This window comes from Candidatus Methylobacter favarea (assembly GCF_902806695.1).
Taxonomy (GTDB): domain Bacteria; phylum Pseudomonadota; class Gammaproteobacteria; order Methylococcales; family Methylomonadaceae; genus Methylobacter_B; species Methylobacter_B favarea.
Genome location: NZ_CADCXN010000013.1, coordinates 1 through 57,457 on the forward strand (window position 1 = coordinate 1; position 57,457 = coordinate 57,457).

A 57,457-nucleotide genomic window follows, 5' to 3' on the forward strand; every position below is an offset into this window, starting at 1 on the left:
CTTGTGTTCAATCAGCGCTTCCAGTTGAAACCCCAGGACAATGGGGCCTTTAAAAGGATTGTGATAGATCCTTCGCCAGTCATTACTGTCGTGGAATAAATTAAAATCATCGGTGGCATTGCGCGCCACATCAATATGTATCTGCTCAAATTTATCTGATCTTTCCGGAATGCTCATAATTTCCGATCAATAAAGAACGCTCATATACTCAGGCTTGGCTGTTAATTTAGCTATTATTAATGTATTGAGCATCACCCGCCGTCCAGGAATGCCTGTTTCTCAAGTATAGTTTTAATTTACTGAGCTTCTGAGAATTTTTGCCGCGTTTGTTATTGACTATTTGTGTATTTGGCGGCTACTTCACAGACTGGTTGAGGGAAAAGCCGTAGCATTTTTAACTCAAATACTTACAGAAACAGGACGATTTCGTTCAATCAGCATCGCGGTCAAAGTGCCAGCGGCTATATCAGCTGCACTTGAAAATTCGCTATTTTTCACTCAATGACTATTCTTCATGAAGAATGATAAAAGTGCTGATTTTTAGTTTTGAATTTCACTCATGCTTAATGAGGAGGGCGATTTATGAAAATCTCAATTGAAGAGATGCTCAATGATGCAGAGTTTCCGGAAGGCATAGCCTGGAATCGCCGCTGTTTTCATGCTAATGAAATTATTGTCAGGGAAGGCGAAGTAGGAAGGACTTTGTTCATTGTTGAAGAAGGTATAGTGCGGGTGACCATTCAAGTCCAAGTAGGAGCGCAGAAAAACTTAAAACCGGGAATTAGCGATCTCGGAAAAGACGATATTTTTGGCGAAGTTTGTTTATATAAATCACATGTGCGCAATGCCACTGTAACGGCAGTTACCGACGGCCGCCTGCTGGAGGTCGATGGAGAAAGGCTCAGCATTTATCTCGATGCGCACCCGATTCAGGGGTATTTATTTTACAAGAGCTTGTTCGAAGTTCTGCTTGAACGAGTGAATTGCGGTAATCACAGGATTGAATATCTCCTGGCCTGGGGGCTTAAAGTGCATGACATAGCAAAACATCTCTAAACGGATAAATGACAGGATTAAATCAATGGGGGAGAGAACATGACAAATAACATTCAGGCACTGGTTGAATATTTCGAGAAATATTTCTCCGTTGAGTTTGCCCTTACCCAGGAACAAAAGAACAGAGTATACGGAATACGATACCGCGTTTACTGCGAGGAATTCAGATATGAAGCGCCCGAGCATTTTCCCGAAAAACAGGAATCTGACGAATTTGACGAGTATTCATTACATTGCTTGATAACACACAAAGAACGGCACATTCCGGCAGGCTGTGTGCGTCTCGTTTCGGTAGCAGGAAGTAACGGTAAAGACCTTCTTCCTTTTGAGAAATATTGTGCAAAAAGTCTGGATAACGAATTTATCAAAGATTTAAATCTTGAACGCCAAACGGTTTGCGAGATTTCAAGGCTGGCTGTCGATGGTATTTTCAGACGGCGTTCTGGAGAAAAATCAACTCGTTTTGGTGATGTGCTGGATTTTACCGATCAGGAAAAACGTACGTTCTCTTTAATCGCTGTGTCCGGCTTTCTTGCCGCCACAGCTCTTACTGAACTGACAGGTCGAACTAACGTCTTTGCCATGATGGAACCGTTTCTGCCAAGACTACTTAAACGATCCGGCATAGTTTTTCAGCGAGCCGGAAAAGATATTGATTACCACGGGATTCGCGCCCCATACTTTATCAAGACCCGCTCAGCTCTGGACAATATGGATATCAATTTAAAGGTTTTATATGACTGGTTAAAGATACAGATCGAAGATGCGTATCAGACATCCATCTGGAACCCAGAAAGTCGAGTAAGGACTTGATTTCCGTTATTTAACGGACTGACCCGATTAAGCTGTTCGAGATCCGGCTTCATGAGGCTGAAGTTCTAATTAATCAGCTTATTCCTTTAAAACATCATCACACAGCGCGGGTAGCACCAGGGCCTGAACCGGCGGTTTTTTGGCAGGCGCCCTAGCTTCCGCTGAAAACCACCAGGCCAGCGAATTATCACAGCCATCCTTTTCCGGAAGGGGTTCCTGGGGGCGGCAATGGCTATTATTATCAGGACACTTGAGGCGTACATGAAAATGGTCATCATGGCCCCACCACGGACGAATTTTTCTCAGCCAGTCATGGGCCGTCTTGCGTGTGCATAACAAGCGTTTCACGCTGGGGTTGACAAAAATGCGCTCAACTTCAGGCATGCGTGCTGCGGTTTCAAGAATTTTTTCATGGGCTAAAGACCATTGGGTATAATTTATCTCAGCGGAGTTGCCCGCCAGAACTGAAGGCGAACTCCAGGTTTCGCGTTCCTCCGCTCTCAGGGGGCGGGTAGCGGCTTCTGGTGAAAATAAATACCATATATCGACATCAAGTCCGGTCTGATGACTGCGGTGCCCGCTCAGCATAGGCCCGCCGCGCGGTTGTCCCAGATCGCCAATGAGTAAAGAGCCCAAACGCCTAGCATCGGCCGCTTGAGCCAATCGTTCAATAAACCCTATCAAATCTGGATGCCCGTAAAATCGCCCGCGCGACAGGCGCATCAGTTGGTAGCCTGTGCCATTCGGCGGCAGCGAAACCGCGCCTCGCAAACAGCCGGCCGTATAAGCTCCTATGCTCTGCGCCTCGCGCGTTTTTGTAGGTTGCGTGAGCATTGCCCATTGATTTAAAGCAGGATAGGCGGCGCACCCGGAAGAGGCGCACGCTACTAAAACTAATATCAAAACCTTCATTATCAATAAGGATATCAAACCTACCCTAAACTAGTCCACATCAACAGTCTACCCTCCTTTATTCGTAGATGTTAATACCGCTGTTTTATAGCCTGGGCCAATTGATGCACCGCCATAGCATATTTATTACTGTTATTGTAGCTTTTAATCACTTTAAAATTGGGATAAACCTGCCAGTATTCATTGCCTCTGTACGTGCTCAGTTCAATTATCGACGGAGCATGGGCGCGGCGCGTTTGTATGGCTACGGGCCGGTTAAGCTGCCAGCCGCTGCGTGAAAAATAATGCGCAACGCTGCCGATGGCATCATGCTGGTGCCAGAGGTCGCGGTGGCCGTCATTGTTAAAATCAACCGCCAAACGACGAATACTGCTGGGCATGAATTGTCCCAAACCCATTGCGCCCGCCCAGGAGCCGACGGGTTTACGAGGCTCGTAGCCTTCTTCGCGGGTCATCAGCAAAAAGTTTTCCAGTTCCGATGTAAAAAATTCAGATCGTCTCTGAGTGTCAAAGGCCAGGGTGGTTAAGGCATCGAATATACAGGTTTTGCCGATATTGTGGCCGAAGTACGTTTCTACGCCAATAATCGCTACGATATATTCCGGGTCAACTCCATAAATGAGGCTGGCTTTCTGGATCGCATCGGCATTGCTGTACCAGAATCTGACGCCTTCGTTAATATGGGCATCAGTAATAAATTGACTACGATAGCGCGACCAACTGCCCGGTCGCGGGCGGACTATTGCTGGTCCCAGCGCATGATATCCTTGAGCATTTTCCAGGTCAATGACATTATAAAGACGGTTGGCCTGAGAGAACAAGCCGTTTAAATAGGTTTCTGAAAACCCGTGTTTTTGTACCATGTGCTGGATAAAATTCCGTAGCGCCAATGAATTGGCATACATGCCGCTTAAGCTGTACGCCGAATAGCCACTGGCATAGACTGGCAGCGTAGTGATAGCACGATATTGCACACTGGGCTGATGAATGGGGGGCTTGCGGACGATGCCCGGCATCGGCGAAAGGCTTTTTTTTGTTTTTAAAGGGGGTGAAGAATCGCTGGCGCATCCGGTAAATAACGCTGCTAAAACCGCTATTAAAAAATGCTTATAAACTGCGTTTATCACTACTGTTTCCTTTTTGCCAGACAATTATATTATATAACTTTTGGGTATCTCTCATCCTGAAAGGCAATATTTTTTTATGTCGCCAGCCCGGAAGTCAGCTATGACTGTGGTCCATCCAGTGTAATAGAAAGGCCGGAGTTTTTCATAAACCGGTAGTATTAACCTTTGACGGCGATCATACAGGCGAAATTCAGCCAGCGGAAATAGGTATCGATACGCTTGAAGCCGACGCGTTCCAGCAGGGCCAGATTTTCATCGAGCCGGTAGGGAACCAGCACATTTTCCAGCGCTTCGCGCTTGCGCCGGTTTTCCGCATCGGTATAACCGCTGTGCGTGCTTTTAAAGTGCAGATACTGGTTGATATACGGCCGGTTTAAGGCCGCATCATTGGCCAGAATTTTCTCCGACACCAGCAAGATGCCGCCGGGCCGGAGGGCGGCATAGGTATTTTTCAGCAAGTGTTCTCTTTGGATCGGCCTTACAAACTGCAGGGTCCAGTTCAGGATAATGACATGACAGGCCGGCAATTCAGGAAGCGCACTTAAATCAGCACAGATAAACGTGACTGTCTCGGCGCTGAGCTGTTCGGCTAATTTGGCGCGGGCCCTATCCAGCATAGGTTCAGAGTTATCATAGCCGATCAGTCGGGCGCTGGCCGGACAGCGCGGATGGGCGGCAATATGGGCGAGGGTGGTGCCGGTAGAGCAGCCTAAATCGCAGAGCACCGCCGACTCGGCCGGCAGAAAGTCCATGATGAGGTCGGCCTGAAGCCGCTGAATTTCACTATAAAAAGGCACACTCCTTGCCACCATGTTGTCAAATACCTGCGCCACTTTTTCATCGAATGCAAAATCTTCCATTTTGCCTATTTGTTTAAATATTTTGTCTTGAGTATTCATCTATCTAGTTGCTAAGTTATTGTTTTTTGCTTCGGCAAAACAGGGCCGGTTTGCCTGATCATTGTAAAAGAGCCCTATAATGCGCCAGTAATGCCCATGACCGGCTCCAGCCAGTACCCCGGCCATGATTATTATCCCAATTCAGCGCAATGAGAACCAGTACGGAAGTTAAGGTGTTTGCCATGAGCATTATGTCGGTTGTTGCTTACAGCATTTCCTGCCGATCCGTCGTTATCGTATTTCAGAAGGTTTAATATGCCCGCATGCATGATATTGCACCTGTGTTTCTTGATTTAAGACTAGACCCGATACCGAAAAATAAGATACTTTTTTTTATTAACGGTTCAATAACGAATCTTGCAAAAAGCTTCCTGGCCAGATTTGGTGAAACCATTAAATTTGCGTCTGGCACAGGATTAAAAGATACAGGTTGTTAATTTTTTTTCAATAGCATAGCATTATGCGGATGGTTTCCCTATCTCGTAAATTCCTTATTCTTCTGCTGGCCATGCTGCAGTTAATTGCACCGCTGGTGCATGCGCATGCCGGGGAAAAAACCTGGAGTTTTGGCCTGCATGTTCCGGGCCTTGAGTTGTATGGCATTGAGCATGACGGCGCTATGCTTCAGGCAGTGAAGACCTTGCAATGCAAAGCGCCTCTGGTGTGCGGCAATAATGCCGAAGGCATTCTTATCGGCGTAGATGCCGGCATTAAAGACAAGCACATCAATACCGATGGCGGTTCAGATCACACTTATTATTTGTATCAGCAAATTTTAGCCCTCCCTACCCCCGTCTCCCCGTTCGATACCAATTTCTCGCCGCAATCACAACAGTTCGTTGGCCGATTGTTAATTCCTTCGCTATCTGCACGCTCGCCCCCAGCTTAATAATCCTCGTTGTTTTTAGAAACCTTGCTGGCAAAGTTTCTATAGCCTTTCCCAATTTAATATTTTATAGCGCGGACAACGCCGCATTGAGCTTTTCTTATGTTTTCCCCGAATCTTTTCAGGAGCTGTTTGCCCGTTTTTTTTCTGGCGGCTTTTTCTGGTTTTGTTGGTTCGGCATGCGCTGATTCGACAATGAGCATTGCGCATTACGACCCGATTGAAATTGATGCCGCCTTGACCTTAACTGAACTCATTGATTTAACCATGAAAAAATATCCGGATACGGCATGGCTCAGATCTTTGGAAGAGGAAGCTGCGGCCATTGAAGAACGCAGCAAAAGCTGGACAGCTGGTGCTTCACAAGCAAACATCGGTTATCAGACGATATACAATTTAAAACTGAATTACGCAACCGCGAACGTGCAGGTGCCGCTATGGAATTTGGGGCAGCGTGATGCCGAACATACCCTGGCCGCTCAGGCTGAAACCAGTGCCGAATTACAAGCTGTAGCGATTAAATTACGGGTGGCCGGATTGATTAGAGGGGCCTTGTGGAATATGGACCTGGCAAAAATTCGTTTTGAACAGGCGCAGGCAGAAGTAGCGGTCTTTGAAAAATTATGGGCCAAGGTGAATCGCCGCGTTGAATTGGGCGATTTGCCGCGGGCCGATTCATTGCTGGCTCAAAGCGAGTTGCTGCAAAAGCGCTCAGTGGCAACTTTGGCTGAAGCGGAATTAATGCATTCGCGCAAACGTTATTCAAGCATTACGCAAACCATTAAGGTACCAGCCCATTATGAGGAAAATTTAGTCAACATCCTGGAAATTCAGCAAAACCACCCGGCATTAACTGCCATTAATGCCCAGATAACGCGCAAGCAGGCTGAGATCAACGCCATTAAACTGGTGGGTTCAGGCCAAAGCCATGTTGTCGCCGGCATATTAAGTGATGAAGGAAATAATTGGCGCAGCAATAGAGCGGAATATTTCAATGTCGGCGTCATTATCCCCTTTGGAGGCAGCGCGCATTTGCAACCGCATATTGCCGCGGTCAATGTTGAATTGAACAGACTCAGAGCAGAACGTGAACAACTCTACCGGGATCTGGAGCAGGCGCATCATGAAGCCGAACATGCACTGGCAGTCAATCAGGTCGAGCTCGGCATTGCCAATGAATTAAAGCAGGTTGCCGAACAGCATTTAAAAATGACTGAACTGAGTTTTTCGGTGGGCGAAATTAACCTGATGGATTTATTAAGAATCCAGTCCAGAACCCAGCAAGCCATTCTTAATGCCAAGGAGCGCTCGGTTATGTTGCAGCGGGATAAAGCGCTTTATAACCAGGCAGTCGGGGTTACGCCATGAGAATAATCAAATCGCTGCTGTTAGCGTGTGCATTCAGCTTTAGCGGCAATGCATCTGAAAACACAATCCAGATATCACAAGCGCATCTTGAAAATCTGGGAGTAAGAGTTGGCAAGCTGGAACCTGTCAAGCAAATTCCGGTGCTCTACGCGCCGGCTAAAGTCGTGATTCCTCCGGCTCAGGAATTTATTGTCAGTGCATCACAGGCAGGATTACTCACCAGGCTGAATGTGGGGGTTGGAGACAGGGTTAAAAAAGGCCAGATTCTGGCCCAGCTCAACAGTCCTGAGCTGCTGTCGCTGCAGCGGCTCTATCTTAAAGCTGACAGTGATCTGCAATTAAGCCGGCTTTCTTACCAGCGCGATAAAAAACTGCTGGCCGAAGGCGTCATTGCTGACCGGCGCTGGCAGGAAACCCGCAGCCAATATAACGTCTTTGCTGCCGAGGCGAATGAACGCAGACAGCTTCTGGAAATCGCAGGCATGTCTGACAATGACATCAAGCGCCTTGACCGAACCCGCAGATTTAGCAGTCAGCTCAATGTCTATGCGCCCGTTTCAGGTGCGGTGATTGAGCGCCTGGCTGTGGTCGGAACGCGAATTGATATCCTCGCGCCTCTATACCGCATCGCCAATCTCGATGAATTGTGGCTGGAAATTAATATTCCCCAGGAACGCATAGGCAGTATAAACATCGGCGATCAGGTAGTGATTGAAAACCCGGCTGCGGGCGCTCAGGCGGCAGTTAAAGCAGAAATCGCCTTGCTGGGGCAAAGCGTCAATCCGGAAAACCAGACCATTCTGGCGCGAGCGATTATCAGGGGCGAGCAAACGGCTGTAAAAGCAGGGCAGCGGATTAATACGCGGATTGTTCACGCTAGTGATAAAGCCGTCTTTAAAATTCCCAATGCCGCCATTGCTCAAAACGAAGGCAAGGCGTTTATTTTTATCCGTAATCTTCAAGGATTTCTGGTCCATCCGGTGGCTGTGGTCGGCAAGCAGGATGATGAGTCGATTATCAGCGATGACTTCACGGGCAACGAGGTAATTGCCGTTAAAGGCGCTGTTGCCCTTAAGGCAAAGTGGCTGGGATTGGGAGGCCATGAATAATGGCCAGCCTGATTCGTTTCGCGCTAAGCCAGCGACTGCTGATTCTGTTATCAGTATTACTGTTATCAGGCGGCGGCTATTATGCTTTTAAAAATCTGCCTATTGATGCCTTTCCTGAAGTTTCGCCGACCCAGGTAAAAATCATCGTTAAATCGCCAGGCATGACGCCCGAAGAGGTTGAGGCCAGGATAACCGTACCTATCGAAATCGAACTGCTGGGCATTCCCCATCAAACGATGCTGCGCTCTATTGCCAAATATGCGTTAACCGACATTACCGTCGATTTTACTGAAGGCACGGATATTTATTGGGCGCGCCAGCAGATTGCCGAGCGTCTGAATACGATGTGGGGGAATTTGCCCGCGGGTATTGAAGGCGGCATCGCTCCGATGACTACGCCTTTAGGCGAAATGTTTATGTTTAACGTTGAAGGAGGAGATTTGACTCTGATGGAACGCCGCAGTCTGCTGGATTGGGCAATACGGCCGGCGCTCAGGACCGTTCCTGGCGTGGCGGATGTGAATTCGCTGGGCGGTTTGGTCAGAAGCTTTGAGGTTATACCCGACAATACGCGCATGATGGCCAGAAACATAAGCATTGACAAGCTGATGCATGCGCTGCAAAGCAATAACCGCAATGATGGTGCGGGACGCATGACCGACGGCGAGGAAGCACTGATAGTTCGCGCCGAGGGCCGGATCAAGACCTTGGCTGATGTGAACCTGATCGTAGTTGATAATAACAACGGCATTCCCATTACCGTCGGCGATATCGCAGAGGTCAGAATCGGCGCGCTGACCCGCTATGGCGCGGTCAGTAAAAACGGTCAAGGCGAAGCAGTTACCGGCCTGGTGTTAAGTCTGCGCGGCGCCAATGCCAGACAGACTATTGAAGGCATAGAGAAAAAACTGGCCGATATCAGTCCGGGTTTTCCGCCCGGTGTGAAAGCAAAAGTCTTTTACAATCGCGGCAAGCTGGTCGAAAAGGCGGTAGATACGGTATTGCATGCCTTGATGGAAGCGATAGCGCTGGTGGTAATCCTGCTGATTTTATTTCTCGGCAACTTGCGCGCCGCGTTAACCGTTGCCCTGGCCTTGCCGATGGCGGCCTTGTTTACCTTTATCCTGATGAACACAATGGGCATGTCGGCAAACCTGATGAGTCTGGGCGGCCTGGCCATTGCCATCGGCATGCTCGTCGATGCGGCCGTGGTGGTCGTTGAGAATGTTATCACTCATATGGCTCATACAGAAAAAGCCAGGCGCTTGCCAAGCCTGCACGTTATTTACCGCGCCGCGCACGAAGTTGCAGCCCCCGTAACCGCCGGTATTTTAATTATTATTATCGTATTTCTGCCGCTGCTGACCTTGCAGGGACTGGAAGGTAAATTATTTACCCCGGTTGCCTTAACCATCATTTTTGCGCTGAGCGGCTCACTGGTCTTGTCATTAACCGTTATTCCGGTTATCGCATCCTATTTGCTGAAAGAGGTTTCCCATGATGAGCCCTGGCTGCCGAGGCAATTAAAAAGATTCTATCAGCCGGCGTTATTGTGGTGTCTTGGAAACAGTAAAAAAGTATTTGTCGCGGCAGGTTTATTACTAGCCGTGACGGTGTTGATATTTACCCGCATAGGCAGCACGTTTATGCCGATCATGGATGAAGGCGACATTATTGTGCAACTGGAAAAATTACCGTCGATTACCTTGCCGCAATCGGTAGCGCTGGATATCCAGGTGCAGAAAAATCTGCTTAAGAATATTCCTGAAATTATCGATGTGGTGTCCCGCGTCGGCAGCGATGAGCTGGGTCTTGATCCGATGAGCTTAAATGACACGGATACTTTTTTGATCCTGAAGCCTAAAGAGCAATGGCGCATGAGCAGCAAGGAAAACTTGATTGATGAAATTCGTAAAGTCATGAGGGCTACGCCGGGCATTGCCTTTAAATTTACCCAGCCGATTGAAATGCGGGTTTCAGAAATGCTTACCGGAACCCGGGGCGATGTAGCCGTTAAATTATTCGGCACCGACCTTGATGTTCTGAATCAGAAAGCCGCGCAAATAGCCGCTGTGTTGAAAGCCATAACAGGTTCCAGCGATGTGTTTACCAAACAGAACGAAGGCATGCAGTTTTTATCTGTAACTATCGACAAGTTGGCAGCCGGGCGTTTGGGGCTGGACAGCGACACTATTGAAAATATGTTGAGAGCGCAGATTGAGGGCTTGAAGCTTGGAATTGTGCAGGAAGGCATCAGGCGCACTCCTCTAATTCTGCGCGGCGATAGTGATACGGCCCATTTTGAAAATCTGCAAATCACTCTGCCGGGAGGCAGTCATGCGCCTTTGACGGCAGTTGCCAGACTAGCTAAAGTGGAAGGCGTCGTATCGATAGAACGGCAACGGGGACAGCGTTTTATAGTCATCAGCAGCAATGTAAGGGATCGCGATCTGGTAGGATTTGTAGATGAAGCCCGCCATGCCGTGAAAGAGAAAGTCAAATTGCCGACCGGCTACACCATTGAATTCGGCGGCCAGTTTGAAAATCAGCAGCGTGCCGCAGCCACGCTTTCGCTGGTTGTGCCCCTGTCATTGGGCCTGATCTTTTTGTTATTGTTTTCGACCTTCGGCTCGGTACGTCAGGCCGTGCTGGTGCTGTCAAACATCCCGCTGGCCATGGTCGGCGGCGTTTTTGCCTTGTGGTTTTCCGGTGAATATTTATCAGTGCCAGCTTCAGTGGGATTTATCGCACTATTGGGGATTGCCGTGCTCAATGGCGTGGTGATGGTGAGTTATTTTAATCAGTTGAAAGCAACCGGCATGGCCTTGGCTGACGTCGTTATTACCGGCTCCGCCCGGCGTTTAAGGCCGGTATTAATGACCGCCAGTATCGCCGCATTCGGTCTTATTCCGCTGTTGTTTGCCACCGGTCCGGGCTCTGAAATTCAGCGGCCCCTGGCTATTGTCGTGATCGGCGGCCTGGTGTCCTCCACTTTTTTAACCTTATTTTTATTACCGATTTTGTTTAAATTATTTGGCTTGCCCAAAGGGATTGAGCCATGAGCAGCAAAGACTATATGATTACCCTCAATATTCCGCCCAGCCTTGAAGACATAATGGTTGACAGTCTGTTAATGCTGGAAGCAGAACACGGCTTCAGCAGTTTTCAGGTTAATGCTCATCACCATGAAAACAAGGGTTTATCGCTGGCTGAACAAGTGACAGGCCGCCAGAGCCTAATCCGCTTTCAGATGTATGTATCGGCACAGGAATTAGGCGCATTACTGGAGCTATTACGCCAGGAGTTTTCCGGTTCGGGTATTCAATACTGGGTGTTGCCGGTGATCGAGCATGGGTTTATATAGCTAAAGGGTGTCAGGCAGGATAGCCTGAGAACTTCCTGCCGGTATGACGATTACTCAAAAGCCGTTATGTCAGCTGAAAGTTATAGGTATTCAAGGTCGATATGGTATAACCGATGATATTTTAAACGCCTGCATAGGGAATAAATATTTACCTGTCCCCGGCACTATGCTTATTCAATTTACTTATCAAAAATAAATGACCGGTTCAACAGGATTTATCAGTTACATGGACTTTTAGCTACATGCCGACACTACAAGCGGCTCAGTAAATATAATCGCCGCAGCCGGCAAGATTAGTAAGGAAATTACAAAACATATCCTCTGATAACGCAGCATGAATAACATTTGCAAACAGAATAACGGAAGCAGTTGAAGAATTTTCTTTTATTCTGGAAAATTGCTTTCCAGGCGATTTTATATTCAGGACTTGTTAATAAATATCGGTAAGAGGAAGAAATAGTAGAGTGTGTTCCTGATAACTGAAGACAACTGTTATCCATACGAATCAGATTTAGCAAACGTACCTGGACATTGGCTGAGGGTATGAGTCGGTGTTTGCTGCCGCTGAGGCAGCTGCCTTAGGGAGAGGTGGCATTCAAGGGTTGCGCAGGCAACAGGCATATTGCGCTGCTCCATACGCCCCGGATTGCAATTATTTGCGGATTTAAAAGAGCCCGTTGAGAATCCCGCTGAGGGAATTTGAAAGGAAGGTGTCGAGTAATGTGTCATTAGGGTGCGGCTGTTCGCGGTTGAATCAGGGTGAATGGACAGCCGGTGAGCTATCGGAGGGTTGGAGATTTATTGCCCGACTTAGGTTGCAGTTTCAGGCCGATCGAAAAGTTTTGGAAAGGACGGGTTAGCCGGCTGGCAATGCTCAATTTGAATTGCTCAGCGAGCAGACTACAAACAGCTAATGGCAGCCCACTTATATCGTTAAACACGGTTTAGCTCTTAATTCACATAGCTAATATAAATTGCCAAGTCCAACTCTTGGTTAGTCATGAGGCGACCATCAATCTCCCTGCTGAAACCACTACCTGGAAAGGATTAAAAATCCCCGCACAATTAGATGACTCTATGTATAAAGCGGCTATGTAAAGTGAGCGACGATAAATTTAAACAGCTTCATCATCACGCTCAGAATATGTTCCAGAGAGACTGGAACTACAGGATTAGACCGGGCTCAATGGTCTGTTAATTGATGCAGTAGTAATTAACAATTCCTGAATTGGTGAAGCGGTAGCGTAAAAGCAGATTTTTAGATTAAAAATACCGGCACTTGATTAAGCAGTCGATAATAAGGAGTCCAGCTTTTTCTGTTGCTCGAGCGCATACAGATCATCAAAGCCGCCGACATGGTAATCTCCAATATAGATTTGGGGCACGGTCCGGCGTTTTGTCTTACGCATCATCTGCTCTCTTAGGCCTGGTTCTGCATCCACAAAAATCTCGGTATAAGGTGCGCCCTTCTTATCAAGCAGACGCTTGGCCATCATACAGTAAGGGCAAAACCTGGAAGAATAGATGAGTATCTCAGGCATATCTAATTATTAATATTTAATAACAGTAGTAATATAAATATTTATAGTCTATCGATTATTTATTTACTATTCAATAAAGATATCTGAAAGTTTTTATGCGGACTATCAGCAAGTAAAACGGTAAATTTTATTTACCGGATGGTAATTTAGCAATAAGGGTTTACTGAACAATATCTTAAGTTTATTAAATCTGAATTTGAACGCCTTTTAGCAAAGCGTCACTTCAGGCAGTTGCAGCATAAAACATAAGCCAGATTAATTAATAGATTACCAGCCCTTATCCGGCCAGTTAAAGGTCTTAATCCATTTTTCTCTTATTTTTTCTACTTTGCATACTGTTTGCGTAGCTCAATGCTATCGCCAGCTACGCCAGCCATAGTTCCAAATGTAAGCATAGGTTAAACAGACCTTTATTAAGCCGACAACTCAGATACCAGCGATAACAGCTCTGCTTCTGATTAGCCGGCAATGAAGCAGCTGCCAACAAAGGCGGTACTGTAATCGTTGATAATACCGATAAACAGTACAACCACGGTGAGCGGAAGCAGGGCTGCAGCCTTAATGGCGGCGATGTAACCGTAGCTATACCTCCTCAGTGAATAATTCAACACTTGATAACTCCTTACAGGATAAGGAGAAAAGGGAGTATGCGGCAGTGTTTCTGAATTTGCCACCTTGACATCAAGCAAAACCATCCCGGATGCGTTTAATGGTACTGAGGCATCAACCAGAACATTCAAAGTCTTGGCGCCAATGCTTTAACGCAACAACAGGTGTCTTTCCAGGTCAACGTAAATGTCAACCAGTAACTTCTGTTTGCAAGTTTGTAGTTAACCTTTAGTTAGTAAATATTTGCCGGTGAGCAGTAAAGTGGACGGCCCTTGTCCAGACAAAAAATCAGCCTGAATTAAGGTGGCTTCCTGCGCTTTAAAATATACCCTTGTTGTTATGATTGCGCTGCAGCTGTCCAGAAAACGGCATTGCCTTTCCTGGCATAGTGGGGGCAAGGGGTGAATGAGGGTGGGACTTGTGCATATGGAGTCAAGCCCCTGACCGTCATGACCGGCGTTCGGTATCGCCTATTTCAAGGCTGGATGAAGCCCTCTGTCCTTATAAAAATCGAAGTAGCCCGCCAGCCCTGCTGCCACGCCGCCTTCAAGCAGGCGAGGCAAAAACTGACATCCAGCCCAGTCGACAAGCGCCAAGCTATCACTTTGCGGCGGTACCACTCAAGCACCTCGATCCGATACAGGCAACCCCGCTCCAGCCCAATAGAAGTGATGTCCGTGCTCCTCACCTGCTTCGGCGCTTCGAGCGCAACAGCGTCCAACCCATACCGATAGACTCAGTGCTCAGGGTGACTGTGGTTAAGGTTCGGCTTGGGATAACTCGCCTGGCCCATGCGCCCTCATCACCGCCATCTGCCGTACGGTGGGCTTGTGATTGCTCGCATTGCCGCGCAACGCTTATCTCGCCGGGTGCTTGCAGCCAGCGCAGACACTCGTCTATAGGGATATCCCGAAGGTTTTCTTCAGCCCGTCCAACTCCACGTTGAGGCGCCCGCTTTGCCTGCATAACGCCTCTTTCGCTGGCCTCCGCCTGAGTTTTCCAGCCCCGTTGGGCCGACCATAGCGCTACCAAACCGCCTGTGCTTCTTTTTTCCGCAGAATACCACCTTAATTGAGGGTCTGAAAATTGGGGCACTTATAATATGACTACCCTTAACAATATGAATGTACGGGCTACCTTAAGCGACAACGAAGCAAATAATAACGTCAATGGTTTCAATGTTATGGATCATGAGGTATTTACCGAGGCGAGCGGCATAATTTCAATTATCCAAAATACCGGTAACAATGTCCTCATTCAGGATTCCACTATCGCCAATGTGATCATAATACCTTAAGGTAATTTTTTAATTACGAGGCTGATATGAAAGAAATTTTTGCCGAATTATAGTTTTGTTACTGCCGGCTTTTTATACTAATGCAGGTTCTTTAAATTTTAACGGCATTGCCGGCGCAGGGAATTATAACTTTCCTTGTATGCCAAGTGTTGCTGAACGACGCTTCTAATTACCGTTAACGCCCTGGCAATTACTATCCTGAATAATAAAGGCTATTTACATTTCATCATTATTAAAGTACTTAATGAACAGGAGGTTCCGGTAGGAAATCCTGCGGTCGGCGTGAAACAAATGCCTCGAGATGAGTTTGAAGAGATATCGGGAAGGCACATTCTGTTTTTAATCCATGCTAAACATAATTCAGATGCCACCCGTTTCCAGGATCAGGATGAATGGGCGCTCCAGGTTAAAGCACCGCTGGCTATTCGTTTAAATATTCTTCCCAAACTTTCAATCTATCTTTAGGCATAGGCACAACCCAGAATGCTCAAGATGTCAGGCTTAACTACAGGGCGCGATGACTTTCGGTTTAATTTAGCTTGAATCTGGCGAGTTTTACGCAGAGGCAGAATAATAACAAGGTTAAAGTTCATTTATTGGCTCTATGCGTAATAATGTTGTCAACCACCGATGGGTCGGCCAGCGTGGAAGTATCGCCCAGGCTGTCAATTTCATTCGATGCAACTTTACGCAATATACGGCGCATGATTTTACCCGAACGGGTTTTGGGCAGGCCCGGAGCCCATTGAATAATATCCGGATTGGCAATGGCGCCGATTTCTGCCCTGACCAGGTCAATCAGTTCTTTTTTCAGCTCTTCCGAGGGTTTTATGCCCACATTTAAGGTAATATAAACGTAGATGCCCTGGCCTTTGATATCGTGCGGATAACCAACCACCGCGGCTTCGGCAACATGTTCGTGCAGCACCAGGGCGCTTTCGATTTCCGCCGTTCCCATTCTGTGGCCGGACACATTGATCACGTCATCCACGCGCCCGGTAATCCAGTAATAGCCGTCTTTATCGCGGCGTGCGCCATCGCCGGCAAAATAATAACCGGGATAGTTTTTAAAATAAGTATCGACAAAGCGCTGATGATCGCCGTATAGCGTGCGCGCCTGTCCAGGCCAGGACCGGCTTATTACCAGAATGCCCTCTGCTTCGCCCTCTCTGATATTGCCTTCATTGTCCATAATTTCCGGTTTAATGCCAAAAAAGGGCAGGGTGGCAGAGCCTGGCTTTAACGGCGTAGCGCCGGGTAAAGGCGTGATTAATATGCCCCCTGTTTCTGTTTGCCACCAAGTGTCCATAATCGGACACCGGCCCTTGCCGACGATATGGTAATACCATTCCCACGCTTCCGGGTTAATAGGCTCGCCGACGCTGGCCAGAATTCGCAAACTGCTGCGGTCAGTACGGCTGACAAATTCGTTGCCGTGCGCCATTAAGGCACGTATTGCAGTCGGCGCGGTATAAAAAATATTCACCTGATGTTTGTCAATTATTTTCCAGAATCTATCTGCTTCAGGATAGGTAGGAACACCTTCAAACAGGAGTGTGGTAGCGCCGTTACATAAGGGACCATAGATAGTATAGGAATGACCTGTTACCCAGCCGATATCGGCCGTACACCAGTATATATCTCCGTCATGGTAATCGAATACGTATTTGTGGGTCATTGCCGCATACAGCAAGTAGCCTGCGGTAGTATGCAGGACACCTTTCGGCTTGCCGGTAGAGCCGGATGTATACAGGATAAATAAGGGATCTTCGGCGTCCATTTCTTCCGGCGGGCAGTCGGCGGAAGCCTCCGCCATTGCTTCGTGATACCAGAGGTCTCGATCTTTCTGCCAATCAACGGCATTACCGGTATTTTTTATGACGATGACTTTTTCAATCTGGGTACAGTCGGCTGCGGCCTGATCGACATTGGCTTTAATGGGCGTGGTTTTGCCGCCGCGGTAGCCTTCATCAGCGCAGACTATATGCCGGCAGTTTGAATCCAGGATCCGGTCTTTTAATGCTTCGGCGGAAAAACCGCCAAAAACCACCGAATGCACAGCCCCTATTCTGGTACAGGCCAGCATCACAATCGCCGCTTCGGCAATCATTGGTAAATAGATGCATACCCGATCGCCTTTTTTGACGCCCAGGGTTTTTAATACATTGGCAAATTTGCAGACCTGTTCGTGCAGTTCACGATAAGTAATCTTTTTATCATGAGCCGGATTGTCGCCTTCCCAGATAAGAGCAGTCTGATCGCCGCGTGTTTCAAGATGACGATCCAGGCAGTTAACGCTGACATTAAGTTTTCCATCTTCAAACCAGCGGATATGGCCAGTAGGAAAATGGCAGTCCATGACGTTATTCCAGCGCTTGCTCCACTGCAGAAATTGCTCTGCCTGTTCTGCCCAGAAAGCTTCCGGCTCATCGATAGAGCGCTGATACATGGCTTTATAGGTTTCAGCGCTGATATGCGCTTGCGCGGCTATTTCAGGTTTCACTGCATAAATTTTAGACATGTTTTAATCCTTTTATCCGGCAACGTGCATTACAAACTATACAGGGTAAATAGTTAATGAGTAAATTCACGGGCTGATTGCCCTGAGATTTTTTAAGGGGGCCGGGTTCCAGTGGTTTTGCGCCCAGCCAAGAAGCTCAGCGGCCGGCGCCTGTTGAAGCTCCGCAGGAGGCTTTTGTTTTAATAATGACAACAGTTGAAAAATGACCTGATGAGGCGTTTTTAAATCCACGGCCTGTGCAAAAGTCTGCTTGCTGAGTTTATAACCCTGCCTGTCGACCAGGATGGGGACATGCATATAGCCGGGGGCAGGCCATTCCAGCTGTTGCTGCAAAAAAATTTGCTTGGGCGTCGAATCCAGTAAATCGGAGCCGCGAACTACATGCGTGATGTTTTGCCTGTGATCGTCGATAACAACAGCTAATTGATAGGCAATAATCCGGTCTTTTCTTTTCAGGATAAAATCGCCGTGCCGCTCGGCCAGGTTAGCCGAAATCAGCCCTTGCAGATCGTCCTGAAACGAAATAATGCAGTGATCGGTTTTGACGCGTAAAGCATGAGGAGCACCGGCCGGAGCCTGTTTATCGCGGCAAATGCCGGGATAAATATCAGGCAATGCCTGTTTCGCGGGGAGATGTGACAATTCTTTCCGGCTGCATGTGCAGGGATAAACCCGTTCATTATTTTTTAACTCGTTCAGAATGGCTTCATATTCCTCACGTTTATGACTTTGATAGTAAACATTGCCGTCCCAATGCAGGCCAAAAATCTCCAGGGTTTTTAAAATAGTATCGGCGGCGCCTTTTATATTCCGGGGAGTATCGAGATCATCAATTCGCAGCAGCCATTGGCCTTGTTGGGAACGGGCCTGAAGAAAACCGGCGAGGGCCGTATAAAGCGATCCGAGATGCAAAGGGCCGGTAGGGGAAGGGGCAAAGCGGCCGATATAGGTTTGTTTGACCGGCACGACAATCTTCTAGCCCATTTGTTTTTCGCGGATTTCATCCAGTGTTTTGCAGTCTATGCACAAGCTCGCAGTGGGTCTGGCTTCCAGCCGGCGTATGCCGATATCAATTCCGCATGATTCACAAAAACCATAATCTCCCGATTCAATTTCCTTCAGCGACTCGTCAATTTTCTTGATGAGTTTACGTTCACGATCGCGGGTTCTCAGCTCCAGACTGAATTCTGATTCCTGAGTCGCCCGGTCATTGGGATCAGGAAAATTAGCGGCATCATCCTGCATGTGGTGTACAGTACGATCCACTTCTTGCATTAATTCAGCTTTCCAGTTCTTTAGAATATTCTCAAAATGTTTTAATTGAGCTTCATTCATATATTCTTCGCCCTCTTTTTCGACATAGGGGGTAAAACTGAAAGGCGATGCACCAGCTTTAAAACTCTCGGTCATCCATTAACTCCTAAGACAAGATGAATAAACTGCGCATTTTTAGCAGAATAGTTCCAAGTTAGCAAGGTTTATTGGTATGATCCAGTCTTTTTTAGTGAGCGCCAATATGTCTGATCGGCTGGCTAAACGAACTGAGAGGATTTCCCCGTTTTATGTGATGGAATTATTGCGGCGTGCCAAGCAATTGGAGACCGACGACAGGGATGTTATTCATATGGAAATCGGCGAGCCTGATTTTCCTACACCGCAGCTCATTATTGATGCCGGCATCGAGCATATTCAAACAGGTAATGTCAAGTATACCGCGGCAGCAGGGCTGCCCGAACTGCGTGAAAAAATAGCCGGGTTTTACCGGCAGCGTTATGGCATAGCCGTTTCCGCTGAACGTATTTTTGTAACGCCTGGCGCATCCGGCGCGTTTTTACTGGCGCTTGGAATAAGCGTGAACCCGGGGGAACAATTATTATTGACCGATCCCTGTTATCCCTGTAACAGCAATTTTATCAGGCTGTTCGATGGCGAAGCCGGACTAATTCCTGTAGATGCCGCAACCGGCTATCAATTAACAGCAGAATTAATCAAACAGCACTGGACTCCAGCCACCAAAGGGGCGGTTATTGCATCGCCTTCCAATCCCGCCGGCACTCTTATTGACCGGGAGGTATTAAAGCAGACGATTGCTGCAGTTAATGCCCTGGATGGCTGCTTTTATTCAGATGAAATCTATCATGGCCTGGTCTATGGCGGGAATGCCTGCTCGGCAATAGAATTTAGTGACAATGTTTTTGTTATCAACAGCTTTTCGAAATATTTCGGCATGACCGGCTGGCGAATCGGCTGGCTGATAGTGCCGGATAAGTTTGTTGAAGCGGCTGAAAAATTGGCGCAAAATATTTTTATTGCCACCTCCACACATTCGCAATATGCGGCATTAGCTGCTTTTGATCAGCGCACGCTGGCCGAGCTTGAACTTAGAAGAGCTGAATTTGAAGCGAGGCGTAATTTCCTTTATGAGAATCTGCTGCGTCTGGGATTTGACATTCCCGTTAAACCGGACGGTGCTTTTTATATGTATGCTAATTGTTCCGGATTCACCGATGACAGTTATCAATTCGCGATGGATTTTCTGGAGACTGAAGCGGTTGCCATAACGCCTGGAAAAGATTTCGGAGTAAATGATGCCAGTCACTATATCCGTTTTGCTTATACGACTTCCATAGATAGAATAGCCTTAGCCATGCAGCGTTTGGAAAGATTTATTAATAAAGGATAATCATGTCAGTAAAACAAATCTCAGCAATAGAATTAAAAAACAGAATTCAAAAGGGAGATAAGCTGTTTCTGCTCGATGTCAGAGAGCCGAATGAGTTTCAATACGCTCATATCGATAACAGCGTTTTAATTCCGCTCAATCAACTCCCGAAGAGACTGAATGAACTGGATGCGCAACAGGAAACTGTGGTGATTTGCCATCACGGCATGCGCAGCCAGCAAGCCGCCGCTTACCTTGAGCATTCAGGATTTAACGCTATCGCTAACTTGACCGGCGGAATTGATGCCTGGTCTTGTGAATGCGATAGTTCGGTGCCCCGGTATTAGTCCTGTTTCAAGCGTCATGGCGAGTATTACCGCTCTCAAGGCGCTTGCCTGCTTAACTCAGCCTGTAAAGAGGATGCTTCATGCCTAAAGACAGGCGCGTAACAATCATATTAGCTATTGTTGCCATTGCTATTATCGCAGTCATGAGCATCAGGCCGATTCCTCAGGACCCGGCATATCATAACTTTGCCGATCGGCGGGTTATTCTGAACATAGCCAATTTTTATAATGTGCTTTCCAATATTCCTTTTCTTGTTGTCGGCCTCATGGGCATGCAGTTAATCGCATCGGGCCGGGCCAGAGGCGGATTGGTCGAGCTGCAAATAGTGTATTTAATGTTTTTTACCGGCATCCTGCTGACCGGTTTCGGCTCCGCCTACTATCACTACCATCCTGTCAATCAAACATTGCTGTGGGACCGCCTGCCGATGACGATTGCATTCATGGCCCTGTTCACTGCCATTTTGGGAGAATATATCTCATCTAAAATTGCTCTGAAATTATTCGTGCCTTTGCTGATGTCAGGCATGGCTTCAGTGCTTTACTGGTATATCCCGGAGCTCAATGGCCGCGGCGATCTGCGGGCTTATGCGCTGGTGCAGTTTTTGCCCGTAGTGCTAATACCGCTGATCCTGTGGCTTTTTAATTGTCCCTTAAAGGGGAGCAAGTATATCTGGGGTGTAATAGGGCTGTACGTCCTGGCGAAGCTCATGGAGTTCTTCGATGGCGAAGTTTTTAGAGGCTTGGGTTTGATCAGCGGCCATTCGCTGAAGCATGTGTTTGCAGCGCTCGGCGCCTATGTTTATTATTTGGCTTTGCGCAAACGCACAAAGGTGTGAGTCTTTGGTATAGTTGGCCTAAGCCCTAAATACCAACTTGTTATATAAAAAGAGTAAACGGTTCGACAGTGACTGTTCCGCCTGTTCGTATGCTAGTGCATTCAGGGGCCAGGACAATATAGCAGTTGGCCCGGCTGATAGAGCTAAGCATGTGCGACCCTTGCTTACCCGATGAAGCGACATAAAATTCGCCGCTACCGGTTTGTGTGAGAATACCGCATAGAAATTCCTGTCGGCCGGGCGCTTTTTTCAACGCAGTTGTGCACGTGGCAATGAGCCGCAAGGGTTTGCAAGCAGGTGCTCCGCAGAGCTGTCTAAGCGCGGGGGCTACGATCTGCTGAAAAGTTGTAATGACAGCGACCGGGTTGCCGGGCAAGCCAAAAAACCAGCAGGAACCGATCTTGCCGAATGCCAGCGGTTTACCGGGCTTTATGGCTACTTTCCAGAAATTTACCTGTCCGCAGCTGTCGAGTATGTCCTTGACATAATCGGCTTCACCTACCGAAGCACCGCCTGTAGTAATGATCACATCATAGGTTTTGGAGGCCGTAACAAGCTGATTTTCCAGCACTTGCTTATTATCAGGAATAACCCCCAGATCAACTGTATCGTAATTGGGATCAGCCAGTAATCCGCTTAAGCTATAGCGATTACTGTCGTATATTTTCCCCGGTTCCAGCGCTTGGCCCAGGGGTGTAAGCTCATCGCCGGTCGAAAAAAAAGCGATTTTAAGGTGTCGTTTGACTGCAATATCATGGATTCCGGCAGAGGCTAGCAAACCAATGTCGCCCGCTGTCAATTTTTTAGGATGAGCGCACAATAAGTCACCCCGGTTTACATCTTCGCCTGCCGCCCTGATATTTTGACCCGCCGGAGTGTTTGCAGGGAAGCGTATAATGTGTTCATCAGCCTGTACCTGCTCCTGCATAATGACTGAATCGGCTTGTTCCGGCACCACTGCGCCGGTAAAAATTCTGACGCATTGTCCGGCTTGCAGTTGGCCTTGAAACGGCTTTCCGGCCCACGAAGTGCCGGCCAGGCCGAGAGTGAAGGGATGCTCGCGATTAATATCGGCGCTGGAAAAAGCATAACCATCCATGGCTGCATTCCGATCGGGAGGAAGATTGACAGGCGCATAAACTGACTGCGCCAGTATTCGTCCCAGCGCATTTTTCAACGTTACTTTTTCTGATCCGGGCACGGAATTTATTGCGCTTCTGATTCTTTCCAGAGCCTGCTCCAGGGATAGCAAAGCATTTGCTGCCGGGCTGCATGAGTCAATCATGGTTTTGTCAGGAAGCGGTGTAGAATAAATTCAGCAATCAGGTCAGGCCTGTTGATATTCAATTGGATCAGATAATCCGGGACTGCGAGCTCATCATCTGAGGCAACCGCAATAATGTCCGGGTCGTTTGGGTAAAGCAGCGGTTTATTAAGAGAGCATCGATGCAGTTCAATTTTGGGGAATTTTTCTGCTTTAAAACCTTCAATCAGAAGCAAGTCCAGTTCAGATTGATCGAATAGCTTTAGCTGATCATCCAGCCCGGGTTCGGTTTCCGGGATGATTTCCGTAATAATGGCGCGCCGCCGGGAGGATATCAGCATGACCGGTGAGGCGCCGGCTTTTCTTAAGCGGAAACTGTCTTTTCCGGGTTGATCTATTTCAAAATCATGATGTCCATGTTTTATTAAACCTATGCGCAGTCCCTGGTTTTTTAAAATCGGAATTAACTCGGTCAGTAAAGTCGTTTTGCCGGTTCCGCTAAAGGCGGCAAAGCCTAAAACTGGAATTTGGGCATTCTGCATGGCCATAATTTAATCTGCCTGCTGTTATTATGAAAATTATATTCTAAGGTATTATTTGCCAAATCACCAGGTGAGCGGTTTGTAAGAAATCACCAATCGGAGTACATCATTGATTCGAATTTTTCTGGTTTTGTTGTTGATTATTACGGCCTGGTTTGCCGTGAACAGACTTTTAAAAACTCCCACCCCCTTAATAGCAAAATACGCCAAAGTTTTCTTCTTAAGTATTACCGGAGCGGTTTTAGTGTATTTGGCTGCCACCGGACGATTGAATTGGTTCTTTGCATTCATGGGAGTGATTGTTGCCTTTATAGTCAGATTCATGCCGATATTACTACGCCATGCTCCGCAAATATACAAACTATGGTTGGGATTTATTGCCGCAAAACAGGCCGGCTCACACAATACGGCAGGGCGGCAAAATAATCTCGGCACTAAAGGCTCACTATCTGTTGAAGAGGCTTATGAAGTATTGGGTCTGAAAAAGGGCGCATCAGAGCAGGAAATTATTAATGCTCACCGAAAATTAATGCAAAAAATGCATCCGGACCGCGGCGGATCGGATTATTTGGCAGCGAAAATAAATTTGGCTAAAAAGATTTTATTGAGAAAATAATTTTCAATGTCTTTTAATCACTCCAGGCTGATTTTTAGCATAACGCTGATTTTATGCACTTTATTAACCGCCTGTACGTCGCGCCAAGAAAATTATGCACCAGTAAGTTCAAATAATTATGCTGTAAACTCAAAAATTCCTGCTAATGCGGCTCATCCCGCCGCGACTTCTCCAGAGCCATATACCCCTGATATTATTGAAGATAGTACAAAATATCATGTCGTTAAAAAAGGCGAAACCCTGTATTCAATTGGTGTAAGTTCCGGTCATGGTTATCAACGTCTGGCTCTATGGAATCTGATTGCAGCGCCTTATAAGATAGAAGTAGGCCAGAAAATCCGTTTATTTAATCCTGATCCAAAAACTAATTTGGCCAATAAAAAACAGCACAAAACAGCGGTTGCAAAAAAGGCAGCGAGGACCGCAAAAAAATCCGCGGGTTCGAAAGCGAAAAAGAGTAATCCAGCAGTAGCAAAATCAACTCCCAAGCCTGCAAAAATTAAAATTACTTCTGCAAAAAATCGAACTGAATCACCGGAAAAATCAATTATTTCAATTGATAACCAAAAAATGTTAAAGTTAAGTTTTCAATGGCCGATTAAGGGTAAAATCCTGAAAAATTTTTCACAATCGGCTAATAAAGGTATCGATATAAGTGGCAAAATTGGCCAGCCAGTGTACGCTGCAGAAGCAGGGAAAGTGGTTTATAGTGGACAAGGTTTGATTGGCTTCGGTAACCTGGTCATTATCAAGCATGATGATTTATATCTAAGCGCCTACGCAAATAACAGTCGTCTGCTTGTTGCCGAAGGACAAAAAGTTGAAAAAGGCCAGGATATTGCAGAAGTGGGCGAAGCAGGATACAAAAAGGCTGCGCTGCACTTTGAGATAAGAAAAAATGGGAAATCGGTAAATCCACTTACACTTTTACCGCAATATAACTAGACGATTTTGACTTAGGCTAATTAATCGTGGAGTTACTATGAATGAAGAATTAAATGAACCATCGGACGATGATATGAACATTCCGTTTGAAGAGGATTTATCTTTCGATGAAGAGATTGTGGATTTATCTACCCTGATAGAGCCCATCGAAAGTGAGGATGAACCTCCTGTTGTTAAAGCCAGAAATGATAATAACTTTGATGCCACCCGGGTATATCTGAGCGAACTGGGACGATCAAAATTATTAACGGCGGATCAGGAAAAAATTTACGGCAAAAGCGCCTTGCGAGGCGATCAGGAAGCCCGCAAGATTATGATCGAGAGTAATTTGCGGCTGGTGGTAAAAATTTCCCGTCGTTATTTGAATAGAGGCCTGCCTTTACTGGATTTGATTGAAGAAGGCAACCTGGGCTTAATTCGAGCCGTTGAAAAATTCGATCCGGAAAGAGGATTCAGATTTTCAACTTATGCAACCTGGTGGATCAGGCAAACTATTGAACGGGCGATAATGAATCAGACGCGAACCATTCGCTTGCCGATTCATATTGTTAAAGAAATGAATACCTATCTTAAGGCTCAGCGTCATCTGGCCCAACTTTTGGATCACGAGCCTAGCGCCGAAGATATAGCCCAGCATCTCGATAAACCGGTAGAAAAAGTTGAAAGAATGCTGAGGCTCAATGAACGAGTCACCTCAGTGGACATTCCAAGCAGTAAGGAGTTTGATAAGCCCCTGGTTGAGTCGATTTCCGATAACCAAGGTTCAGCAGCTGAAATATTACAGGAGGAGGGTATTAAACAAAATATTACCAGTTGGGTGTTTCAATTGCCTGAAAAGCAGCGTGAAGTCATATGCCGCCGCTATGGACTATGTGGCTACGAAAGTTCAACACTTGAGCAGGTAGCTCAGGAGCTGAACGTTACCCGGGAGCGCGTCAGGCAAATACAAATGGACGCTTTAAAAAGATTAAAGGAGATTCTGCATTTTAATGGTTATTCCTTTGAGTCAATTTTTAACTGACAGGCAGTCTGCAATACCCAATCCCTGTAGTTAAAAACCTGCCCTTGTTCGCGGATTGTTTCACAGTCGCCTGGCGAGACTTCGGCGATAACCCATTGCGCGGCATTGAGTTCGCCGATAGCTAAAATACCGTTATCGGGAAAGCCGCGATCTACGGGCGTATAAATAGCTGCCGCTCCGATGTTTATATCCACTGCTTCAGACCAGGGCGCGATACCTACAATGGATGACTGGGCAACATAGCACTGATTTTCCAGAGCCCTTGCCTGACAACCTATTTTAACCCGATGATAGCCGGCCAGGGTGTCAGTGCAGCTGGGCACCAGAATCAGATTGGCTCCGGCTTCAACCTGCTTTCTTGCCAGCAGTGGAAATTCGCTGTCATAGCAGATATTAATGGCGATTTTGCCGTATTCCGTATCAAAACACTTAAGTTCCTTGCCGCTCTGAATAAGCCCTTGCTCGTTTTCAAAACGGGTCATCATGAGTTTATCCTGATAATCAACCTGACCGTCAGGCATAAACAGATAGGCGCGGTTTCGATAGTGACCCGAATCAATTTTTACCGGAAATGTCCCGGCCTGAATATAACAATTGTATTTTTGAGCCAAGGTACGAAACCAGTCTATATAGTCATCCAGCAATGACTGCATGGCCGCCAGTTGCTGGCTTAAGGATGAATAGATATCCTGGCTGAACAGCGATGCCAGTTCCATGCTGGCATACTCGGGAAAGAGCAGAATGCCGACATTGCGTTTCGCCGCTTCAATCACCCAACTTTCAGTTTTTCGTTCATAATTCTGCCACAATTTCAAAAAACTGATGTCATATTGTGCGGCTGCAATTTTAACGTTCATCTTTAAGCCAGAAAATCATGGGTTTGGGTGTTTCTTCATTATCATCAAGGTCTTTCCAGCGATAAGCGGTCCTGAGCTCAGGATGTTTGAAGTAGCCGCGTTTGTTCCAGAATTTATCAAGCGGGACATAATCAGCAGGACGGCGAGGATGATCGAGCGGCCGTTCTACGCAGCAGAAGGTGATATGTTTAAAGCCGCCCAGATCTTCAGCATGAGCTTCTCTTTGTTCAAAGAAACGGACGCCGATACCCAGTCCGCGGTATTGCCTGTTCAGTACTGATTCACTGCAATAGAAGACATCATTCAGCTTATAGCCATTTTCGATAAACGGTTTTTTTAGTTCATCCGTTTCATATTTCATCGGCATCGCCGTTGATGCCCCGACAATTTTATCGCCATCAAAAGCCAATACGATGACGCTGTCAGAACAATCGATATAGGTTTGAAGGTATTTTTTTTCATAGTTAAAATCCCCGTCATACAAATAGGGGAATTCGCGAAATACTTCAATTCTAAGACCGGCAAGCTCAGGAATGTAGCGTTGCAGAGCTGCGCCGGTGCATCTTGCTATGCGAATATTTCTAGACATGGCTGAGGCGGCCGGTAAAAATACGCATTTTAGCCGAACTTATCGCCAAGCGCGTAGTTTTTGCATTAAAAATATTGCCAGACCTGCGCCCATAGTATCTGCCACCCAGTCAGCGGTATCGGAACTGCGGCCTTCGACAAAAGACTGATGCCATTCATCGGATATGCCGTATACACTGCAAAAGATAATGCCGAGCGAAGCCAGTAAAACAGGTGAACTGATGACATGTTTAAAACTGCGCCATGCCAATAAGCCCATAATAAAATAGGCGGCGGCATGATAACCCTTATCATTATTCGGAAACAGCATCGGCACCGGCAGCGATGGTTGATCGGAAAGCCAGTAAATGAACAGGCAATAGAGAAAAAACAAGCAAAAATCCATTATTTTAATCATGCGCAAACAGTAAAAAAACCAGTAATGAAAAATTTATTTGAATTTGCCGAGGCCTGTTTGCACCGGCCCAGTATCGATGAAAAACTGGCGCTCAGCCATTACGCCAGGCACTTATTGTTAAATGGCGCATTAGATCTGGCGGAAGATCGGCCGCTATTGCCGATTGCCAGTGTCAAGTTTCCCGATAAGCCGGAGTTATTGGCGCCGCGCTATATGCCGGCAAGAAAGTTGACTACAACCGATGGCGTAACCGCTTTTTTTCATGCCATTGCTCATGTTGAATTCGTCGCCATCTATCTGGCCTGGGATATTGTTTATCGATTTCGCGGCATGCCGAAGCAATTTTATCAGGATTGGCTGCGGGTTGCTGATGAAGAAGCGCAACATTTTGAATTAATCAGAAACCATTTACGGACCAGGAGCATTGATTATGGCGATTTGCCCGCTCATTCAGGATTATGGGAGCATGCCATAGCTACGGCCGATGATTTACTGGCCAGGCTGGCTATGGTTCCCCGGTGTATGGAAGCGCGCGGGCTGGACGTGACCCCGGCTATTATTGAAAAATTCAAAGTGCTTGGCGATGATGACAGTGTGGCAATTTTAAGCCGGATTTTAACCGATGAAGTCGGGCATGTAGAATCGGGTTCATACTGGTTCAAATTTGTATGCAGGCAAAAAGGTTTTGAACCGGAGGCTAAATACCGGCAATTAATCACGCACTATTTTAAAGGTGGCAAGCCAAAAGGCCCTTTTAACAGAGAAATGCGTATAATTGCAGGCTTCTCAAATGCTGAGCTGGACTGGCTGGAAACACATGGCAATGAAAACACAAAATATTTTTGATTATCCTCTGTTTGCCTTGGGCTTCAGGGTATTTTTTGCCCTTGCCGGATTATCTGCGCTGGTTTTGATAGTTCTTTGGAACGCTATTTTTAAAGGCGCCTTGACGCTGGATAATTATTTTCCTGCTACTTACTGGCATGGACACGAAATGCTGCTGGGTTATTCTGTCGCTGTCATTGCCGGTTTTTTATTAACGGCGGTTAAAAACTGGACAGGCAGAGCCACTTTGACAGGCGACCAATTGGCGGCGCTTTGTTTGCTATGGCTCTATGGGCGCATCGTGCCGTTTTATTGCGGAATATTGCCCGACAGTCTGATTGCACTGATCGATTTCTCTTTTTTACCGGCATTGGCTTATCAGATCAGCAAACCGATTGTGCAGACAAAGTATTATGCCGGTTTGGTTTTTATCGGAATTTTACTGGTATTAGCATCAGGTAACGGTTTAATACATGCCGAAATTCTCGGCCTAGCGAAAAACACGGCAGCGCTGGGACTTCAGCTTGTGGAAGCGACTATTATTATTCTGATTCTGGTTATTGCCGGGCGGGTTTTTCCGTTTTTTACCGAACGGGGTATACATGGAACACTGGTGACAAGGAGTCTGATTCTGGATGGATCGGCAATTGCGACAGCGGTTAGTGTATTTGGTCTGCAATTAGTTAATGCATCAGGAACCGTATTGGCCGTGGCGGCCGTTTTAGCGGTGATTGCAAACGGGGCGCGAGTAGCCGGCTGGTATGTGCAAAGAATCTGGTATGTGCCGCTGCTGTGGATACTGTATGCCGGTTATGGCTGGATTATTCTGGGTTTTGTTCTGACGGTATTTTCGGCGTATTCGCTGGTGCTGCCGTCTTTAGCCTTGCATGCTTTTACTATAGGCGGAATCGGCGTCTTGACCTTGGGCATGATGGCGCGGGTATCCTTGGGCCACACCGGCAGGGCGCTCAGGGTTTCCAACGCCATGGCTATTGCTTTTATACTGATTAATCTGGCGGCGCTGTTCAGGGTTTTATTACCGATAGCCATGCCGGGCTGGTATGGCGGTTTACTATATGCGTCAACGCTTTTATGGCTGGCGGCATTTGCCTTGTTTATCTTTGTGTATGCACCGATTTTAACCAGCGCAAGAGTAGATAGCCAGCAAGGCTGAAGCTTGAGCGATTACAAAAGTGTTATTTTGATCAGGTTAAAATACTATTTACAGCAGAGATCACGCCGTCAAAATCATTTAATTTAACCAAACCTTCGTAGTCTCTGCGTTTTTTTGGTAATAATAAAACCTGAAATATTTTAACTATAACGCAAGAAACCATTTAATGAAGCGGTTTATCCCAGGCTCATATAAAGAAAGTTACTCGGGCCTGTTTTTCTATACCAGAGGCTTGATAACTTTTATCTTGTCATCAGAAAGTTTATTTTCACGCATTAATAACGGTACTGCCAGGATGCCGACACATGCCAGCCAGGCCAGCATTTGATAATTGGTTATTGTAAAAATAAAAGCCCAAGCGCTTCTTTCGCGAATATCGGGATAGGCAAGGATGAAGTCGCGGCTAGCCGCAAAAGCGATGAATTCTCCGATAATTAAGGCCAGGCCCGTAAAAATCAGGCCATAACCGACAATTTTGTCGTATGGAAATTTCCTGTGCCCATCTCCGACTAGCCGGTTAATTTCAAGTGCCGCCGCTGAATATTGCCGTTCTGTGACATAGCGTATCAGTATTAATGCGAATATTCCTGCTGCCGGAAGATAAGCCGAGACGAGCGGAAAGCTGAGATAGCGTCCAGCTAATGCCAGGCCAAAGGTTTTATAAATGGCAAATGCAGCAAATAGCAAATAGCTTGTATAAAGCCAGGAGCCAAGTTTAGGGCGGTTTGTCTGGCCGCTTAGCAAACAATAGGCGCGATGCGTTATTAAGCCGCCCAAAACAGCATTTAATCCTACGATTAAAAGGCTCTGCAAACGCTGCCAATCGCTGTAACTGGTATACCATAAATTATCCAGCTGATTTACGAGCAAAAAGCCCAGCAGTTGGATAAATAGTAGAAAACTTGCCAGTCGTAATGCAGTCAAGCGCTGTAGCCGTTTGTTGTAGCCTAGAACCGCTATCAGAAAAATTAATGTGGAAGCAACGAGTTCCTTATGCCATTCAGCGTGTTCGTAAACCTTACCGGTCAAAGGAAAAACTTCCTTGCGATCGACTGAAAAAAGTCCCCAGTTTGCTCCGACTATGCCCTCAAATTCACTTTTCCATGACTGGTTGATTGCCTCGACAATGTTGTAGTCGAAACCATTTTCATTCGCCACTTTTATCAAGCCGCGAATGAACTTGGCCTCGTTTACGATACCGGGTATGGCCCATCCCCGCTGGCGTCCAGCACTTGGCCAGCCTGATTCGCCGATGAGTATAGGCTTGCCGGGAGCGATTAAATCAGCCTCGTGCCGGACGTGTTTGTAAATGCGCTCGATATGGGCCGGCGCCTGATCGACTGAAATCGGTTCATCTTCCCAATAAGGCAAAATGTGGATAGTAATAAAATCCACTTCCCTGATTAACTCAGGATATTTCATATACATGGACCAGACGTCTGCGTATGAAACCGGCTGTTTAACAGCTTGCTTGACTTGGCGAATATAACCGATAAGTTCTTTCGGCCCAAAGTCTCCCCGTAACAACACTTCATTGCCTACGATCACTCGCTTGATTACATCAGGATACGCATTGGCGGCCCTGATAAGCTCCTGTATTTCTTTTTGATGATCTTTCTTTACTATTCCCAGCCAGGCTCCCTGAGTCATTTTGAGCCCATATTTGCGTGCCAGCGGCGGTATGGCCGGCATGCTGCCTTCGGCGCTGGCGTAGGTACGAATAGTAAGGGTTTTATCCGCCAAAAGACGCAAATCAGCGTCAAGCTGCTCAGGGGTGGGAAATTTTTCCTCGAGCGGACTTTGGCCTTCCCGAAACGGCGCAAATGACAGGCTGTTAAGTTTTCCCTTAGGCACATCAGGGCCTACATAGCGGGGCAGGTTATACAGCCACTGTGCAAAGCCGTTAAGCACAATAACCAGTACCACGAATGATGCAATTCTCATATAGCTTCAGTTCAAAGGTTTTAATGAGGCAGGGATAGAAGATAAGGATTACTCAAAGGCTGAGATAAAACCTGCGGTGTTCCAGAAGCGCTTGAAATTTTAATTTTTCCGATGCAAATGAAGTGTTAATGCGCAGCTGATGAACCGTAATGCGATTCAATATAGCGCTGCACCACGCCTTGAAATTCTTCAGCAATTTTATCGCCTTTAAGCGTCACTGTTTTCAGGCCATCTTCATACACAGGCGCTACGGGTGACTCGCCCGTACCCGGGAGACTGATGCCGATATTGGCGTTTTTGCTTTCCCCCGGACCATTGACTACACAGCCCATGACCGCCACTTCCATGGCTTCAACGCCAGGGTAGCGGGTACGCCAAACCGGCATTTGATCGCGCAGATAGCTTTGAATGTCCATAGCCAGTTTCTGGAAATAATCGCTGGTCGTGCGGCCGCAGCCGGGGCAGGAAATAACCAGGGGGGTAAACGAACGAAAGCCCATGGTTTGTAAAATTTCCTGGGCGACAATAACTTCCTGGGTTCTGGATGCGCCGGGTTCGGGCGTCAGGGAAATGCGAATCGTATCGCCTATGCCCTGCTGCATTAGCACGGATAAGGCTGCGGATGAAGATACGATGCCTTTGGAGCCCATGCCGGCTTCGGTAAGCCCCAAATGCAGCGCATAATCACAGCGGCTGGACAGATCCTGATAAATGTTTATCAGTTCCTGCACATTACTGATTTTGCACGACAGAATGATTTTATTTTTTGCAAGACCAATCTCTTCCGCCTTGGCGGCGCTTTCAAGCGCAGACAGGACAATCGCCTTGCGGGTGACCGCCGGCAAGGGCTCAGGATACTTTAAGGCTCTGTTTTCATCCAGCAGCCGGGTTAAAACAGCTTGATCCAGACTGCCGCCATTGACGCCGATTCGCACCGGTTTGTCATAACGGCAGGCAAATTCAACCATCTGCTGAAATTGCGGATCGCGGCTCTTGCCGCGGCCCACGTTGCCGGGATTAATACGGTACTTATCCAGAGCCTCTGCGCAGTCCGGGTATTTTTCCAGTAATTTATGGCCGTTGAAATGAAAGTCGCCGACGATAGGTACAGACCAGCCTTTCTGATTCAACCGGCTGCGAATTTCCGCAACGGCTTTGGCGGCTTCTTCCGAATTAACCGTAATGCGCACCAGTTCGGAACCGGCAGTAGCCAGTTCGATAATTTGCTTAACGGTTGCGGAAACATTGACTGTATCGGTATTGGTCATTGATTGCACAACGACAGGAGCGCCGCCTCCTACCTTGACATCGCCAATTGAAACTTGATGGGTAATTTTTCTGAGGCTAATTGACATAGACTAAATCTTTTTGGCAAAGGTTACAGTTATCTGGAAGAATAAATTATACTCCATACCGGATAATGAGCAGAGTTAAATTGTCAAAGCAGATTATCTTCTGATTCTGATAGATATCAGGCAACTGGAGCATTATCTACTTTAACAAGCGGAAAATTTCAGCCTGGCTCGTGAATATCTGAAGGCAAGCGCTTTCCAGTTTTTTGAGAAAAGCAGGTTGAATATTTGCACTATAGCCTTTTAATTGAGCCCATTGTTCGTCTTAATTCATTTAAATTTTCTTAATTTGAAGCCACTATCCGAGTTAAACTTGATGTTATTAAATTTTCATAAATCGCGATTGAGCAAAATGCCCAAAATTGGCAATTTGGCCCGTAGTTCGGCTCGTGTATTTCTTACCCTAGGGCCTGATTTTTTTTGGGGCTCGCTGAAAGTCAATTAGCTCATTTTCAATTCTAATCATTAATCAATTGACAGAAATAGAAGCATTTTTCCACAGCGAAGGACCTTTATCAAAGATGATAGCCGGGTATCATTCCAGAGCTGCCCAGCTTGAAATGGCGCAGGCGATTGCTCAGGCGATTGATGAAAACCGGCATTTGATAGCGGAAGCCGGAACCGGAACCGGCAAGACCTTTGCCTATTTGGTTCCGGCAATTTTATCCGGCAAAAAAGTCATTATTTCGACCGGCACCAAAAATCTCCAGGATCAACTTTTTAACAAGGATCTGCCGGTCATTCGCAAAGCAATCCAGGTACCTTTTATTGCCGCCTTGCTAAAAGGCAGAAGCAATTATTTATGCACCTACCGGCTGCAAAATCCATTAACGTCCGCATTGGGTTTCAGCAAGGAAGATGCCGCGGCCCTGGCAAAAATCAACGCCTGGTCGAAACGGACGCAAACCGGGGATATCTCGGAAATGTCAGATGTTGGTGAAGCCGATCCTGTCTGGTATCAGGCAACTTCGACCGTGGACAACTGTCTCGGTCAGGATTGTCCTGATTATGCCAAGTGTTTTCTGGTCAAGGCCAGGAAGAAAGCCCAGGAGTCTGAAATACTGGTTGTTAATCATCATTTATTATGCGCAGACTGGTCTATTCGCGACAGCGGTTTTGGCGAATTATTGCCGGATGCTCAGGTTGTTATTATTGATGAAGCCCATCAACTGGCCGAAACGGCATCAAATTTTCTGGGTATTAATGTGGGTGGCAAACAGCTCACTGATCTGGCCGGGGATGCGCTCATTGAATATTATAAGGATGCTACCGATATCCCGGCCTTGCGCACCGCCTGCGAAGATCTTGAGCATGAAGTCAAAGATTTGAGACTGGCGTTCGGTATTGAGCTGAAACGGGGCGAATGGAAGGAAATTGAAAATAATCCCAACATAATCGGCGGCTTGACTGCGGTCAAGGAGCAGTTACAACGGCTGCGTGATCAATTGGAGCTGGCATCGGTTAAAACCAAGGGGCTGGAATCATGTTTTAAACGCGCTGACGAGTTGCTCCAGCAATTAAAAATAATCATGGATGACAACAGCGGCAAATGGATACGCTGGTATGAGACCCATAGAAAAAGCTTTACCTTGAGCAGAACGCCGCTCGATATCGCCGCAGAATTCAGGTTATTTATGCAGCAGCATAAAGCAGCCTGGATTTTTACTTCGGCCACCCTGAGCGTTGCCAATACGTTTGATCATTTCGTCGCTAATCTGGGGCTTGACAAGGCCCCCAGCGAAAGTTGGGGCAGCCCGTTTGATTATTCCAGCCAGGCACTGTTTTATCATCCCAAACACTTGCCGCAACCCAACGATCCCGGTTTTATCCCGGCGATCGTCGATTTTGCCTTGCCGGTATTGCAGGCCAGCAAGGGCAGGGCGTTTTTTCTTTTTACCAGTCATCGCGCGCTCAGACAGGCGGCGGAATTGCTGGAAGATAAAATAGATTATCCCTTGCTGGTTCAGGGCAGCCGTCCTAAAGCGCAATTGCTCGATCAGTTCAAAGCAGCAGGCAATGCCGTGTTGCTGGGCACATCGAGTTTCTGGGAAGGCGTGGATGTCAGGGGTGAAGCATTGTCCTGCGTTATTATTGATAAACTGCCGTTCTCATCGCCTGGCGATCCCGTGTTAAAAGCACGGCTGGCTTCCATGACGCAACAGGGACGCAACCCGTTTTTTGAGCATCAGCTGCCTGCCGCCGTGATTGCCTTGAGACAGGGCATAGGACGGTTGATTCGCGATGTCACAGACCGGGGCGTATTGATGGTATGCGATCCGCGCCTGTTAAAACGGTCATACGGCCAGATATTTTTAGACAGCGTGCCGGCCATGAAGCGCACCCGCAATATTGACGATGTGCGGGCTTTTTTTCAGCATGAGACTTCAAAATGAAATTATTAGCCGTGGAAACTGCGACCGCAGCCTGTTCGGCAGCATTGTTTATTGATGGCGAAATTGCCGAGCGTTTTGAAGTGGCGCCTAAAGAGCACACCCGCCTGATTTTGCCGATGATTGATTCGTTAATGGCAGAAGCCGGGTTAAAGCCTCATGATCTGGATGCGCTGGCATTTGGCTGCGGCCCCGGCTCGTTTACCGGGGTGCGAATTGCGACCGGCGTCATTCACGGCATCGCTTTTGGCGCTGATTTACCGGTAGTCCCTGTGTCAACCCTGGCGGCAATCGCTCAGGATTTTTTTGATAAAAAAGCCGGCAGCGTGGCCTTTACGGCAATGGATGCGCGCATGGGGGAGATTTTCTGGGGCGTTTATCTACGCAATAACCGGGGCTATGCCGAATTGACCGGCATCGAGTCTGTAACGGCGGCGGAAATGATTGAATTTCCCGATTTAACGGGCGTGGGCGTGGGTTCCGGCTGGGGCGTTTACCGGCAGCAATTAATGACCCGCCTGGCCGGCCGCGTCAATCATAGTGAAATTGATTATTTGCCCCGGGCAAGGGCGGTTGCCCGCTTGGGGGCTTACGGCTTCGAGCAGGGGCTGGCTGTTGACGTGGAGCATGCCATGCCCGTTTACCTCCGGGATAAGGTGGCAAAAAAAGAATCGGAACGATAATACGGTATAATGGCTCGATATTTAGTCACTTCGTAAATAAATGGCTCAGTTTTTTGAGATACACCCGGAAAATCCTCAGCTGCGCCTGATTCATAGTGCGGTAGACATAATCCGTAAAGGCGGTGTTATTGCTTATCCAACCGATTCATCCTATGCGATTGGGTGCCAAATCGGCGATAAACAGGCGCTGGACAAGATTCGCAGTATCAGACGGTTAGAGGATAAACACGATTTCACCCTGGTGTGCAAAGATCTGACCCAGGTATCCATGTTCACCAAAATCGGCAATGATGCTTATCGGCTGATTAAGGCTTTAACGCCCGGGCCTTTCACCTTTATACTGGATGCTACGCGCGAAGTGCCGCGCCGATTGCAGCATCCGAAGAAAAAAACCATAGGCATACGCATTCCGGATAATCCGGTTGCGCAACTGCTGGTTCAGGAACTGGGCGAGCCCTTGCTTAGTTCTACATTATTGTTGCCGGGCGACAGTGATGCCCTGACTGATCCGTACGATATCAGGAACAAGCTTGAACATGAACTGGAGCTGGTGATAGATGCGGGAATTATTGAATTTGAACAAACGACGATGATCGAATTTTCCAAAAACGGCCCGGAAATTATCAGACAGGGCAAAGGCTTTGCCCCTATGCTTGAACAATAAAGGAGAATAGCCAGGATGAATGAATTGACCATGATGCAGCGCGTAGTCGTCTGGTTTTTGCCGGTGGTTTTCGCAATTACCGTGCATGAGGTGGCCCACGGCTGGGTGGCGAAAAAATACGGCGACAACACTGCCTTCATGCTGGGCCGGTTAACTTTAAACCCGATCAGGCATATTGATATGGTCGGGACGATTATCCTTCCGGGGTTATTGCTATTGACCGGCACGGGCTTTATTTTTGGCTGGGCAAAGCCGGTTCCGGTGGATGCCAGGAATTTCAAACATCCCCGCCATGATATGGCTATTGTCGCGCTGGCGGGCCCGATGGCGAATTTATTGATGGCAATTGCCTGGGCATTGCTGGTGCGGCTGGGAGCAATAATCAGCGCCGAATATATATCACTGCCGTTGATTTACACGGGAATTGCCGGTATTTCAATTAATCTGGTTCTGGCCCTGATTAACCTATTGCCGATTCCGCCTTTGGATGGCAGCCGGATATTAACAGGTATTTTGCCGGCTAAACTGGCATGGCAATACAATCAGCTCGAACGTTTCGGATTTATTATTTTGCTGGTATTGTTATATACGCAGGTTTTAGGCGCAATTTTAGCTTACCCTATGTATGTGGCTCAGAAAGTGTTTTTTTCAATTGCCGGCCTGTAAAGCCCGCTTTTTATCCGCCTGACAGACCCGGAGCAAGTGACGATTGACGGTGCAGGCCTCCTTTAGATATGCAACAAAAGACAGCTGAAATTCCAGATCTGCCCCAAGCCGTGGCAATGGTGAATGGCGCGCCTTTTCATCAACTGCCGGAAGATCTTTATATTCCACCCGATGCGCTGGAAGTATTTCTGGAGTTATTTGAAGGCCCGCTGGATTTATTGCTCTATTTGATCAGGCGCCAGAACCTGGATATTATCCATATACCAATAGCCCAGATTACTCATCAATACATCGCCTATATTCAAATGATGGGCAAGTTGAATCTGGAAATGGCGGCGGAATATCTGGTGATGGCGGCGTTGCTGGCGGAAATCAAGTCGAGAACGCTGCTGCCCCGGCAACCTGAAGCCGAAGATGAAGAGGAAGATCCGAGAGCCACATTGATTCGCCGGCTTCAGGAATATGAACTCATCAAGAAAGCGGCCGAAGAGATTGATAACATGCCCAGGGTTGAGCGTGATATATTTGCAACAGGCGTCGATACCTCGACAATAACCGATATCGAAAAAAATTTACCGGACATCTGCTTAAAAGAAATGCTGTTGGCGTTTCAGGATGTGCTTAAACGGGTTGAGCAACTCAGTCATCATCAAATAACGAAAGAACCTTTATCTGTCCGTGAACGAATGGCAACCATTTTGGCAAACCTTAAAGGAGCGGATAGCCTCCTTTTCTCGCAATTATTTATCCGAAAAGAAGGTCGGCACGGCGCCGTTGTCTCGTTTCTGGCCATCCTCGAACTCAGCAAGGAGCGGCTCATCGATATTATCCAGTCCGAGCCCTTTGCAGAGCTACGGGTCAGAAGCGCCGAAGCCGAAAGCTAAGCGGAAGGCAGCTACCGATGAGCCCGATTTCAAGTCAACCATTAATAGTGAAGCTGCCCAGGCAACGACGGTATCATTCATCAAGCTTAGGCTGTTCCAGCACAGAAACCGGCGCAGACAGTTCAAGCCGGCAACGTTCCAGCTAGCCACTCCCGTAATCGAACGGCCTGATTTCAATATGGAAATTAAACGCATCGTTGAAGCTGTTTTATTTGCCGCTAACCGGCCGATGACAGCGATGCAGGTACAACAGATCTTTCCTGAGCTGGAACAGCCTGAACTGAAGGAAATAAAGGCGGCTATCGACGTCATAATTGAAGAATACAGATTCCGGCCTGTTGAATTAAAACAGCTGGCCAGCGGCTATCGTTTTCAGGTCAGGCAGGAATTATCGCGCTGGGTGTCAAGGCTGTTTGAAGAAAAACCGCCAAAATATTCACGTGCGTTACTCGAAACGCTGGCTATCATTGCCTATCGCCAACCGGTAACGCGCGGGGATATTGAAGATATTCGCGGCGTCAGTGTCAGCTCCAGTATTATTCAGACGCTGCTGGAGCGCGACTGGATCCGGGTAGTGGCACACAAGGAAGTCCCCGGCAGGCCCGGTTTATACGCCACGACTGAACAGTTTCTGGATTATTTCAATATTAAGGCATTAGATGAGCTGCCGGCTTTACAGGAAATTCAGAATCTTGATCTGTCGATAGATGAATCAGTAGATAACAGGCAGCAATTCATGCAGGTAGAAAGTGAGAAACAGGAAACAACAGAACAGTTCACCGAAACAACCGGGTAAACCTTACCCGCCGGAAATGTCGAAAAAAAATGAAACCCAGGCGCCGGCTCCCGGCGAACGTATTCAAAAAGTACTGGCGCGCGGCGGCGCAGGCTCCAGAAGAGAAATTGAACACTGGATAAATGAAGGCCGAGTAAAACTTAACGGCGCGGTCGCTACATTGGGCGCCCGTTTAAAAGCAGGCGATCATTTACAGATCAATGGCCGGGTTGTGCAGTGGGAAAAGTATGCTGAACAGCCTACCCGAGTGCTGCTTTATCACAAGTCGGCAGGGGAAGTGGTTACCCGCCGCGACCCGGAAGGCCGCCCTGTAGTTTTTACGCAGATGCCGAAATTGGCAATCGGCCGCTGGATTGCCGTTGGCCGTCTCGATATCAATACTTCCGGCTTGTTATTGGCGACCAATAACGGCGAATTGGCCAATCGTTTAATGCATCCCTCCACCCAGGTTGAGCGTGAATATGCGGTGCGCATTCTGGGTGAAGTCCCGGACGTCACCCTCGAAAAGCTCAGGCAAGGCGTTGAGCTTGAAGATGGCAAAGCCAAATTTGATGATATCAGGTTTTCCGGCGGCGAAGGCGCCAATAAATGGTATTACGTTACCGTCAGCGAAGGCCGCAACAGGGTGGTAAGGCGGCTGTGGGAATCGCAGGAAGTAACAGTGAGCCGCCTGATGCGCGTGCGCTACGGGCCGGTAGTGCTGCCGGAGCGGCTTAAAGCCCATTCATTTTATGAACTTGACAGTAAGGAGCTGGGTTTGCTGATGGAATTTGCCGGCATGGAAAAAGAAAAGCCGGCAATTAAAGCCAAGCCCGGATTCAAAAGCTCCAAGTCCGGAAAAATGTAATCCATAAACCAGGAATAGTTCTGAACTGAGGCAAAAAATGGTATGCAGGAACAAGCTGGGACAAGTCAATTGGCTTGTGCTTTGATACGGGCTGGTTCTGCATCAATATCAGGTTCTGAAGGCTGTTCATAATAGCTCCCTTGAACCAAATCAAAATCTGTATTCCAGGCCAATGAAGCAGGCCGTTTCTGATCGATCTGCCGCATAATACTTTTCCCGCCCGTCGATGCTATCAACGATCTTAATTTATGCAACTTTGCCAGCATGGCGCTGTCGCGCAGCCGATCCAGGTGCCGCGCCGATAAACTGACATAATTTGGCAATAATTTTGCAATCAATTCTAGCGACTGATTTTCCAGAACAATATAATCAAATTTAAGCGCAAGCTGATAACCGCGGCGGCGATAATTTTCCAGTCCCTTGAGGAGCTCATGGTGATAGCGTGCATATTGATTGTTAACCGCCATTACTATGACAACATTTTTTGTGGCCAGACCGCACCGGATAATCACTTCTTCAAAGTAGGCGCCGTGGTCCTGTTTAATGCCGAGAATATGCCGCGGATCGACCTCTAAAAAAAGTACGCCGTGGAAATGAGCTAAAGGCAGGTAATTCAACATGTGAACGGTGCGGCATAACCTGTCAAAGTTTATAATGGATTCAAAATCGGCAGCTTTTGTGGCCGGATTAGTTATCAGATTATCGATGTCATTGCTATGCAAATGCTGATTTTCATAAGGTACGACCGAAATCTGCGCAGTATGGCCCATGATTGACGCAGGTTTTAATGCCTCCCGCAGCGGAGTAAAAATACTGCTGATCCGGATAGGCCCGAATAGCCCGCTCACAGCGTCATCTTCGAGAATAAATGGCCGAAAACCGGAGTGATGCTCACGCCCGAACCGGTCATTGAAATATTCTACTAAATGTTGTAATGGCATAAATTTGTTTTCCAATTCAATTGGTTAAAAAAATGAGTCAGGGAGCAGTGGTTTAAGTCATAAAAAAAGGCGGGTCGTCAAAAATACCCGCCTAAACATCCGTGTGTGGAGGTGGAGCGTCTTAAATATTTCTTCATAAAAAGCCAGCAGTCATTAAATCTTCTCCAGGCTTTACCTTCAAACACAATCTGAAAAAAAATTGTATCTGCTTACTTTTTTATCTTTAATTCCAGCCAAATTATCTCAATCCCGACTTATTGCTGGCTGGTAAATAGCCTAATGCAGTTTAAATTTTAAATAAAACGATATAATTAGATGAAGTAATCCGATAATCAGATATTAAAAAGTTTTGATTGAGACTGCGATACCGGGCGGCTTGCGTCTCCGATAGTGGTGGCGCAATCATGAGGATGTGCTGGTGTTACCGGCCGAATAGTTCAGGAGGAATTGAAAGGCAGGAAAAAGCGGATTGTTTATTTGATAGTATTCGCACATTGCCAGCCGGGGGCAATGTGCAAGTCGGTCCGGGTTAATGTAATAATCGATGAATCAAGTGCCGTGGTAATAACCATCGGCAGACCGCGGGCGTTCTTCCGGGATGGGCATCGGGGTTTCTTCCAGAGGCGGCAAGCGTTCATAGATAGCCACAGGATCGCCATCCAGGTTTTTAAGCGCTTCATTTAATGCCTTTTGGTCAAAGTCAGGCATTTCCTGGTTATTGGCCTTTTGAATGAGCGCTAGAGCCGTTGCATACCGTTGATCCTGAGTCATTTCTTCGCCTTCCAGATCAGGATGGGCTTCGATGTAGAGCACGTTGTTCAACCATCCCACCTTTATGGGCTGCTTGACTATATAAACCGGCGTACCCACTTTTACCGAACTGTACAATTCCTCTACGTCTTCCGGATACATCCTGACGCAGCCGTGGGTTATCTGCATGCCTATGCCATAGATCTTGTCAATATCGGTGCCGTGTATCCGGTATTCGCCTGGAAGCGCCAGATACAACGCATATGCCCCCAAGGGATTATGAGGCCCCGGCGGTACAATAAGCGGCAGTGGATCGCCATTGGCGGCATGTTCCTGCCTTATGGATTCGGGCGGATGCCAGGACGGATCCTTAACTTTTCGCGCTACTTTGGTTTTACCTAGCGGAGTTTTCCAGTCTTGTCTTCCTACCCCATGAGCGTAGGATCTTACTATCCGCGGCATGCCTTTTTGAACCGGCGGATAATAATACATGCGGTATTCGGAAATATTTAAGGTGATTCCCTCATGAGGCGTATCAGGCAAAACTCGCCTGTTTGATAAACGGATAATCTCGCCCTTTTTGACATGCCAGCGGTCAAGGTCCTTATTCAGCCTTACTATCTCGGTTTGTCCCAGTAAAAAATTGCGCGCCACATCCAGTAAGGTTTCATCCTGCTCCGCCCGGGTCAACGGCACCCCGTCAGGATATTGGGTGATTACACTATCATTGCTGTTTTCCGGCAATGTATAGGTTGTAGCGGCAGCATTGCCCACCGTACTGAACAATAGAATCAAAAAAGCCAATAATATGCGAATTTTCATTTTGATGATTTCTCAAATAATAAAAAATATTACTTTAATGCCGGAATGTTGATATTACAGCTGCAATAACTCCCAGGCCCATTGCAATTACCTGGGCCGAAACCAGGCCTTTGCCAGGAAGACAAGAGATAAGAGCGCCATGAGTTAAGGTATCGATTTAAAAGTAAACTGCTCAAGCTGATTAAACGCGAGTCCTTAAATTTATTTAAGCTGCAAATAAAGGCAAGATAATTTTACCATTTAAGAATAATGCAGACATTATTGATCCTTAAGTCAGGCAGTTTAGCTCAATTTTATCAGGATTTATTTTATAATCGAGAGGGGTCAGACAAGATAAGAAAACGGTAAAAACAGGCCTGGATCAATAACTCGAAATAAATTTGATAATTAAATGCAGGCTATAGGGATGGACATAGCCTTAACTACCTGCTTTGTTAATTCTTAATACTGTTCAGCTCCTGTATCTCAAATCGCCTGTAATTCTTATGGCATTACTTTTCGATGAACATTAATCCCGCGTATTTAAAATCACTTTGCTATTACAATTTAATCAGATTGCATTATGCCGATTAACAAAACGCATTACACCCGCGAAACCCCGATGGGATTTCTTGAACGGGCCGGGGTAAATTATTATCGCCGCCTTGCCGGACGCGTTGATGACAAGGCGGACGATTCCACAGAAGATGATTCCTTACGCTTTTTATCCGTTTTAATAACGGATTACGCTGCTATCATCGCCTTTTTTATCGGCGCAGGAAGTTCTCTGCCGGCGGTAGTGCTGGAATGGCTGTATATGGAAAAGATGGATTTTTATTATTATATTGCTCTGCAAATCGGCGTGGGACTGCTCTTTTTGCTGGTTGAACTGGTACTTTTATACTGGCTGGGGCTTAAAACCGTGCATAGTATCGCGTGCCTGACCCGGCACCATCAAACCGACGATGAGTCGCTGCTGCCGGGCGATGATACGGTTGCCAATCTGCTGGCCCGCGCGGCCCTGGAATTGCCCGATCCTGTGGTCCGCTATCTGGGAATTGATCCCTTAAAATATATTTCCAAATCAAGACTGCTGATTATTGGCGTGCTTTATAAATTAAAAGTCGTCCTGTCCAGTCTGATCGTCAAATTTCTGCTTACCCGCATGGGCGGAAAATTGGGTCTGCGCGCCAGTTTCAGCTGGGTGGCAATTCCCATCACCGGTATCTGGGACGCCTTTGTGATTTACCGGGTTGTAAAGGAAGCGCGCTTATGAGTGTTCGGCCACCGTTTGGCGCATTATATGGTTGAAGACGTTATAACTCCTGACTTTGCCGCAAGGCTCTCCTCAAAAGCCAAAGAAGGGGCGATTCGCGCGATTGCCACGATGATGGTACTGACGCAAAGACATCATCCGAATATGCTGATACTGCTGTTCAAATTCAGCGCTCATTTTGCCGTTCAGGATCACAATGACTATGATGATTGGCAGGCATTTCTTGATTTGCTTAATGAAGTGTCTATCGAGGAGCGTTATTTTCTGCTGGATTTACTCAGCATTGCCGCGGTTTTCGACGGCCGCCTATCGCCGCTGGAAAAGCGTTTACTGCCTGAAGCGTTCGGGAATTTAAACGCCATCTATATGGAGCGCATCCAATCCCTGAAAAAATGCCTGTTGAGCGGTCGTATCCATGCTGCAAAGGCATTATGCCAACTCAATTACCAGCCCGAGCCTGGTCTTTCCGCATGAAGGAAACTGTCTTACCTTAGCTAATCGCCTTCGCTAGATTTTCGCACCCCAGACCATCAACGCGCTGAAAGCCGCGGGGTAAAGCCGAGCCTCTGTTGGCGCGGTTGCCGGCGTAATGTTCTATATCTGCGCTTTTCAGCGTTAACTGCCGCTTGCCGGCGATGATTTTTAATTGGCCGTTTTCCGGTATCGCCACAACCGAGATCACGAAATCTTTTCCGGCAGCAAAATCCGCTGCCGGAATCTGTATCAGTTTATTGCCCTTGCCTTTTGCCAGCGCCGGCAATTCGATCACAGGAAAAATCAACAGCCGGCCTTGCAAGGTTACTGTGGCGAGCAAATCGGCTTCGCTGTGCACAGGCGCAGGCTTTATCGCTTTGGCCTTATCGGGCAGGACGATAAGCTGCTTGCCGGCTTTATTCTTGCTTAACAGCTCTTTCAGTTGAACCCGGAAACCATAACCGGCATTACTGGCAAGCACATACCAGTCATCGGGATTTCCGGCCAGCAGGTGGACAAATAAGGAGCCTGCCGGCGGATTTAGCCGGCCTGTTAAAGGCTCGCCCTGAGTTCTGGCCGAAGGCAAGTCGTGTGCAGAGGTACTGTAAGTCCGGCCGGTCGAATCAAGAATATAAACCGGCTGGGTTGAGCGGCATTTTACGGCATCCAGAAAGCCGTCTCCGGAACGGTAAGCCAGACTTGCAACATCAATATCATGGCCTTTTGCCGCCCGTATCCAGCCTTTTTGCGACAGAATGACGGTTAACGGTTCATTGCTTATCAATGCCGTAGTTTCCAGCGCCTGGGCGGACTCTCTGGCAACGATGGGCGAACGGCGGTCATCGCCGTATTTTTGGGCGTCGCTTTCCAGCTCTTTTTTAATCAGCCGGTTTAATAACCGCTGCGAGGCCAATATTTTTTCCAGCGCGGCCCGCTCCTTTTCCAGGTCATTCTGCTCGCCGCGGATTTTCATTTCTTCCAGTCTGGCCAGATGCCTTAGCTTTAATTCCAGAATCGCTTCAGCCTGAATATCGGTGAGCCCAAAGCGCTGCATTAACACGGGTTTGGGATTATCCTCACTGCGAATAATCGCAATCACCTCATCAATATTCAGATAGGCAATCAGCAAGCCATCCAGAACATGCAACCTTGTCAATACCTTATCGAGACGATGCTGCAGGCGGCGTCTGACGGTTTCAGTGCGGAACGCCAGCCATTCAACCAATATCTCTTTAAGATTTTTAACCCTGGGCCGCCCGTCCATGCCGATCATATTCATATTGACGCGGTAGCTTTTTTCCAGTTCGGTGGTGGCAAACAAATGCGACATAAGCGAATCCGCATCAATACGCCTTGATTTTGGAATGATCAGCAGGCGGGTGGGGTTTTCATGATCGGATTCATCCCGCAAATCCTCAATCATCGGCAGCTTTTTCGCCAGCATCTGCGCGGCTATCTGCTCCATTAATTTTGCTCCCGAGACCTGGTGCGGCAAAGCGGTAACAACGATAACGCCCGCTTCCTGCTCATAGGTGGCGCGCATTTTTATTGAGCCGCCGCCGTTGCTGTACATTTTTTGAATGTCATCGGCTGAGGTGATGATCTCCGCTGGGGTCGGGTAATCCGGACCTTTGATATGTCTGAACAGGTCTTCCAGGGAACTGTCGGGATTATCGAGAAGTTGAATGCAGGCGCCGGCGACTTCGCGAAGATTATGCGGCGGTATATCGGTCGCCATGCCGACCGCGATGCCCATCGTGCCATTCAGCAATACATTCGGCAAGCGCGCCGGCAGCAGCACCGGTTCTTTCAGCGTGCCGTCAAAATTATCCGACCATTCAACGGTGCCTTGCCCCAGTTCGCTTAACAGGGTTTGCGCATAGCCGGTCAGGCGCGATTCGGTATAGCGCATGGCGGCAAAGGATTTTGGATCATCCGGCGAGCCCCAGTTGCCCTGCCCGTCAATCAGCGGATAACGGTAGGAAAAATCCTGCGCCATCAGCACCATGGCTTCATAGCAGGCGGTATCGCCGTGCGGATGATATTTACCCAGCACGTCGCCGACCGTTCTGGCCGATTTCTTATATTTGGCCAGGGCTGTCAAACCCAGCTCGGACATGGCATAGACAATGCGCCGCTGCACCGGTTTCAAGCCGTCGGCGATATGCGGCAAGGCGCGATCGAGAATGACATACATGGAATAATCCAGGTAGGCTTTCTCGGCAAAATCCTTTAACGGCAGTTGCTCGTAGTTTTCCTGCATCCCCACAATTACAATTCATCCTCTGATACATCTATATGCAGGGCGCGATTTTTCTCCAGGCTTTCCTCGCGTATTTTCTTGCGCATTTCCGCAGCTGCAAATAATCGTTTTTCTACTTCAGTGTCCAGTTGCAGGCTTGGAACTTCCACCGGATGGCCATGACCGTCAACAGCCACCATCGTGAAATAACACGAAGTCGTATGCCGTTTTTCTTCTGTTCGTAAATCTTCGGCCACAACTTTAACCCCGATTTCCATCGATGAGCGGCCTACATAATTGACATGTGCATAAAAAGTGACCAGTTCCCCGACATTCACCTGCTGCTTGAAGAAAACCTGATCCAGCGCCGCCGTCACCACATAATTCTTACAATATTTTGCCGCACAGGCATAAGCTACCTGATCCAGCAGTTTCAATAAGGAACCGCCATGCACGCTGCCCGAAAAATTGGCCATATCCGGCGTCATCAGCACGGTCATTGTTAGTATTTTCTCTTGTTTATTCATTTACTTGTTAATTTATTTATTAATTTAAAGGTACTTGTTTTTTAAGGTTCAGCCGGTTCCCGCAAAAGCGGGAAATCGATATAGGAAGCTCCAGCTTCCTGATATTGTATAGCTGGAGCTTCCTTGTCGCATAGGTATGTTATTTCTTAAGGATAAGAACATTGTTGATATAACGTCGAAGAGTTGTACCGTAACTTACAATGCACAGGTTTTTTCATATTATAAGCAAACGATCAAAAGGATGTTTATGATAATCGGCCAATTCAGGAATGGTTTGGGCATGATAAGGTGTTATATTCAACCATTGAGAGTCTTGGGCTTCGATCTCCTCGGCAATCTTATCGAGGGCAATGCCATTTTGCCCATGCCGTATTTTATTGCCATCTCCATACCGAAACCGGGCTGACAATTGCGCCTTCGGATTGAATGCGTTCAATGGCGGGTCGGTCATTAATTTCGCTCATCAGCCAGTCGCAAACAATACCGGTATCAAGCAGCAGGCGCATCATCTGCGCCTGAAAATAAACGTTCAGTTTGAATGTTAGTTTCTGAAAAATCCCAGCCGCTGGAATAGGCAGTTTGACCTTTCCATGCACCGGGCTCATTAACCTTGGCAGCCGTATATCTTATAATTTTAGCAAGCGGCACCCCATTGCGGGCTATCAACACTTCTTCGCCTTGCTCGGCAGCGGCTATCAAACTCGCAAACGGTTTTTGGCTTCAAGCATATTTACTTGCATGATAATTACCCTGAGCAAGGTTAGCTAATCATAATTATATTGATATTTTAGTGTCAATTAATATGGGAAAGGCTGCATTTGATCTGTTAGGCTTTGGAATAATTAAAAATTCTACTTACACTATGAAAAATTGAAAAACTTACTAAAGCTGATAGCCGCGAATAGACCAAATCTGCCGTCAAAATTGATGCCAAATTATTTTAATGCTATCCAATTTCTAGACAATATACTTATTTTGGGGCTACACCAATATGAGAAGCAAGGGCAAGGTTTTGGCACTTGAATAGGGCTATTTTTAAACTATGCTGAACTAGATAATAACTTCTTAAACTTTGTAGGAAAGTAAATGAGAATTCGAGATATAGACATTTACCATGGGGTCGTATTAAGACAAATCGCCGCCTATCCGACTTTCACATCTATAAATAACGCAACAAACAGAAATGGATTTTACCAAATAAATGGAGATAAGCGCATTCTCATAAAATATTCAACAGCAGAAGCTAATGAGTGGCAATTTACCTTCTGCAATGATGACTTTGAAGAATTAACTCACTATGAGTCTTTTATTGTTTTAGTGTGTGGTACATATACTATTTGTTTATTATCAATTGACAGTATACAAGAAATATTGGATATGGATGATGACTCACCGAAATGGATAAGGATAACTTATATTAATGATAGTTGCATGCACGTAAGAGGACCGTTAGGTGATTTACCGGATACTATTAAACATGATGCATTCCCCCAGGGTCTTTTCGGTGCTGTAACAGCAGAGCAAGAAGCATATGCGTGGCCGCCATTCAGCAAGCTTAATTGTTACAGCCAGCCACCAGAACTAATTTTATCTTCTAAGAATAGGATGCTAGACCTTGCCGATAATTTGACAGATGAAGTGAACTTTGAAGAGGATGCGATAGTTTATTTAGGATTATCAACGATAAGCCATCTTTGGGATGCTTGGACTGAGGAGAATTTAATAATAATCGAAAATCTAATCAGGTATGACTTAGAATTTGATGGCTTCAATGTTGAAATTGAACGTGTTACAGACCAAGGTATGCTGTGCGATCAAGAATTTTTATGGGAACTGAATATTTCTACTGCGTTAGAAAACGAAGCAGAGGAGGATGAAAACGATGATTAAGAAGAGGTAAGAGAAGTAACAGCAGCATTCCCAACATTGGTATTATCAAGAGGAAATTCTCTTTGTTCTATCGAGATTGACGTTGACGCTCTGTCACAAGATGAAAATTACCACTATGAGAACTGGCAATATGGGAGCTATGATGATTTTATAAAGAGTATAACAGCAAGATGGGTAAGAGAAAATCGTTTTCAAAAAACAGGCACAATATGGGCTTGGGGGACGCCAAGCGTTAACTTTCATCATCAAAGTTATTCTGTATATTATGCAGTGTTAGGGATGCCAAAAGAGTTCAGAAAATACTTAGACCAAGAAGTTGCCGTGTTAGGAAAATATGTGCGTGCTCGTTCCGACTATGTGATCCCAAACTACGCGAACGGGTGGAGCGCAAGATGTCATATACAAGATGGTAAAGCTTGGGAAGTACTCGATACAGCATCATGGAAAGAAATCAACGTCTAAAAGGAGCGGCATTCCTACTGCCCAAAAACCTCGGCAAGCTAAGTCATTATTTTTTCAAAAATATTTAAATGACCGGAATGGGCTAAGCTTCTACCTGCCCGAGCAAGGCCTGATGTTTTTCATCTATAGCGATCACATATATTTTCCCCCTCTAAGATCCGGGCCGTTAAAGACAGATAATTAGCCCTTCGTTAAAAATTATAGGGGGCTTCATCAAGAGCTTGCAGAGAGCAGCCAGTCTAGTTAAGCCGTTGCCTCACACTATATCGGCCAAATTACCCTTGGCTTCCAGCCACATTTTCCTGTCCAGGGAGCGTTTTTTGGCCAGCAATAAATCAAGCTGTCCGCCAGTGTCGTCATTTTCGCTTACCGTTAGCTGAACCAGCCGCCGGGTGTCAGGATTCATCGTGGTTTCCCGAAGCTGGCCGGGATTCATTTCGCCCAGGCCTTTAAAGCGCTGGACATTGATCTGGCCTTTGAGTTTTTCGGCTTTAATCCGATCCAGAACGCCTTGGCGTTCGGATTCATCCAGGGCGTAAAACACGCGCTTGCCGACATCGATTCTATATAACGGCGGCATCGCGACAAAGACATGGCCAGCTGCGACCAGGGCGTTAAAGTGCTGGTAAAACAGGGCGCAGATCAGGGTAGCAATGTGGTTGCCGTCAGAATCGGCGTCCGCCAGAATGCATACCTTGCCGTAGCGCAGGTTCTGCAGATTGCAGGAGCCGGGTTCAATGCCCAAAGCGACAGCGATATCGTGGACTTCCTGTGAAGCCATCACCTGATCGGATTCGACCTCCCAGGTATTAAGAATCTTGCCGCGCAGCGGCATAATCGCCTGAAAATCCCGCTCCCGCGCCTGTTTCGCCGAACCGCCGGCCGAGTCGCCTTCGACCAGGAATAATTCAGTCCGGCCGATATCCTGTGCCGAGCAGTCCGCCAGTTTACCCGGCAGGGCGGGGCCTGAAGTGATTTTCTTGCGGATGATCTTTTTATTGGAGCGCAGCCGGTTTTGTGCACTGGAGATGATAATCTCGGCGATTTTCTCGCCTTCGGACGGGTTCTGGTTTAACCACAGACTGAAGCTGTCCTTGGCGACGCCCGAGACAAACGCCACACACTCGCGCGAACTCAGGCGCTCTTTGGTCTGGCCGGAAAACTGCGGCTCCTCCAGTTTAACCGACAGCACGAAATGGCAGTTTTCCCAGACATCTTCCGGGGCGACCTTGACGCCGCGCGGCAGGATATTCCTAATATCGCAAAACTCCCGCATGGCTTCCGTCAAACCGGCGCGCAAGCCGTTGACATGGGTTCCGCCCTGCGCGGTCGGCACGAGGTTAACATAACTTTCGGTCAGTATTTCAGGTGGATTTTCCAGGGCCCAGACTATGCCCCATTCGACCGCCTCATGATCAGCAGACATCTTGCCCATAAACGGTTGTGCCGGGTAAAACTCGATATCGCCTATGCGATCCAGCAAATATTCTTTAAGGCCGTCCTGGTAGCACCAGACATAGTCTTCATCCGTCGGCTCGACTTTCAGGCTAATCTTCAAGCCGGGGCATAAAACCGCCTTGGCGCGCAAGACATGTTTTAGCTTTGGAACCGAAATTTTATTGGAATCGAAATATTTTTCATTCGGCCAGAACCGTATTGCCGTGCCGGTATTGTTCCGGCCTACCGAGCCGGTTTCAGCCAATTCGGTTTGCTTGTCGCCATCGGCAAATTCCATATGGTAGATCCTGCCGTTTCTTTTGACATCTATGTCCAGCTTTGACGATAAGGCATTAACGACAGACACGCCCACGCCATGCAGACCGCCGGAAAACTGGTAGTTTTTATTGGAAAATTTCCCGCCCGCATGCAGTTGGGTCAGAATCACCTCAACGCCGGGAATACCTTGCTCCGGATGCATATCAACCGGCATGCCGCGGCCGTTGTCGCTAACCAGCACGGAGCCGTCCTTATATAAAATGACCTCAATGCTATCCGCATGACCGGCTATCGCTTCATCAACGCTGTTGTCAACGACTTCCTGTACCAGATGATTGGGCCGGGTGGTATCGGTATACATGCCCGGACGTTTTCGAACCGGCTCAAGCCCGCTTAAAACCTCTATCGCCGCGGCGTTATATTCATTTCTCATACTTCTTGGTTACTCACAATCCACTTTATAGCCCTGGTTCATAGCCCGAGCGGGTAAACTCATCATCGTATCATTAAAGTATTTTTATCTGCATAGTGTAGATAAAAATATAGCCACGAGTTTGAAGCAGAGAAGATATTATCGAGGAGCGCGTTGTTGCTTAGATAAAACCTGGATGAGCGGACAGCGGTAAGTCAGAAAATAAGCCAATGTAATTGATTGCTTGGCTTTCAGAGAGGAAAGAATGCGCTCAAACCTGCTTATTAACAGCGCAGGTACCGGAAAGATGCTAAAGAGTTGAGCCATATTTTAGGATGGAGAATGGCGAACAGGCGATTCAGAGCCTGGCGTGAGCGCAGGCTATAAGGAACGGCCGGGACACATCTGGCATTAGTGGTCGCGTGCAATTGCCATTTATGGCCTGGTGCCAAAAACCGGCTTTCGCAAAAATTGCGACTTCCCACAGTTTGAAATTGCTCAGAGGAACCTGAACTGGACAGGTTATACTGTATTCTGAACGTTTTAAAATACCTGACAAAGAAGCACTTCTACAGTAATTTAATGAAAAACGCCCAAGCGGAATGGATTTTCAATTCATAAAAGACAGCATTTCTTCCTCGCCCGCGTTTGTTCTGGATGCAGAGGAGATTATTAACAGCTTGAAAGTTTTGAATATTTTACGCCACCAATGTGGCTGCAAGATCTTATATTCAATCAAGTCATTACCTTTATCCTCGGTTCTGGACATAGCAAAACCCTTGGTTGACGGCTTTTCGGTCAGCTCTTTATTTGAAGCGCGGCTGGCAGATGAGATTTTAGCGGGGCAGGGCGGCATTCATTTAACGACACCAGGCCTAAGGCCGGATGAATGGGATGAGATGGCGCCTTTGCTTACCCATATCAGTTTCAATTCGCTAACACAATATCAGCGCTTTGCTTTCAAATCCAGGGCGCGCGCATCCATTGGTCTACGGGTTAATCCCAAGCTGTCCTGGGTTAATGATGATCGGTTTGATCCGTGCCGGCAGTATTCCAAACTGGGTGTGAGTATCGATGAATTATGGCAATCGTCATGCCTGGATCAAATTAAAGGACTGCATATTCATAACATTTTTGCAGCAACCGATTTTACGCCGCTGATTAAAACCATTGACAAGCTTCGCGGTTATTTTGGCAAAAGCCTGGCGCAGCTTGACTGGCTGAATCTGGGCGGCGGTTATTTGTTTAATGTGATTAATGACCACAGTCCATTTATTGATCTGGTTAAAAAACTGAAAGATGATTTTAAGCTTGAAGTTTATATTGAGCCGGGTAAAGCAGTCGTTGGCAATGCCGGCTATTTAGTGAGCACGGTTATTGATGAGTTTACCAGCGACGGTAAAAGGGTTGCGATACTGGATACATCGGTCAATCATAATCCCGAAGTATTTGAGTATCAGCGCCGGCCTGAATTACATGAGCAGGACTCAAACGGGCGCTATTCGGCTATTTTGGCAGGCTGTACATGCCTGGCCGGCGACGTATTTGGCGAATATCGTTTCACCGAACCCTTGCAGGCAGGCGACAGACTGGTCTTTAAAAATGTCGGCGCCTACAGCCTGATTAAAGCCAACCGGTTTAACGGCTATAACCTGCCCGCCATCCATGTATATAAGTCGGCACAGATAAAAAAAATCAGACACTATGATTATTACGATTATCGCCGGCAATGGGTGCTGGATGAATGAGTGTTGACAGGTAAGATATTCCGATCGGCTAGCGATTCAAAAAAGCAGGAGTTCAAAATGAAAGCAATACTAATGACGGCTACGGGCGATCCTGATGTTTTAAAGCTTCAGGATATTAAAGAACCTGAGATTTCTATGCCCGCGCAGATCAATGTCCAGCTGAAGGCGGCCGGCGTTAATCCAGTCGATACCAAGATCAGGCGGAATGGCTTGTTTTATGAAAGTGCCTTGCCTGCTGTATTGGGTTGTGATGGCGCCGGTATAGTTACCGAGGTGGGCAGTTCAGTCAAACAATTTAAAGCCGGTGACAAGGTCTGGTTTTGTCATGGCGGCTTGGGGCAAGAACAGGGAAATTACGCAGAATATAATGTGATTGATGCGCGTTGGGCCAGCTTGATGCCCGAGACATTTTCATTTGTGGAGGCAGCCGCCGCTCCTCTGGTGTTAATTACTGCCTGGGGCGCTTTGTTTGACCGCGGCGGCTTGCAGAAAGGGCAGACCGTGCTCATCCATGCCGGCGCCGGGGGAGTCGGTCATATGGCGATACAACTGGCAAAATTAAAAGGAGCCAGAGTAATTACTACGGTGAGTTCGGTGCAAAAAGCCGAATTTGTTAAAAGCCTGGGCGCTGATGAGGCAATTATTTATACCCAAAACGGTTTTGCCGATGCGGTAAACAATCTTACCGGAAGCAAAGGCGCTGATCTGGTTTTCGATACGGTAGGCGCAGCTGTATTTAAGGAGAGTATTGCAGTAACTGCCCATTTTGGCCGACTGGTCACTTTGCTGGATCCGGGGGAGTTGAGCCTGAGCGAAGCCAGAATGCGAAATTTATTGATTGGCTTCGAACTGATGTTAACGCCGATGCTCAGAGATTTACCTGAAGCAAGAGACAGGCATGTAGAAATTTTAAATCAATGTGCACAATACGCTGATAAAGGGCTATTAAAACCATATATCAGTAAACATCTGTCGCTGGAAGATTCCGCTGAAGCGCACAGGTTGATTGAAACCGGGCATACGACTGGAAAAATCGTTTTATCTTCAGAATGAAGCCGCTTTAAAAAATATTCTCTGTACATGATAAAGATTAAGGGGGGGTTGACGGTCATCGGCAATACGCCATTACCGATACATGGCGGGTTTCCTGAAGCAGGCAGACCCCTCAAGGGTTTTGTCCCAGTGGCCACTGGCAACCCTGCCCGTGCACCAGGCGCAGAGGCTGAGATTAACCCGGCATCGGCCTAATCGCCCCGGTTGCGGCAGTGGCCCCAGGCCGCCTGGCTTCAGCGCAGCCAAGCCACGTTCCACCTAAGTTTTATGGTCCCGGCCTAACAGCTGATACTGGTATTTTCAATGCGCATAAAAAACACGCTTTTTGTTCAAAAGCCAGCCCATCCATTTCGCGCCGCTAACTCCGGCTCAGCCGGCAGACTCTTGAGTCAGTTTTTGCCCTACCGTCTGATGAAGCGCTTTAAGCTTTAATAGGGCAATGCGCTCCCGGTGCTTGGACCAGAGCATTTATCTATGACGTAGAAACATAACCCGAATGCCTGAAGAGATTGAGGCATTCATCAGCCTGAAACTTATCCATTAGTTTAGCAATGAGCTGCCAAAACTTATTGTAAGTGCGCTCCGCAGCCTTGCGCAGGAGCGCCTTCAGCTTGGCAAAGACCGGCTCGATCGGATTCAGGTCAGGACTATAGGGCGGCAGGTATTTGATCGTTGCCGCATGCGCCTCAATAATGTCCTGGACTGGCCCCAGTTGGGAGCACAGATAGTCATTGAAGGCTTCGCCCGTCATGGCCTGGTTAAGGCACCCGGGGGCCGTAAGCCGGTCGGCACGCAAGCGGGCAATAAAGGTCATGGTTTGCCAATGACCTGCCGGTGCGGTATCCCGGCAGCGAGCACCGCCTAAGGCCCGTCCATAGCGACAGATCAGGTCCGTAGATACGCCCGTTTCATCCAGAAACACCCGTTTCGACATAGCACAGGTTTGTTGCCAGGCTTGCCAGTGCTCTCGGGCTATAGCGACATCCTCGCGCTGCTGTTCACTGGCGACCAGCGTTTTTTATAACGATAGACCAGTTGGTACCGGATAAACTTAGCAATGGCCGAAATCGAAACACTCACCGCCTGTTCTTGTTCCAGCCAGCTCTGCAGGTTATTCAGCGTCATCGCCGGGTGGTTCTCTAGCTGCTCCCTGAGGGCGGTTCATACGGTTCCAGCCGCGAGCGTCTGTAGCCGCCAAAGGGCTTGCCTTGAACGGCTCCGGTTCCACGCCGCAAGGCGCGCATTTGGCAGACAAAGGCCTGGCTGACCTTGTATTGCAAAGCCACGGCCCGCACGGTGTTGCCTGCGGCAACCGCTTCGGCCACGGGCTGCGTAAATCTTCTGAATAAGGCTTGGGCATGATGAAAACTTGCTCATAGCGTTTAACACGAGGTTAGTTTATATATGTTATATCTATGCAATAACTGCTCTAGAAGCAGCTTGGGGCCCCCCTTAAGAATTTAACCTTGTGCCGTAGATCACTTCTGTCTCACTTCTGATGCCAGCTTAGAAGGTAGCGGCGTTTGTCACGAACAGGCTGCGCTAGCCTTGAGCGACGCGGGCGTCACATCTCGATGGTTAAGCCGGAGCAAATGACAGACTTCGGCCGCAGCTTGGTTATTCTTACCAAGACCAACGGCCTCGGCTGTTTGATGTTAGCCCGATCGCGCCTTGCTCAGCCCCGGCCTTGGCAACCGCCCGCCTGTAAAGCGCGGCTATTGCAGGCTCTGCTGTTTTGCCGCGAAGCCATTGCCCAGAATTTACAACGCGAGCGTAACCGCCTGGAAAAAAACGGTTCAAATCGATACCATTATGAATTACTCGGCAGGGTTACTGGGATAACAAGGCGCTATTTTTTTTTCACAATCGGCAAGCCAGTGACTGGGAGTAATTAGATGAAAAGTTTTGCCAGTCCATGCCTTGCGTTTACGAGGCCAGACCCAGGCCCAGGTCCAGCCCGGAATACTCATCAGGTCGATTATCGTCGAAGTATCCTTAGCGATATCGGCAAGAGGACTGTAAGTCGTTGTGATGCTCGGCACCGCTAAATGGCCTCATCTCACGCTTCGTGCAATAAATGGACTTTCTTTATCCGACCGATTTCTTCTATCTAAATCATTTTATCGCCAAACCAATGCAAGTTTACGAGGTCAACGTCACTCTTGTTTATCCAGTCCGCAAGAAAAGTAGTTCAGAAACTTAGCAATGACAGTAACTTTGCGTAGTCCCTTTAAGCTTCATGGATTCAATCAAGGTAATTTTCAAAAAATACCCGGCAATCCCATAATTAGCTTCTAATTATCTTCTCATACAGCGTCAAATACTGCTCCGCAACTGTTCGGTAAGAAAACTTGAAAACAGCATCTGCCCGAGCATTTGCTCGCAGTTTTGAATGCCGGATATCATCACTCAGAATCCACTGAATCCCCCCAGCTAAATCTTCAGTATCAAATACCTTCGCTAGCCAACCGGTTTTTTTATGAGTTACAATATCTGGCAAACCGCAGGTATCGAAGGCAATGACGGGCGTTCCACAAGCATGTGCTTCAGATGCGGTTTGTCCAAAGGCTTCTTGCCGCGAAGGCACCACCATTACATCAGCAGCGGCGTAAAGTAAGCGCAGACTGAGATCATCATGCAAATGACCTGCATAGTGAACTGGAAAGCCAAGATCAACAGAGGTTTCCGGTGCAAGCTGCCCGAATACGACCAGTTCCAAGCCTGGCATCTGTCCCCGCAAATGGTCAAGTGCGGATTTCAGCAAATCGAATCCCTTGCGAGGGTCTTTTGCACCGCCCATTGCGCCAAAGAGCAGTAAAGGCGCAGCAGGGGGCAGATGCAGCATTTGTCTCGCTATAGTCTTATCCACAGGCTGCCAAGCATCGGTATCAATGGCGTTTGGAATTACGCTTACGGGCCATTCACGCATCAGTGCGCTTTGCCTTACGCAGTCCGCCAGCCAACGGCTGGGGGTGACGATATGCAGAGGCTGTTTCCAATTCTTACGCTTGCGTTGCCATGTCCAACGGTTGAGGTCAAAACCACTTTCATAGTTCGGGCGATTGCTGGGGAGATAACCTTCACGCCAGCGAAAATCCTCAGTATAGTGCTCCGCCCCGCAAAAGGCCCACATATCGTGTAAAGTCCATACTAGAGGCTTTTTCAGTTCGCCGACATCTGAAATTGATAGCATTTCGCCAGTGATCCAGTGGATGTGCAACAGGTCTGCGTTTAAAGCATTGAGACGGGCGGGCCAGCGCGAAGAGAAGATCGCCGGCGAATGCAGGACAGGGTTGCCGGTGTGTAGCATTTTATTCAGCAACCCCCCCAAAGGCCTGCGGACATTGACTACTACCTTTT

The 57,457-nt window shown here is 47.4% G+C and carries 56 protein-coding genes and 1 pseudogene (1 of these 57 cut by a window edge); 29 read left to right on the forward strand and 28 right to left on the reverse strand.

Features of this window, described 5'->3' with window-relative positions; translation table 11 throughout:
• Positions 1 to 582 precede the first annotated feature (582 nt).
• Complete coding sequence (locus tag HUX64_RS01645; RefSeq protein WP_174624508.1) at positions 583 to 1,056, forward strand: cyclic nucleotide-binding domain-containing protein; 474 nt, start codon at positions 583 to 585, stop codon at positions 1,054 to 1,056.
• A gap of 39 nt (positions 1,057 to 1,095) precedes the next feature.
• Complete coding sequence (locus HUX64_RS01650) at positions 1,096 to 1,869, forward strand: PEP-CTERM/exosortase system-associated acyltransferase (protein WP_174624509.1); 774 nt, start codon at positions 1,096 to 1,098, stop codon at positions 1,867 to 1,869.
• 78 nt (positions 1,870 to 1,947) lie between these two features.
• Here the strand turns inward: HUX64_RS01650 and mepA are convergent, their stop codons facing one another.
• From mepA to cmoA, 3 genes are all read right to left on the reverse strand, one after another.
• Positions 1,948 to 2,781 carry a penicillin-insensitive murein endopeptidase gene (gene mepA / locus HUX64_RS01655; protein WP_174624510.1) on the reverse strand — a complete coding sequence of 278 codons (834 nt, stop codon included), beginning with the start codon at positions 2,779 to 2,781 and terminating at the stop codon, positions 1,948 to 1,950.
• Between the two features lie 71 nt (positions 2,782 to 2,852).
• A complete protein-coding gene (locus tag HUX64_RS01660; RefSeq protein WP_246246865.1) occupies positions 2,853 to 3,908 on the reverse strand; it encodes a lytic murein transglycosylase in 1,056 nt (351 codons plus the stop codon).
• A 158-nt stretch (positions 3,909 to 4,066) separates the two neighbouring features.
• Complete coding sequence (gene cmoA / locus HUX64_RS01665; RefSeq protein WP_174624511.1) at positions 4,067 to 4,807, reverse strand: carboxy-S-adenosyl-L-methionine synthase CmoA; 741 nt, start codon at positions 4,805 to 4,807, stop codon at positions 4,067 to 4,069.
• Between the two features lie 460 nt (positions 4,808 to 5,267).
• On the opposite strand from cmoA, the gene HUX64_RS01670 reads away from it, so the two are divergent.
• The 5 genes from HUX64_RS01670 (at position 5,268) to HUX64_RS01690 (ending at position 11,534) form a co-directional block, all read left to right on the forward strand.
• Positions 5,268 to 5,696: a hypothetical protein gene (locus HUX64_RS01670; protein WP_246246866.1), complete on the forward strand. Its 429-nt coding sequence runs from the start codon at positions 5,268 to 5,270 to the stop codon at positions 5,694 to 5,696.
• A 129-nt stretch (positions 5,697 to 5,825) separates the two neighbouring features.
• Positions 5,826 to 7,061 (forward strand): TolC family protein, encoded by a 1,236-nt coding sequence (locus tag HUX64_RS01675; RefSeq protein WP_343034363.1) that lies wholly within the window; start codon positions 5,826 to 5,828, stop codon positions 7,059 to 7,061.
• Complete coding sequence (locus HUX64_RS01680) at positions 7,058 to 8,170, forward strand: efflux RND transporter periplasmic adaptor subunit (RefSeq protein ID WP_174624513.1); 1,113 nt, start codon at positions 7,058 to 7,060, stop codon at positions 8,168 to 8,170. Before HUX64_RS01675 ends, HUX64_RS01680 begins: the two co-directional genes overlap by 4 nt.
• Positions 8,170 to 11,232: an efflux RND transporter permease subunit gene (locus HUX64_RS01685; protein WP_174624514.1), complete on the forward strand. Its 3,063-nt coding sequence runs from the start codon at positions 8,170 to 8,172 to the stop codon at positions 11,230 to 11,232. The genes HUX64_RS01680 and HUX64_RS01685 overlap by 1 nt, the downstream gene beginning before the upstream one ends.
• The gene (locus HUX64_RS01690; protein WP_174624515.1) at positions 11,229 to 11,534 is read left to right on the forward strand and encodes a DUF3240 family protein; all 306 of its coding nucleotides are present in this window, start codon (positions 11,229 to 11,231) and stop codon (positions 11,532 to 11,534) included. The genes HUX64_RS01685 and HUX64_RS01690 overlap by 4 nt, the downstream gene beginning before the upstream one ends.
• Before the next feature lie 1,283 nt (positions 11,535 to 12,817).
• Here the strand turns inward: HUX64_RS01690 and grxC are convergent.
• The 3 genes from grxC to HUX64_RS01705 all read right to left on the reverse strand — a co-directional run bounded on the left by grxC (position 12,818) and on the right by HUX64_RS01705 (position 14,779).
• A complete protein-coding gene (gene grxC / locus HUX64_RS01695; RefSeq protein WP_174624516.1) occupies positions 12,818 to 13,075 on the reverse strand; it encodes a glutaredoxin 3 in 258 nt (85 codons plus the stop codon).
• 458 nt (positions 13,076 to 13,533) lie between these two features.
• Entirely contained in the window at positions 13,534 to 13,815 is a 282-nt protein-coding gene (locus HUX64_RS01700; protein WP_174624517.1) for a hypothetical protein, read from the reverse strand.
• 553 nt (positions 13,816 to 14,368) lie between these two features.
• On the reverse strand, positions 14,369 to 14,779 hold the full coding sequence (locus HUX64_RS01705; protein ID WP_174624518.1) for a hypothetical protein: 411 nt from the start codon (positions 14,777 to 14,779) through the stop codon (positions 14,369 to 14,371).
• A gap of 7 nt (positions 14,780 to 14,786) precedes the next feature.
• Between HUX64_RS01705 and HUX64_RS01710 the strand changes: the two genes are divergently transcribed.
• Positions 14,787 to 14,981 (forward strand): hypothetical protein, encoded by a 195-nt coding sequence (locus HUX64_RS01710; RefSeq protein ID WP_174624519.1) that lies wholly within the window; start codon positions 14,787 to 14,789, stop codon positions 14,979 to 14,981.
• A 189-nt stretch (positions 14,982 to 15,170) separates the two neighbouring features.
• On the forward strand, positions 15,171 to 15,446 hold the full coding sequence (locus tag HUX64_RS19490) for a cysteine peptidase family C39 domain-containing protein (RefSeq protein WP_425484237.1): 276 nt from the start codon (positions 15,171 to 15,173) through the stop codon (positions 15,444 to 15,446).
• 124 nt (positions 15,447 to 15,570) lie between these two features.
• Here the strand turns inward: HUX64_RS19490 and acs are convergent, their stop codons facing one another.
• The 3 genes from acs to dksA all read right to left on the reverse strand — a co-directional run bounded on the left by acs (position 15,571) and on the right by dksA (position 18,912).
• Entirely contained in the window at positions 15,571 to 17,502 is a 1,932-nt protein-coding gene (acs, locus tag HUX64_RS01720; RefSeq protein WP_174624520.1) for an acetate--CoA ligase, read from the reverse strand.
• A 66-nt stretch (positions 17,503 to 17,568) separates the two neighbouring features.
• Positions 17,569 to 18,468: a tRNA glutamyl-Q(34) synthetase GluQRS gene (gluQRS, locus tag HUX64_RS01725; protein WP_174624521.1), complete on the reverse strand. Its 900-nt coding sequence runs from the start codon at positions 18,466 to 18,468 to the stop codon at positions 17,569 to 17,571.
• Between the two features lie 9 nt (positions 18,469 to 18,477).
• Complete coding sequence (gene dksA, locus HUX64_RS01730; RefSeq protein ID WP_174624522.1) at positions 18,478 to 18,912, reverse strand: RNA polymerase-binding protein DksA; 435 nt, start codon at positions 18,910 to 18,912, stop codon at positions 18,478 to 18,480.
• A 106-nt stretch (positions 18,913 to 19,018) separates the two neighbouring features.
• Between dksA and HUX64_RS01735 the strand changes: the two genes are divergently transcribed.
• From HUX64_RS01735 to HUX64_RS01745, 3 genes are all read left to right on the forward strand, one after another.
• Complete coding sequence (locus HUX64_RS01735; protein WP_174624582.1) at positions 19,019 to 20,185, forward strand: pyridoxal phosphate-dependent aminotransferase; 1,167 nt, start codon at positions 19,019 to 19,021, stop codon at positions 20,183 to 20,185.
• A 2-nt stretch (positions 20,186 to 20,187) separates the two neighbouring features.
• Entirely contained in the window at positions 20,188 to 20,511 is a 324-nt protein-coding gene (locus tag HUX64_RS01740) for a rhodanese-like domain-containing protein (RefSeq protein WP_174624523.1), read from the forward strand.
• A gap of 80 nt (positions 20,512 to 20,591) precedes the next feature.
• Entirely contained in the window at positions 20,592 to 21,350 is a 759-nt protein-coding gene (locus HUX64_RS01745; RefSeq protein ID WP_174624524.1) for a ceramidase domain-containing protein, read from the forward strand.
• Positions 21,351 to 21,390: 40 nt separating this feature from the next.
• Here the strand turns inward: HUX64_RS01745 and moeA are convergent, their stop codons facing one another.
• Positions 21,391 to 22,635, reverse strand: coding sequence for a molybdopterin molybdotransferase MoeA (gene moeA / locus HUX64_RS01750; protein ID WP_174624525.1), 1,245 nt, complete (start codon positions 22,633 to 22,635; stop codon positions 21,391 to 21,393).
• Positions 22,632 to 23,156: a molybdopterin-guanine dinucleotide biosynthesis protein B gene (mobB, locus tag HUX64_RS01755; RefSeq protein WP_174624526.1), complete on the reverse strand. Its 525-nt coding sequence runs from the start codon at positions 23,154 to 23,156 to the stop codon at positions 22,632 to 22,634. The genes moeA and mobB overlap by 4 nt, the downstream gene beginning before the upstream one ends.
• 109 nt (positions 23,157 to 23,265) lie before the next feature.
• On the opposite strand from mobB, the gene HUX64_RS01760 reads away from it, so the two are divergent.
• Genes HUX64_RS01760 through rpoS form a run of 3 tightly spaced genes read left to right on the forward strand, consistent with a single transcriptional unit; the run spans position 23,266 to position 25,738 of the window.
• On the forward strand, positions 23,266 to 23,772 hold the full coding sequence (locus tag HUX64_RS01760) for a DnaJ domain-containing protein (protein ID WP_174624527.1): 507 nt from the start codon (positions 23,266 to 23,268) through the stop codon (positions 23,770 to 23,772).
• A 6-nt stretch (positions 23,773 to 23,778) separates the two neighbouring features.
• A complete protein-coding gene (locus tag HUX64_RS01765; RefSeq protein ID WP_174624528.1) occupies positions 23,779 to 24,717 on the forward strand; it encodes a peptidoglycan DD-metalloendopeptidase family protein in 939 nt (312 codons plus the stop codon).
• A gap of 37 nt (positions 24,718 to 24,754) precedes the next feature.
• Complete coding sequence (rpoS, locus tag HUX64_RS01770) at positions 24,755 to 25,738, forward strand: RNA polymerase sigma factor RpoS (RefSeq protein WP_174624529.1); 984 nt, start codon at positions 24,755 to 24,757, stop codon at positions 25,736 to 25,738.
• Here the strand turns inward: rpoS and HUX64_RS01775 are convergent.
• From HUX64_RS01775 to HUX64_RS01785, 3 genes are read right to left on the reverse strand one after another with little or no spacing between them, the layout of a single operon-like run.
• The gene (locus HUX64_RS01775) at positions 25,711 to 26,595 is read right to left on the reverse strand and encodes a carbon-nitrogen hydrolase family protein (RefSeq protein ID WP_174624530.1); all 885 of its coding nucleotides are present in this window, start codon (positions 26,593 to 26,595) and stop codon (positions 25,711 to 25,713) included. The genes rpoS and HUX64_RS01775 overlap by 28 nt on opposite strands.
• Entirely contained in the window at positions 26,585 to 27,184 is a 600-nt protein-coding gene (locus HUX64_RS01780; RefSeq protein ID WP_174624531.1) for a GNAT family N-acetyltransferase, read from the reverse strand. Before HUX64_RS01780 ends, HUX64_RS01775 begins: the two co-directional genes overlap by 11 nt.
• Before the next feature lie 39 nt (positions 27,185 to 27,223).
• Positions 27,224 to 27,580 carry a VanZ family protein gene (locus tag HUX64_RS01785; RefSeq protein WP_174624532.1) on the reverse strand — a complete coding sequence of 119 codons (357 nt, stop codon included), beginning with the start codon at positions 27,578 to 27,580 and terminating at the stop codon, positions 27,224 to 27,226.
• 24 nt (positions 27,581 to 27,604) lie between these two features.
• Here HUX64_RS01785 and HUX64_RS01790 point away from each other — a divergent pair, with 24 nt between their 5' ends.
• Together HUX64_RS01790 and HUX64_RS01795 are read left to right on the forward strand one after the other, a co-directional pair.
• Entirely contained in the window at positions 27,605 to 28,426 is an 822-nt protein-coding gene (locus HUX64_RS01790) for a ferritin-like domain-containing protein (protein WP_174624533.1), read from the forward strand.
• On the forward strand, positions 28,404 to 29,579 hold the full coding sequence (locus HUX64_RS01795) for an NnrS family protein (protein ID WP_174624534.1): 1,176 nt from the start codon (positions 28,404 to 28,406) through the stop codon (positions 29,577 to 29,579). The genes HUX64_RS01790 and HUX64_RS01795 overlap by 23 nt, the downstream gene beginning before the upstream one ends.
• Positions 29,580 to 29,798: 219 nt before the next feature.
• Here HUX64_RS01795 and HUX64_RS01800 read toward each other — a convergent pair whose 3' ends face one another.
• Positions 29,799 to 31,523, reverse strand: coding sequence for a glycoside hydrolase family 17 protein (locus HUX64_RS01800; RefSeq protein WP_174624535.1), 1,725 nt, complete (start codon positions 31,521 to 31,523; stop codon positions 29,799 to 29,801).
• Positions 31,524 to 31,648: 125 nt separating this feature from the next.
• Positions 31,649 to 32,878: a flavodoxin-dependent (E)-4-hydroxy-3-methylbut-2-enyl-diphosphate synthase gene (ispG, locus tag HUX64_RS01805; RefSeq protein ID WP_174624536.1), complete on the reverse strand. Its 1,230-nt coding sequence runs from the start codon at positions 32,876 to 32,878 to the stop codon at positions 31,649 to 31,651.
• A 470-nt stretch (positions 32,879 to 33,348) separates the two neighbouring features.
• Here ispG and yoaA point away from each other — a divergent pair, with 470 nt between their 5' ends.
• The 7 genes from yoaA (at position 33,349) to rluB (ending at position 39,805) form a co-directional block, all read left to right on the forward strand.
• Positions 33,349 to 35,268 carry a DNA repair helicase YoaA gene (gene yoaA / locus HUX64_RS01810; RefSeq protein ID WP_174624537.1) on the forward strand — a complete coding sequence of 640 codons (1,920 nt, stop codon included), beginning with the start codon at positions 33,349 to 33,351 and terminating at the stop codon, positions 35,266 to 35,268.
• Positions 35,265 to 35,948 carry a tRNA (adenosine(37)-N6)-threonylcarbamoyltransferase complex dimerization subunit type 1 TsaB gene (gene tsaB / locus HUX64_RS01815; RefSeq protein ID WP_174624538.1) on the forward strand — a complete coding sequence of 228 codons (684 nt, stop codon included), beginning with the start codon at positions 35,265 to 35,267 and terminating at the stop codon, positions 35,946 to 35,948. The genes yoaA and tsaB overlap by 4 nt, the downstream gene beginning before the upstream one ends.
• A 40-nt stretch (positions 35,949 to 35,988) precedes the next feature.
• Positions 35,989 to 36,612 (forward strand): L-threonylcarbamoyladenylate synthase, encoded by a 624-nt coding sequence (locus tag HUX64_RS01820; RefSeq protein WP_174624539.1) that lies wholly within the window; start codon positions 35,989 to 35,991, stop codon positions 36,610 to 36,612.
• 15 nt (positions 36,613 to 36,627) lie between these two features.
• Positions 36,628 to 37,278 (forward strand): site-2 protease family protein, encoded by a 651-nt coding sequence (locus HUX64_RS01825; protein WP_174624540.1) that lies wholly within the window; start codon positions 36,628 to 36,630, stop codon positions 37,276 to 37,278.
• Between the two features lie 68 nt (positions 37,279 to 37,346).
• Positions 37,347 to 38,162: a segregation and condensation protein A gene (locus HUX64_RS01830; RefSeq protein ID WP_174624541.1), complete on the forward strand. Its 816-nt coding sequence runs from the start codon at positions 37,347 to 37,349 to the stop codon at positions 38,160 to 38,162.
• A complete protein-coding gene (scpB, locus tag HUX64_RS01835; RefSeq protein WP_343034365.1) occupies positions 38,122 to 38,958 on the forward strand; it encodes an SMC-Scp complex subunit ScpB in 837 nt (278 codons plus the stop codon). The genes HUX64_RS01830 and scpB overlap by 41 nt, the downstream gene beginning before the upstream one ends.
• A gap of 16 nt (positions 38,959 to 38,974) precedes the next feature.
• A complete protein-coding gene (gene rluB / locus HUX64_RS01840) occupies positions 38,975 to 39,805 on the forward strand; it encodes a 23S rRNA pseudouridine(2605) synthase RluB (RefSeq protein WP_174624542.1) in 831 nt (276 codons plus the stop codon).
• Between the two features lie 65 nt (positions 39,806 to 39,870).
• Here rluB and HUX64_RS01845 read toward each other — a convergent pair whose 3' ends face one another.
• Positions 39,871 to 40,746 carry an EAL domain-containing protein gene (locus HUX64_RS01845; protein WP_174624543.1) on the reverse strand — a complete coding sequence of 292 codons (876 nt, stop codon included), beginning with the start codon at positions 40,744 to 40,746 and terminating at the stop codon, positions 39,871 to 39,873.
• Positions 40,747 to 41,295: 549 nt separating this feature from the next.
• The gene (locus HUX64_RS01850; RefSeq protein WP_174624544.1) at positions 41,296 to 42,318 is read right to left on the reverse strand and encodes a L,D-transpeptidase family protein; all 1,023 of its coding nucleotides are present in this window, start codon (positions 42,316 to 42,318) and stop codon (positions 41,296 to 41,298) included.
• Between the two features lie 601 nt (positions 42,319 to 42,919).
• On the opposite strand from HUX64_RS01850, the pseudogene HUX64_RS20320 reads away from it, so the two are divergent.
• Positions 42,920 to 44,047 (forward strand): annotated as a pseudogene (locus HUX64_RS20320) (LBF_2804 family protein).
• Positions 44,048 to 44,063: 16 nt separating this feature from the next.
• Here the strand turns inward: HUX64_RS20320 and parC are convergent.
• From parC to HUX64_RS01875, 4 genes are all read right to left on the reverse strand, one after another.
• A complete protein-coding gene (gene parC / locus HUX64_RS01860; protein ID WP_174624545.1) occupies positions 44,064 to 46,310 on the reverse strand; it encodes a DNA topoisomerase IV subunit A in 2,247 nt (748 codons plus the stop codon).
• An 8-nt stretch (positions 46,311 to 46,318) separates the two neighbouring features.
• Complete coding sequence (locus HUX64_RS01865) at positions 46,319 to 46,816, reverse strand: acyl-CoA thioesterase (protein WP_174624546.1); 498 nt, start codon at positions 46,814 to 46,816, stop codon at positions 46,319 to 46,321.
• A 214-nt stretch (positions 46,817 to 47,030) separates the two neighbouring features.
• On the reverse strand, positions 47,031 to 47,267 hold the full coding sequence (locus HUX64_RS19505) for a PIN domain-containing protein (protein WP_246246870.1): 237 nt from the start codon (positions 47,265 to 47,267) through the stop codon (positions 47,031 to 47,033).
• 38 nt (positions 47,268 to 47,305) lie between these two features.
• On the reverse strand, positions 47,306 to 47,515 hold the full coding sequence (locus HUX64_RS01875; protein ID WP_246246871.1) for a type II toxin-antitoxin system Phd/YefM family antitoxin: 210 nt from the start codon (positions 47,513 to 47,515) through the stop codon (positions 47,306 to 47,308).
• A 387-nt stretch (positions 47,516 to 47,902) separates the two neighbouring features.
• Between HUX64_RS01875 and HUX64_RS01880 the strand changes: the two genes are divergently transcribed.
• Both HUX64_RS01880 and HUX64_RS01885 read left to right on the forward strand, forming a co-directional pair.
• Entirely contained in the window at positions 47,903 to 48,706 is an 804-nt protein-coding gene (locus HUX64_RS01880; protein ID WP_174624547.1) for a hypothetical protein, read from the forward strand.
• Between the two features lie 36 nt (positions 48,707 to 48,742).
• Positions 48,743 to 49,168 carry a hypothetical protein gene (locus HUX64_RS01885; RefSeq protein WP_174624548.1) on the forward strand — a complete coding sequence of 142 codons (426 nt, stop codon included), beginning with the start codon at positions 48,743 to 48,745 and terminating at the stop codon, positions 49,166 to 49,168.
• Between the two features lie 256 nt (positions 49,169 to 49,424).
• Here the strand turns inward: HUX64_RS01885 and parE are convergent, their stop codons facing one another.
• Positions 49,425 to 51,317: a DNA topoisomerase IV subunit B gene (parE, locus tag HUX64_RS01890; protein WP_174624549.1), complete on the reverse strand. Its 1,893-nt coding sequence runs from the start codon at positions 51,315 to 51,317 to the stop codon at positions 49,425 to 49,427.
• Between the two features lie 581 nt (positions 51,318 to 51,898).
• Between parE and HUX64_RS01895 the strand changes: the two genes are divergently transcribed.
• Entirely contained in the window at positions 51,899 to 53,044 is a 1,146-nt protein-coding gene (locus HUX64_RS01895; RefSeq protein ID WP_174624550.1) for a type III PLP-dependent enzyme domain-containing protein, read from the forward strand.
• Between the two features lie 57 nt (positions 53,045 to 53,101).
• The gene (locus HUX64_RS01900) at positions 53,102 to 54,097 is read left to right on the forward strand and encodes a zinc-dependent alcohol dehydrogenase family protein (protein WP_174624551.1); all 996 of its coding nucleotides are present in this window, start codon (positions 53,102 to 53,104) and stop codon (positions 54,095 to 54,097) included.
• Positions 54,098 to 54,569: 472 nt separating this feature from the next.
• On the opposite strand, the gene HUX64_RS20225 is transcribed toward HUX64_RS01900, so the two are convergent.
• From HUX64_RS20225 to HUX64_RS01925, 5 genes are all read right to left on the reverse strand, one after another.
• Complete coding sequence (locus tag HUX64_RS20225) at positions 54,570 to 55,031, reverse strand: transposase (RefSeq protein ID WP_174624552.1); 462 nt, start codon at positions 55,029 to 55,031, stop codon at positions 54,570 to 54,572.
• 38 nt (positions 55,032 to 55,069) lie between these two features.
• Positions 55,070 to 55,222, reverse strand: coding sequence for a hypothetical protein (locus tag HUX64_RS01910; RefSeq protein ID WP_174624553.1), 153 nt, complete (start codon positions 55,220 to 55,222; stop codon positions 55,070 to 55,072).
• A gap of 14 nt (positions 55,223 to 55,236) precedes the next feature.
• Positions 55,237 to 55,392: a hypothetical protein gene (locus tag HUX64_RS01915; RefSeq protein ID WP_174624554.1), complete on the reverse strand. Its 156-nt coding sequence runs from the start codon at positions 55,390 to 55,392 to the stop codon at positions 55,237 to 55,239.
• A gap of 522 nt (positions 55,393 to 55,914) precedes the next feature.
• A complete protein-coding gene (locus HUX64_RS01920) occupies positions 55,915 to 56,139 on the reverse strand; it encodes a hypothetical protein (RefSeq protein ID WP_174624555.1) in 225 nt (74 codons plus the stop codon).
• A gap of 245 nt (positions 56,140 to 56,384) precedes the next feature.
• Positions 56,385 to 57,457: the 3' portion of a glycosyltransferase family 4 protein gene (locus tag HUX64_RS01925; RefSeq protein WP_174624556.1), read on the reverse strand. Its footprint extends 163 nt past the window's final position; the window shows 1,073 of its 1,236 coding nt (coding positions 164-1,236); its start codon lies off the right edge, out of view — the gene reads right to left on this strand; the stop codon is at positions 56,385 to 56,387.

What these genes read in the sequence shown, in the direction of transcription:
- HUX64_RS01645 (WP_174624508.1), top strand. Translation starts at nt 583, where the DNA reads ATGAAAATCTCAATTGAAGAGATGCTCAATGATGCAGAGTTTCCGGAA.
- HUX64_RS01650 (WP_174624509.1), top strand. Translation starts at nt 1,096, where the DNA reads ATGACAAATAACATTCAGGCACTGGTTGAATATTTCGAGAAATATTTC.
- mepA (WP_174624510.1), bottom strand. Translation starts at nt 2,781, where the DNA reads ATGAAGGTTTTGATATTAGTTTTAGTAGCGTGCGCCTCTTCCGGGTGC.
- cmoA (WP_174624511.1), bottom strand. Translation starts at nt 4,807, where the DNA reads ATGAATACTCAAGACAAAATATTTAAACAAATAGGCAAAATGGAAGAT.
- HUX64_RS01670 (WP_246246866.1), top strand. Translation starts at nt 5,268, where the DNA reads ATGCGGATGGTTTCCCTATCTCGTAAATTCCTTATTCTTCTGCTGGCC.
- HUX64_RS01680 (WP_174624513.1), top strand. Translation starts at nt 7,058, where the DNA reads ATGAGAATAATCAAATCGCTGCTGTTAGCGTGTGCATTCAGCTTTAGC.
- HUX64_RS01685 (WP_174624514.1), top strand. Translation starts at nt 8,170, where the DNA reads ATGGCCAGCCTGATTCGTTTCGCGCTAAGCCAGCGACTGCTGATTCTG.
- HUX64_RS01690 (WP_174624515.1), top strand. Translation starts at nt 11,229, where the DNA reads ATGAGCAGCAAAGACTATATGATTACCCTCAATATTCCGCCCAGCCTT.
- grxC (WP_174624516.1), bottom strand. Translation starts at nt 13,075, where the DNA reads ATGCCTGAGATACTCATCTATTCTTCCAGGTTTTGCCCTTACTGTATG.
- HUX64_RS01710 (WP_174624519.1), top strand. Translation starts at nt 14,787, where the DNA reads ATGACTACCCTTAACAATATGAATGTACGGGCTACCTTAAGCGACAAC.
- acs (WP_174624520.1), bottom strand. Translation starts at nt 17,502, where the DNA reads ATGTCTAAAATTTATGCAGTGAAACCTGAAATAGCCGCGCAAGCGCAT.
- dksA (WP_174624522.1), bottom strand. Translation starts at nt 18,912, where the DNA reads ATGACCGAGAGTTTTAAAGCTGGTGCATCGCCTTTCAGTTTTACCCCC.
- HUX64_RS01735 (WP_174624582.1), top strand. Translation starts at nt 19,019, where the DNA reads ATGTCTGATCGGCTGGCTAAACGAACTGAGAGGATTTCCCCGTTTTAT.
- HUX64_RS01740 (WP_174624523.1), top strand. Translation starts at nt 20,188, where the DNA reads ATGTCAGTAAAACAAATCTCAGCAATAGAATTAAAAAACAGAATTCAA.
- HUX64_RS01745 (WP_174624524.1), top strand. Translation starts at nt 20,592, where the DNA reads ATGCCTAAAGACAGGCGCGTAACAATCATATTAGCTATTGTTGCCATT.
- moeA (WP_174624525.1), bottom strand. Translation starts at nt 22,635, where the DNA reads ATGATTGACTCATGCAGCCCGGCAGCAAATGCTTTGCTATCCCTGGAG.
- mobB (WP_174624526.1), bottom strand. Translation starts at nt 23,156, where the DNA reads ATGCAGAATGCCCAAATTCCAGTTTTAGGCTTTGCCGCCTTTAGCGGA.
- HUX64_RS01765 (WP_174624528.1), top strand. Translation starts at nt 23,779, where the DNA reads ATGTCTTTTAATCACTCCAGGCTGATTTTTAGCATAACGCTGATTTTA.
- rpoS (WP_174624529.1), top strand. Translation starts at nt 24,755, where the DNA reads ATGAATGAAGAATTAAATGAACCATCGGACGATGATATGAACATTCCG.
- HUX64_RS01775 (WP_174624530.1), bottom strand. Translation starts at nt 26,595, where the DNA reads ATGAACGTTAAAATTGCAGCCGCACAATATGACATCAGTTTTTTGAAA.
- HUX64_RS01780 (WP_174624531.1), bottom strand. Translation starts at nt 27,184, where the DNA reads ATGTCTAGAAATATTCGCATAGCAAGATGCACCGGCGCAGCTCTGCAA.
- HUX64_RS01785 (WP_174624532.1), bottom strand. Translation starts at nt 27,580, where the DNA reads ATGATTAAAATAATGGATTTTTGCTTGTTTTTTCTCTATTGCCTGTTC.
- HUX64_RS01790 (WP_174624533.1), top strand. Translation starts at nt 27,605, where the DNA reads ATGAAAAATTTATTTGAATTTGCCGAGGCCTGTTTGCACCGGCCCAGT.
- HUX64_RS01795 (WP_174624534.1), top strand. Translation starts at nt 28,404, where the DNA reads ATGAAAACACAAAATATTTTTGATTATCCTCTGTTTGCCTTGGGCTTC.
- HUX64_RS01800 (WP_174624535.1), bottom strand. Translation starts at nt 31,523, where the DNA reads ATGAGAATTGCATCATTCGTGGTACTGGTTATTGTGCTTAACGGCTTT.
- ispG (WP_174624536.1), bottom strand. Translation starts at nt 32,878, where the DNA reads ATGTCAATTAGCCTCAGAAAAATTACCCATCAAGTTTCAATTGGCGAT.
- tsaB (WP_174624538.1), top strand. Translation starts at nt 35,265, where the DNA reads ATGAAATTATTAGCCGTGGAAACTGCGACCGCAGCCTGTTCGGCAGCA.
- HUX64_RS01820 (WP_174624539.1), top strand. Translation starts at nt 35,989, where the DNA reads ATGGCTCAGTTTTTTGAGATACACCCGGAAAATCCTCAGCTGCGCCTG.
- HUX64_RS01825 (WP_174624540.1), top strand. Translation starts at nt 36,628, where the DNA reads ATGAATGAATTGACCATGATGCAGCGCGTAGTCGTCTGGTTTTTGCCG.
- HUX64_RS01830 (WP_174624541.1), top strand. Translation starts at nt 37,347, where the DNA reads ATGCAACAAAAGACAGCTGAAATTCCAGATCTGCCCCAAGCCGTGGCA.
- rluB (WP_174624542.1), top strand. Translation starts at nt 38,975, where the DNA reads ATGTCGAAAAAAAATGAAACCCAGGCGCCGGCTCCCGGCGAACGTATT.
- HUX64_RS01845 (WP_174624543.1), bottom strand. Translation starts at nt 40,746, where the DNA reads ATGCCATTACAACATTTAGTAGAATATTTCAATGACCGGTTCGGGCGT.
- HUX64_RS01850 (WP_174624544.1), bottom strand. Translation starts at nt 42,318, where the DNA reads ATGAAAATTCGCATATTATTGGCTTTTTTGATTCTATTGTTCAGTACG.
- parC (WP_174624545.1), bottom strand. Translation starts at nt 46,310, where the DNA reads ATGCAGGAAAACTACGAGCAACTGCCGTTAAAGGATTTTGCCGAGAAA.
- HUX64_RS01865 (WP_174624546.1), bottom strand. Translation starts at nt 46,816, where the DNA reads ATGAATAAACAAGAGAAAATACTAACAATGACCGTGCTGATGACGCCG.
- HUX64_RS19505 (WP_246246870.1), bottom strand. Translation starts at nt 47,267, where the DNA reads ATGACCGACCCGCCATTGAACGCATTCAATCCGAAGGCGCAATTGTCA.
- HUX64_RS01880 (WP_174624547.1), top strand. Translation starts at nt 47,903, where the DNA reads ATGAGAATTCGAGATATAGACATTTACCATGGGGTCGTATTAAGACAA.
- parE (WP_174624549.1), bottom strand. Translation starts at nt 51,317, where the DNA reads ATGAGAAATGAATATAACGCCGCGGCGATAGAGGTTTTAAGCGGGCTT.
- HUX64_RS01895 (WP_174624550.1), top strand. Translation starts at nt 51,899, where the DNA reads ATGGATTTTCAATTCATAAAAGACAGCATTTCTTCCTCGCCCGCGTTT.
- HUX64_RS01900 (WP_174624551.1), top strand. Translation starts at nt 53,102, where the DNA reads ATGAAAGCAATACTAATGACGGCTACGGGCGATCCTGATGTTTTAAAG.
- HUX64_RS20225 (WP_174624552.1), bottom strand. Translation starts at nt 55,031, where the DNA reads ATGTCGAAACGGGTGTTTCTGGATGAAACGGGCGTATCTACGGACCTG.
- HUX64_RS01910 (WP_174624553.1), bottom strand. Translation starts at nt 55,222, where the DNA reads ATGACGCTGAATAACCTGCAGAGCTGGCTGGAACAAGAACAGGCGGTG.